Below are 57,265 nucleotides of genomic sequence, written 5' to 3' on the forward strand. Positions count from 1 at the left end.
CAGCAGTTTATCGATGCCGCCCAGCAGGGCCTCACGGCAGGAATGGACTGGCAGAAGTACGGCGACATGAAGCAGATGATGGGGATGATGAACCAGAAGGAGGGGCAGCTGGTCCAGACCGACGGTATCAAGCAGATCGGGTCGGGGCAGGCGATGCAGACCGTGGGCACCGTCCTCAAGAGTGTGGGCGAAAACCTCAGGATGGTAGGGTGGAATCAGGACCAGTCGGGGAAAATGGAAGAGTGCACGGGGATGGCACTTCTTTCCAATCCCTACACGGCCGCGGCAGGGGCGGCCCTCGTCGCCTCAGGGACGGCCCTCCAGGCTACGGGGATCGCGACGCAGGCAATCGGCGCAGCAACGACGGCGACAGGCGAAAGTACCCACATCCAGGGCGTGAAGACCCAGAAGGCAGGCGAGGATACCCACAAGAGGGGCGTCAAGCAGGAAGACGAGGGCAAGGAGGCCGAGGACCAGGGGATCGAGCAGTCAGAGAAAGGCATCAAGAAGCAGAAGGAAGCCGATGATTCCCACAAGGCCCTCACGGCCGAGAGCGCCCAGCTTCAAGACCAGGCGAAGCAGAAGTCCATGGAAGCCAAGGATCACGCGAAAAAGGCCGGCGAGTTCACCAAGGCGGAGAATATCAACAAGGAGAAGGAGAGCGGCGCCCAGGAGAACATCCAGGAGCTCAAGAAAGCCAGGAAGGAAGGCCCCGGAGGCGGCGGTGAAGGCGAGAAGGGTGAAAAAGGCAAGGCCGAGGGCGCCGAGGACCTCCTCCAGGGAGCCGATGACGGCACCAAGGACAAGCTCAAGAAAGAAGACATGATGGACAAGAAGAAGCTTGAAGAGCTGATGAAGAAGAACAAGCTTGATCCCAAGAAGGTCCAGGAGATAAGCAAAAGCAAGGAGTCAAAGAAGTCAAAGGACAAGGAGCGCAAGGCGGACTCATCAAAGGCTGATAAGGATCGCGGCGCCGAAGACAGCGGTGCTGCTCACGGCGGGCACCAGGAAAGCACAGCCCCGTCTGCATCTGGAACCGCCGCACCAAGGGCTGAGGCCCCGTCGCAGGTGGCAGCCGTGAAGCCTGCCGCTTCGGTGCCTCAGGCAGGAACCCCTTCCCAGGGCGCCGTGCCTCAGGGAGGTGCGCAGCCCCAGGCCGGAGCGATACAGGCCGGCGCTCAGCCTGCAGGCTCAATCCAGGGAGGCGGCCAGACGGGCCTGGCTGCCGGAGCGCCTGCCGGGGAGAAGCAGGGCGGCCTCCTTGCCGGGGCACCGCTCGGGATGAAGATGCCGGGCGTGAAAGGCCCCATGCCGCCGCCCAAGAAGAAAGACAAGGATGACGAAGATGACAAGAACGCCATGAACAGGGGCATGGGAGGAGACAGCAAGGCTCTCGACGCCGACGGCTCGGGCGCCGATGCCGACGACGGGCAGGCCCAGAGCTTCACCGGGAAGGTCTCCACCGAGGAGACGGAAGACGGCACGATCATCAACCTCAACGATCTCAAGAGTGGCGGCACCGTGGGAAGCAAGGGCTCATCGGCAAGAGGCGGGGGCGGCAGCGCTGAAGGCGAATCGCTGCTGGACGGGGACCTTGACGAGAACGAGGCCTCGCTGAGAAACCGCGACGGTGACAAGGACCAGGGAAAGCAGCTTAACAAGGCCGGCGCCGCCGGGGCGATGACGAACGCCATCGGCGGTGTGTTCAAGTCCTCCACCTGATGAGGGAATGCCAGGGCTCTTGTTTTCTGCATGAGAGGCTTCGGGAGCCTCTCTCAAGTGATTGCCCCGTGGCTCCTGAGCACCTCCTCTATTTCGGGGCGCCCATAGTGGATGGCTATGAAAAGAGGGGTGAAGCCCTTGTAGCTTTTCTGGTCGAACCGGGCACCCCTGGAGAGAAGAAGCACGGCTGTCTCCGGTGGCCCCATCCTGGCTGCGATGTGAAGGGGCGTGAACCCGTTGAGGTCCTTCACCTCGATGTCCGCACAATTTGAGAGAAGAAGCTCGATGAGCGCATTGTTTCCCATAGATGCGGCGACATGGAGAGGCGCCATCCCGTATATGGTCTCCCTGGCATCGACATCGGCACCGTGCGAGACAAGGATGGCTGCGATCTCATTTCTTCCAAGGGCAGCGCATGCATGGAGAGGCGTGGCCTCGTATTCGCCGTCTCTCAGGGAGAGATCGGCCCCCCTGTCAAGAAGGGCCGGCACCATGGCCTTGTGGCCTTCCGCAACGGCCAGGTGAAGGGGAGTCCTCCCCTTTTCGTCCCTGCAGTTGAACTCAGGGCCTGACCTGAGAAGTCCCTCCAGGAGGTCGACATTACCTTTCATCACGGCGTCAAAAAGCTCCCTGCACATGCCTTGAATATTAGGGACCGCTCCCTGTTTTTCCTGGCTTTGCAGAGGAGATTGGTAATGAAAGGAAGAAAATTGTTGAGAGGCTTCATCTGGAGGTTCCCATGGATGGCTATTCTCAGGAAAACCCCGAATTTGTCCCCGGCCTTGATGACTACTGCCAGGAGAACGATGAGCCCGACCTTGATGAGGAGCCCCATGGCGCCGGCAATGTCGTAGGCAGGCTCTTCGGCGGTGAAGATGAGGGGGGGGACTCGCAAGGTTCCGCACGGGAGCCCTTCTATGAAGAAGGGGAGATCCCCCGGGTCACAAAGGCCCCCGAGATTAACGAGCTCTTTGCGATGGGCATGCTTGTGCTCCAGGGGACACTCGATCCCGCCCTGTTCAATGAGAAGCTCACCGGTGAAAAAGAACGGTTCTCCGCGGTTTATTCACGCTTTCTCGACCTTTACCGCAATGCCGACCTCCCGGAAGAGCTCCGCGGAGAAGCTCATGCCGCCCATGAAAGCTTCGTGAGGTATGCCCTTGCCCTCGGGGAGCTGGAGAGCTCGCTGGCCACAGGGGATCTTTCCCTTATGGAATCGGGCCTCATCAATATCGTGAATGCAGTGAACGAGCTCTCCATCAGCTACGAATCATTCATCGAAAAGCAGCCTCCCCCTGAAGCCAAAACCTGTGCTGAATGCGCTTCCTCAAGCCCCCTGGGGACACTGCAATGCTCAGGATGCGGTGCCCTCTTTCTCCTCACCGACGAGGAGCTCCCCATGGAATACCTCTCGCTCTGGTGGAAGAGCCAGCACCTCCTTCTCTCCCCCGGCGCCTCGACAACTCCCAGAAGCGCCACCGTCATTTATTTTGAACACGAGCGCATGGCCCGCGGTGACATCTCAAGCGAAAAGTATGTCGAGGAGATTGACTGGCTCATTGCCCAGTTCGAGCTCACAAGGAAAGAGATCGAAAAAGAGCTCCACCTCGTTCCTCTCACGGAGCTGCAGGCAAAACAGCGCCTGCTGGAGGGGATCAATTCAGGTGAGAAGGCCCTCGAGAAGCTCCGCGACAGGATTGCCTGGGACCCGCACTCAGGCCTCTCGAAGGAATGGAATTACCTGCTGCGCTCGCTGCATCTTATCATTGACTCACAGGCTGCCCGGGAGGGGACTCCCCTCTGAAGGCCCTCAGCTTCTCCATTGTTCTCCCCAGGCGCTCCACGGTGAAGAAACGTGCAAGCAGCTCAGTCCTGAGGGCCTCCACCTCTTCGCAGACAAGCTCCGACAGGCTGAATTCCACGTTGAGATATTCATAGCGCTCCCTGAAGGAAGAGATGTCCACACCCTCCCTCCTCAGCATCTCGGTCATCTCGGTGCCCTCAAAAGGCTGGACGGTAAAGGGATGAACTATATCGATGGCGGGGTCAAGGCAGTATTCAAAGGTCATCATCATCTCCTGCCTCGTCTCGGTGGGAAACCCCAGCATGACAAAAAGGTTGGTAAGTATACCCTGAGCAGAGGTGAAGCGGACAATGTGCCTCAATTTCTCAAGATCTATGTTTTTCCTGATCATCCTCTGAAGCCGGGGCGATGCCGTCTCCAGCGCGTAGGTGACCCTGAAGAGCCCCGCCTTCTTCATCGCCAGGATGAGCTCCTCATCGCAGAGATCTGCTCTCAGGCCGTTGGGGAAGGAGAACAGGAGTCTCAGGCCTCGCTCCGCGATGAGGCCGCAGATGGCCATAACCCTCTCCCTGTCAAAATTGAATATGTCGTCCCTGATGTCAAACTGGCGTATTCCAAAGGCGCGGTAGAGATATTCTATTTCGTCCACCACATGGCGGGGGCTCCTGGCGCGGAATTTCTTTCCGAAGATGTCATGGCAGAAAATACAATGGTAAGGGCAGCCCCTTGAGGTGAAGATTGAGACAAGCTTGCGCCTGGCGTTGAAATATACCGGCACCTGGGGGTAATAGCTCAACTGAAAGTAGCTCTCATGATCCAGCAGGTTCCAGGCAGGCAGGGGAAGAGAGTCAAGGTCGGCGATATGCTCACCCCGGGGGTTCACCCGGACCGTTCCCTCAGGGTCACGGTAAATAAGCTGCGCTATGCGCTCAAATCCCCCGCCTTCCCTCAGGCTTATGAGCAAATCTATCAGGGGCCCCTCGCCTTCGCCGTATATGGCATAGTCAAGAGGTGCCTCATCCATGATGGCGCCTTTCACCGCCGTCACATGGGGGCCGCCTCCCACCAGAAGAGCATCCGGTGCAAGATATCTCATCATCTTGATCATCTCTGCCATGAAGGGCCCGTCGCGGCTCACCGATCTGAAGCCTATGAAGTCGGGCCTGAACTCTCTCACTACAGGCGGCATGCTGCTGAAGTCATTATCAAAGAGCCTCAGGTCAAGGATTTTCACCCGGGCTTCCGGATCGTGCCCCTGGATCACCGAGGCAAGCTGCACAAGTCCCAGGGGCTGCACCACGTCGGAAGGCATGGTCATGTCATAGCCGGGAATATAGTATTTATGGAGCTTCTGTGCCTCCACAAGGAGAAATCTCTTCTTTTCCCGACCTGCTGCTTTTCTCATCGCCTCTTCCACCGGATCACCCTCTTCCCTTGCCGGGTTCTTTTTCCCTTCTCCTTGGCTTTCCTCCCCTTTTTTTGTATAATATGGGGAGAAGCAAGTTATCCCCGGGGGGGTGAGCATATGAAAAAACGCTGCTCAGGAAGCGCCCTTCTCTATGTGCTTGTTCTGAGCCTGGCAATACTGGTCCTTGCCACCGCAATGCTCTTCCGCTTTATAATGACCCTCCGCACGCTGACCCATGACGAGTCTTACGTAAGGGCGGGCCAGCTTGCCGATTCAGGAGCGCAGATTGCCGTGCTGCTTATGCGGGATTACAGGTACAACTGGTACGAGACCTCACAGCTCCCGCCAGGATTCTCCATGCCCCTCAGGAGCACCGAGCTCGCAAGGACCTTCCCTGAATATTCCCCCGAGGCCCTTGGAGGCACCTTTGAAGTGGAAGTTGAGGAATTCACTTCACTCTATCCCAAAACTCACAACGGCTTGATAAGGGGGACTTACCGCACGATTATCTCGACAGGACGCTCGGGAAGCCGCTCGGCAAGGACGGCAGTCACCGTGAAGGTCACGAGCCCTCTGCTCAACTACCTGATGGTCTCCTCAGGCGATCTGCAGCTTCCCGGCTGGGACAATCCGAAAATCAACGGCCCCATATTCGTCAATTCGAACGGAAGCCAGAGCGGGAACGTGTGGATGTGGCATGACGCCCTCTTCTATTTTCCCCTCACCAGATCCGTGATGCACTGCCCCCAGGAACCATATATTTCTGGAGAGATAAAGGCCACAGGAAAAATATACCTGAGAAACCATGTGGAAACAGGAAATACAAACGTGGTGCCTCCGGGAGAAAACCCATGGAGCAAGGATAAATATTACTTTTCAGGCACCGAGAATCCCGGGCAGCTCCAGTATCAGGACATAGACTACAGCAAGTTTCCCGCATCGAATCCGGCCTGCAACACGGGCCACCTCAATTTCCCGAGAGAGCTCTCTTCGCAGCCCGAAACGAACCTGAACCTCTCCATGCCCACCACTGACTCCCTGATGGAAAATATGCGCAACAAGAAGCAGAAGATCGTCGTTGACATATCGGGGTGCACCGAGGGAGCCCTGGCGGAGTTTGTCGGTGACAAGCTCTATATCAGCAAGGCGACCGCGAAAACCGTGGGGAGAGTGTGGGACAAGGATTTCTACAAGTCCCACCAGGACGAGATCCTTTACCACTACAGCGTCAATAAGGGCGTCACGGACAGGACCGCGCTGGATGCACTGTGCCGCAGCGAAGTCACCTGGAATGATCCCGACTTCGCGGAAGATGACTATCCTTCCCAGGTCCAGGATGAGGCAGGGCGGGATCTTGATGGTGACGGCAGGGATGAGACAAAAGGCAACTATTTCGAGGTGAAAAGGATTGTGAGGGGTGATGCGGTGAAGGCCGAGAGCACCCCCGGCGACTATATCACCATCCCCCAGGATGGATGGACTACCGTGTATGTAAAAACATCCAATATCAGTATCCCGATAAGCGACGGAGTGACGACCTTCCAGTCGGCGCCGCCCCTTTACGTGAGGGGAAACATCAAAGGCAAGGTGGTGCTCGCCTACGATGCACCCGAAGCCGGAACGGCCGCCAAGAACAGGCTCCACACGGTCATCCTGAGCCAGCATGAGGCTCCGGATGACGTGGAAGCCAAGCGGAAAATCGCCCCGGGCCCCGGTGTGCCCGGAGGAATCCGCTACAGCAATCCCCTCATCAAATCCTCCCCCGACGACGAGGGCGGAAATGCAGATGATGCCATCGTGGTGGTGAGCGGCGGCTCAATGAACGCTGCCGGGAACACGGGGTATTACCAGGACTGCATGAGGGCCGAGAACGGCAACAAGGTCAATTATCTCTCCAGCAATTACCAGCTCGATGAGAGCTACAGGAACTATTACCAGAGCATTTACCAGAATGCCGGGGTCCCTGCGGGGAGCCTGGACAAAAAGCTCCATGAAGACTTCAACCTTACCCAGCATTCTCAGCACCTCAGCGGGTACGGCCTGTCCTGGAATCACAACACGATAAAAACGCCTCTTTACGGGGTTTTTATCGGAAACGAGTCCCATATAAGCAGGAACAGGGTATCTGCGAGCGGCACCTTCATCCCCGACGCGGCAACGTCAAAAAACGCCTATGCCTGGCAGGACTTCAGATGGTCCAGCATATCAAGCTCGGCCCAGCTTCCAAACGGTGCAAGCACCGGTGATACCCCCATGTTCTCCTTCAGGTTCAGGAACGCCTATATCAGCGACGGGTGCCAGTACAGACTGAGGGGCAGCATCTCAAGCCTGGGCAAACCCCTTTACGTGAGCGGCGGCGACAGCGCCTATGATTATAAGCTTCAGGAATTCCAGGCAAGCGACATCGCTGAAGAGATAGGCCTTCCTCCGAGCGTGGTGGTCTGCTCATGGCAGAAATACTGACTATTCTGAATATCCCTATGGCTGCAGAGAAAAAGAACCGAACTCTCAGGAGGCCGTCACCGGGGAACCCCACTGAAGGCTTTACCCTTATGGAGGTGATGATAAGCTTCCTGCTGCTTGCCCTTATTACAGGCTCAGTGCTGGTCATTTATACAGGAATCCTCGCCGGAACCAACAAGGCCGAGGTGCACCTCGAGCCTCTCAATGCGCTGGAGGTGCTCTCGCAGGTTTTCAGAGAGCGCGCCAAGAATACCTGGCCTGTTTCCGTTGACGTGTATAGCGGCACCTTCAGCGGCCTCATCTACGACGTGCGGGATTACGGGAAGATCCAGAATCCCCTCGATACCGAAAAGACGATGGAGATGAAGCGGATCGGCATCTGGGTTTATTATACTGTTCTGAACGCTGAGGGGAAAGAGGAGACCAGGTCATATGCCACTTCACAGCTTGTGGGCAACTAGGAGAGCCCCCCGGGGAAAGGGGAAGCCCTGCGGCATGACATTGACAGAGCTCCTTGTCGCCTCCGGGCTCATGATATTTGTATCGCTGGTGTTCTTCCAGATCTTCTCCCCCACTCTTCAACGGACCATAAGGATCGACAAGAAACAGGAACAGCTCCAGAAATTCATACTCTTCAAGGAATACCTTACAAAACGCCTCAATAATGTGCAGATAAAAGAGGTCACCCAGACGGAGATAAAGTTTTATCTCCCTGACCAGGCAGAAACCGGCTCCGGCAAGCTCAACTTGATTGATACCAGCGAGATGACCCAGTGGAACACCTCGGCAGTCTATACCATCGCCATCAATGAGACCGCGGAAGACTCAGTCATACAGGAGTCGCTTGAAGGCAGTCCATCCTCGGACAGCAGGAACAGAAAGCTCTGGAGCCTGGGACCCGGGGGCACACTTGCTTTTGACGCTGCAAAGCTGCCGCTTCTCGGCATTACCGTGAAAGCCCGGGAAAAGGTCAATAACGAGCTCATACCCTGGGAGCGGCACTTTAACGTCTATCTCCCGACATTTCATTGATGCAGCCCGCCTTTCAGCACTGCAGGCTGAAAGGTAAATAGGAGAAATCCCGCAAGAAAAGAAATACTAGAAGTGAGAAACCTGCCACTTAAAGGAAAGCCATGGCTAAGTTCCGGTTTGTAGCACGCGACCGCGAAGGCCACCTGATCGAGGGAATCATAAGGTCAAAAACCGAGGAGCTCGCCGTGGTGGAGCTCAAGGAGACGGGATACCACCTGGAGGATATCACCATCAGGAAGGAATCATCCCGTTTCCTCGGTGACCTGGAGTCTCTTGAAATAGTTCCTGCCCTGAGGGAGCTCGCCAGGGAGTTCCAGGCCCTCTTCCAGAAAACGGACTCAAAGATGCTCTCCCTGTTTCTGCGCCAGATGTTTGTGCTCACCAATGCAGGAATACCTCTTGTAAAGGCCCTGGGCACTCTTGACGGCGGAGGATGGCCCCCTTCCCTCTCAGTGGCCCTCAGGCAGGTGGAGAGAGGCATCAATTCAGGGATGTCGCTTCACCGGATGATGGAGCGCTTCCCTTCAGTCTTTCCCAGGACCCTTGCCAGTATCATCGGCGTGGGCGAGGCTTCAGGCAGGCTTGCGAGAGCCTTTGAGCGGGCATCCCTTCTGGCCGAGCAGGAGGCCAAGATAGAGCTGCGCATCTCCTCCGCCCTCGTGTATCCCGTGACGCTCGTGGCGACGGCTTTCCTTATCATGGCAGTAATTATGCTCTTCCTGCTGCCCAGGCTGAGCGATATGCTCCTCTCCTTCAATATTACCACCTTCTGGGGAGTTCACCTCATACTGAAAGTGGCAAAATTCATCGGAGAGCCCATCGTAATCATATCCATCATTGAAATACTCGGCGCGCTGGGCCTTCTCGCCTTTCTGCTCCTTAAGACTCCCGCAGGAAGAAACACCCTGGACAGCCTGCTGCTGCGCATTCCCATTGTGAAAAAGTTCCTGCTGAGGGTGGGCATGTCACGCCTTGCCTATAACCTCTGGCTCCTGACAGAGAGCGGCGTCTCGCTGCTGGAAGCGCTTAAAATCCTTCCCGGTGCCGTAGGCAACGAGAGCCTCGCCCTCACCATCAATCATGCCATGGAAGGCGTCATCGAAGGGCTTCCCCTCTCGGACGCCCTCCAGGAGGATCGCCGTTTTCCCAGGGTCTTCATCCAGATGCTCAGAGCGGGCGAGGAATCTGGGAACCTCTCTGAATCGCTCCTTTACCTCTGCCGTTACTATGATCTTGAGATAGAGATAGGAGTTGACTCTTTTCTCGCGATATTCGAGCCCCTCATGGTGGCTTTTATGGGATTATTCGTGGGAGGGCTCCTGCTTCTCTTCCTCCCCCTGCTTTACCAGCTCACCATGCACATGGGAGGATGAGATGAAGATGCCTCTGCTCTTGCTTTTGATCCTTTTCTTCATTTCCAGTCCATGGGGCCATGCCCTTGATTCCAGCTCCACCGTGGCGGTAAAGGGGCAGGATGACTCCCTCATCTGCCTGCCCCCTTTCATTGATGAAAAGGGAAACACTCCGGGACCTGAAACGCCCGGCATACCGATGCCTGACGTAAGAAACCTCGAGCTTGCGAAGGCAGCGGCTTTACTTCAGCGCGCCGGCCTTGCCTCGTGGAAGATCTCAGCAGTGCCCTCTCAGGCCAGAGCCGGCACTGTCATCGACCAGAAACCCCATGCCGGCACCATGGTGAGCAAGGAGGAGATAACCCTCTTTATCTCGAGGCCCGTCACCATACCGCGCCGCCTGGACACGGGCAGCAAAGCGCCTCTGCCCCGCGGGCCCTCTCCAAACACCGTCCATCTCATGTGGTGCATTTTTTTCTTCTGCCAGGCCGCCGTGCTTTACGGGATCATATACCTGTGGCCCAGGATCAGGGAGCTCCTCGGCATCTCCCGCGGGGAAAAAGCCCAGGTGATGATTCTCTCCAGGAAGAAAGTCCTCTCTCCCCGGTCCTCCCGCCAGAAGAAAGCGCACCAGGCTCCGGCGCAGAATCAACCTGAAGAGAAAGCCCGGGACCAGGGCGTCGAGCCGCCGGACATAAAGGAATCATAAAGGCCTTCATCGAACAATTTCCACCTGCCTTGCTGAGATATGAAGCACTATGCGCTGCAGACTCCCTGAAAGGATCATGCCATGAGCATTGAACAGAGTGGTGAGGCGTCACCCGGCGGTGGGCACCTGTGTGAAGAGCACCACGAGGATCAGAAGAAAGGCCATCACAAGCTGACTACGTGGATCTTCGTGGGAATGATCCTCGGCGTGATCGTAGGGCTCTGCTTCCCGAAGCTTGGAGTGGCCCTCCGGCCATACGGGAGAATGTTCATCACGATGATCAAGGCCATTATTGCGCCGCTGGTATTCTCCACGCTGGTGGTGGGCATTACCGGCGCGGGGAACATGAAAACCGTGGGCCGTATAGGCCTGAAGGCCATAATCTACTTCGAGATAGCCACGACCTTCGCACTTATCATAGGGCTCGCAATGGGGAACCTGGTGCAGCCCGGCGCAGGCATCACCCTCAAGCCCCAGGAAGCAACCGCCATTCCAGGGATGAACCTCCATGAAATGGAAGGCCAGAAGCAGTCCCTCGGCGAGATCATCCAGCACCTCTTCACCCCGAGCATCGTGGAATCAATGGCAAGGGGAGACGTGCTCCAGATTGTCATCTTCACCCTTATTTTCTCTGCAGGCGTGCTGGCCGTCAAGGAGAAGGCCAGGCCAATCATCGACCTTTGCAGCGCCCTGGCCGAGGTGATGTTCAAATTCACCTCGTTCATCATGTATTTCGCCCCTTTTGGCGTAGGCTGCGCTATTGCCGCCGCAGTGGGAGAGCACGGGCCGGCCATTCTCATCTCACTCGGAAAGCTCGTGCTTACCCTTTACGGATCCCTGGCTGTCTTTCTCCTCTGCGTGCTGCTCCCTGTCGCATTACTTATCAGAATCCCCATAAAAAGATTTATCAGCGCCGTAGAAGAGCCTGTGGTCCTCGCTTTTTCCACCACTTCAAGCGAGGCCGCACTCCCCAAGGCCATGATTGCCATGGAGCGTTTCGGCGTGCCGAAGCATATTGTGGGCTTTGTGATGCCCACGGGATACAGCTTCAACCTTGACGGCACGACACTCTACCTCTCTCTTGCCGCCCTTTTCGTTGCTCAGGCAGCAGGCCATCCGATGACGCTCCCGCAGCAGATTATCATGCTGCTCACCCTTATGATAACAAGCAAAGGCGTTGCCGGTGTCCCCCGCGCCTCGCTGGTAATTCTTGCAGGAACACTTCACAGCTTCAATCTCCCCGTCGAGGCCATCCTGATTATCCTTGGCGCAGATGAGATCATGGATATGGCCCGCACTTCAGTGAATGTCCTCGGCAACTGCCTCGCCACCGTCGTGGTGGCCCGGTGGGAGAAGAATTTCGACGACAGGAAGGCATGTGAGTTCGAAGACGAAGACTGAGAGGAACCGAACAATGAATATCCATTCCGCGAGAGCCCGCGTTGCATCGGCACCGGCACTGCTTTACTTCAAGGGTGATCCCCGCAAGGCAGGTCTCAGGGGCACCGTGCTCTTCTATCACGGCCTCCTGGTCTCCAAGGAGACAAACAAAGGTGAGCTTGAGGGCCTGGCGCGCGCCGGCCTGCTTGCTGTGGGCATAGATACCATAGGCCATGGTGAACGGCGCTACGATGACTACGACGAGCGCTTCACCTCGAAGAAGGGCGCTTTCGAGAAGAATTTTCTCGAGGCTGTGGCCCTCACGGTAAAGGAGATCCCTTCCCTCATAGATGACCTGGTGCAGGACGGGTACTCGCGGCCCGGCGGGATAGGCGTCTGCGGGATATCAATGGGAGGCTACATCACCTATGGCGCCGTGGTGGCGGACAGGCGCATCGCCGCCGCCGTCCCCATTCTTGGGAACCCCCGCTGGCGCCTTCCCTTCCCTGAAAGCCCCGACCACACCCCTGAAAAGTTCTTCCCCACGGCGCTCCTTTCGCAGAATGCAGGCGATGATGAGCATGTGCCGCCGCGTTTCGCCAGGGAGCTCCATGAGAAGCTTGTCCCATTCTATAAGGAGGCCCCGGAGCGCCTTGCCCATATTGAATACCCGGGGGAGCGCCACATGGTCTCCGAAGAGACCTGGAAAACCCTCTGGAGCAGAACAGTAGAATGGTTCGTGCGCTTCCTTGCCTGACCGCTGTTTCCAAGTTCTTGCTGGAATGTTGCCATAAAGTTGAGAGCTTGTTAACAGGTTGTAAACGAAGGGGAGCCCCCGGGGGGGGGCCTGGGACATATTGACGGATTGTGAAAAGTATTGCCGTTTTGTTACAGAAAAAAGAACCTCCCGTTCACAACGGGATTTTTTTTTGACGGGGATTTCACTGATCTGCATGCCTGTGGCGGTGGTGAAGGTCGGGCAGGTGCCTGTGGCTGTGGGAGAGTGCCTCATGATGATGAAAATGAGCATGGGTGAGGGAGGGGCTTTCTCCCTCATGGCCATGGAAGTGGTGACTGTCATCGTGCCTGTGGACGTGGACATGATCCTGCCCGGTATGGGAATGGCCATGTTCATGGCTCTCGGTGAGGATGAGCACGATGGAGAGCACGAGGACCAGCAGCGCGGCAACCTGTATGAGGGATATCGATTCATGGAGAAACAGGACTGAAAAGAGGAGGCCCCAGAAAGGCGCCGTGGAGAAGACAATCTGGCTTCTCACTGCACCGATTGCCTGTGCCGCAGTAATGTAAAGCATGATGCTCAGCCCGTAGGCAAGAGCGCCTGCCAGAAGGGCTTTGAGCACTATCGGGCCCTGGGGCATTGTGCCTGCCGCAAGGCAGCCGAGGGTGAAATTTACGGTGCCTGCGGCAAAACCTTTGATAAGGGTGCTCTGCATGGGGGTAATACCGTCAATAAGGGCTGTGAAATGATTGTCAAGTCCCCAGCAGAGGCATGCTGCCGCCACAAGCATCCCTGCAAGAATGCCTGTACCCGGCTCATTGAATGTGAGGAGCACTCCTGCCGAAAATCCCGCTGCCACGGCAATCCACCCCTTTTGCCCCAGCTGGTCGCGGAAAAAGAAGTGGCCGAGCAGCGCCGTTGCAAAGAGCTCCAGGTTGAGCCACAGTGAAACAGATGCCGATGAGGCGAATGTGAGGCCCCATAAGAGGAAAACTGGCCCCAGGATACCGCCGAATATCACTGCACCGGCGATATAGAGGGAATTGAGCCTGTCCAGCTTCACTGCCCGGCTTTTCCAGGAGAACATGAAGGGCAGGAGTCCCGCCCCGGCTCCCAGGTAGAGAAGGCCTGCCAGCTGGAGGGCATTGACGCTGGCAAGAAGAGTCTTGCTCAGGGGGGTGGCGGATCCAAAGAGTGCAGCCGACAGGAGCCCGATAAAAAGTGCATATGCTTTCACTGGCGTGCCTCAGATGGTCGCTCCCGCCGGCCCGTTCATCGGCACCGTGGAGTCGCTGTCGGCTCCGCCGCGCCTCATCTTTCCGCCTCCCTGGCCTTTCTGGAAGCCTCCGCCGCCGGCACGGTTCATCCTCTGGCTTTTCATCTCCTCAAACTTCTGGCACTGCTCGGGCGTGAGGACTGCCTTCATCTCGCTCTCCATGGTGGACCTGAGGGCCTGGAGCTTTCCCTGCTCCTGCTGGACAATGGTCTTTACCTTATCCTTCTGGTCGTCGGTGAGGTTGAGATCTGCCATGGCCTGCTTTAAAGCGCCTTTCTTCCCGCCACCCCGGCTCATCGCTCCGCCTTTGCCCATGCCGCCACCCTGGCCCATGTCACCACTCTGGCCCATTCCGCCGCGGCGCATCTTACCCTGGCCGTCCTGGCCCATTCCGCCACCCTGCGACCCTGCCCTGCTCTTCATTTCCTGCACCTTCTTGTCCCAGAGGGCCTGCTGGTCGGGAGTGAGGACAGTCCTGATCTTTGTGCTCATCGAATCCATCAGGGTCTGCATCTCGCCCTTGTGCTTTTCCCTTATTGCTTTAAGCTGTCCCTTCTGATCTTCGGTAAGACCGAGGCTCTGCAGGAACCCGCCCTTCTGGCCCCCGCCTTCCCCTTTTGAGCACTGGGGAGCATTCAGGGACTGGTCTTCCCCCGGAGAAGTATAGCCGTTCATACAGAGACAGGCAGCGAAGACAATTACCGCGAACATGACAACGAGCACTCTGATCATATGATTCTCCTCCTGCTTTTTTTCATTCTCTCACTTGGACCTCCCCGGGGAGGAAAAAGTTTCTCTCCCCGGGAAAAAATAAGGACAGCAAATAACAAGGAGTGAAGCCCATGAAAAACGACGGAATCGTATGGAAAATCTCCACTTTTGTGCTCGCCGCGGCGCTGGCAATATGCCTTTTTACCGGTGAGGCACGGGCCACGCAGACTCATATGCGGAATGCTCTTACGGCGCTCCAGACAGCCCGCACACAGCTCGGGCTGGCAACCCGTGACAAGGGGGGCCACCGCGCCGCTGCCGTGAATTATGTCAACAAAGCAATCACCGAGGTTGAGCTCGGCATCAGGACTGGAGCGCAGTAAGCTCCATGGTACAGAGTTTAAGAGAGCTGAGTAAAACGCTCTCCCACATGCTCCGCCATGATCCAGGCCATTACGGCCTTGAGCTCGATGAGGAGGGATGGGCTTCCCTTGACGAGGTGATTGCCCTGCTCCGGAAAAGGAAATGGCCTTCCCTCACCGCTCAGCTGATAGCCGAGATGATTGCCCGCTCTCCCAAGATTCGCCATGAGATAAAAGAGGGAAAAATCAGGGCTCTCTATGGCCACTCCCTGCCGGGAAAAATTGGCATTGAGCCTTCAATGCCTCCTGAAATCCTTTACCATGGCACCTCACGGAGGGCTGAGCCTCATATAAGGGAGCAGGGGCTCCTCCCTTCGGGGCGACAGTATGTTCACCTTTCGCGTGACATTGATACGGCAATGGCAGTGGGCAGGCGGAAGGACAGAGAGCCCGTTATTCTCGTCATCGAGGCTCTCAGGGCTTTTGAGGAGGGGATAAGATTTTACCGGGTCATAGAGTCGATCTGGCTTGCCGATGCGGTCCCGCCTCGATTCATTGCAGAGTGAGCCAGCAGGGCATTTCCCGGAAAAACCCGGGGAAACCCTGTAGCTCGCCCTATACTTTTTTTACCTCTCCATAATCTACGCTGAAAGGGTGGACCTCGCAGGCACAGAACTTGCTGGTATTGTCAGGGCAGCGCCTGATTGTCTCGAGGCCCTCGTCGAAGGCTTTCCGGCTCACCTCAAACCAGACATCGTCGGGTGAGTCGCTGTTCCAGCAGTCATAGTATTCATTGTAAAAAAGCTTCCCGCAGAGGGGGCAGCTCCAGAAGCTCTTGATTATGTCGCCGCCGCACACGCAGAGATCGAACAGTGAGCCCTGGTTCTCCATCTCGCCATCGCATATTTTGCACTTGATGCTCATTAAGGGTTAATCCTCTTCTGCCGAGTTGAAGCCCTGCTCGGAGAAATGCCTGTCAAATGCGAAATATCTCTCTATCCCGTTGCGGCGAATGAGGGCAAAACTGACGCAGTCCACAATGCTGAGAGATTTTCTGCCTGACGCCATCATCACCTCTGAAGCGCTCATATGAATTACCTCATCGACCCACAGAATCTCAAGCAGGGGGGTGATATCCTGGAGAAAAACCTTCAGGGCCTTCATGCCAAGGCGGCGCTGGACAAGCGCGCAAGACTCCACCAGCACATAACTGCTGCAGATAAGCCTTTCATTGCTCTCCAACAGCCTTTTCCACATTCTTGAAGCAGCTTTGTGATTGTCATCATCGGCATCGAGCACCGCCAGCAGGGCTGAAGTATCTATATATACACTCATTCCCCGTAAGCCTCTTCCAGGTGCCTGTCATGGTCAGCTGAAAGGTCTCTTACGCCTGATGAAAACTTGCCTGCCCATTTTATGGCGCGGCGCCTCCGCTCTTCATAAGACCTGTACCCTGAAGCATTCAGCATCGTATCTATGCCTCTGCGCACGAGCTCGGCGATTGAAAGCCCCTCTGCCGATGCCTTTGCCTTGAGGGCATGATACTGATGCTCTTCAAGCTGAATCTGAGTTCTGATCATGGACTTCCTCGATGATAATATGTTATCACTTCTGTAATCATGATAACACATTATACCCTCACTGTCAATCGCCGGTACTTGAAGGTTCCCTGCCAATGCGCTATAATATCGTCAATGACGATGAAAGACTCTCTTTATGATCTCGCAGCCGTCGGCAACGAGAAGGCCCTCTCGGTGATAGGACTGGCCAAGAACGTCGGTAAGACCACGACGCTCAACTACCTGATGAGCGAGGCATCGAAGCGGCCAGGCACAAGGCTCGGCATCTCATCAACGGGATGGGACGGGGAAGCCTTTGATTCCATCACCGGCATGCCGAAGCCCCGCATCATCGTCCCGCGAGGCGCCGTCATCGCCACCACCGAGCACTGCCTGCCGCGCTCTCCCCTGCCCCACCGGGTCATCTCAAGGACCGGCATGCACACGAGCCTCGGCGACGTGGTGCTCATCGAGGCTCTTGAGGAAGGCAGAGTTGAGGTGGCAGGCCCCGTCACGGTCTCTGAGCTCATCGAGGTGAAGGAGATGATGCTCCGCGAGGGGTGCAGCCTCCTGCTCTTTGACGGCGCCATCAACAGGAAGGCATCATCATCGCCTGAGGTGTGCGGGGGCGCCATCGTTGCCACAGGACTCAATGCAGGGTATCATATCGACGACGTGAAGCGCACCACGTCCTTCTGGGTGGAGCTTTATTCACTGCCGCAGTGGGATGGGCCCCTGCCTCCCGAGGACAGGGATTTTCTCTTCCTCGATGAGAGGGGCGAAGAAGCTTATCGAATGACTTCCGGCTCATTCACTGCCGAAGGCGGCGGCACAAAGCCTCCAGGGAGGACTGCCTGCATCGCGGCGCCGGGAGCCTTCACCGACACTCTTGCCGGCTCCATGATCCCGTGGTCATCTCTCCCTCCCGTGGTGATCCGCGACACCACGGCCCTTTTCCTCACGCCGGCAATGCTCGGGAGGTTTAAAAAAAGGGGAGGTCGAATATTTCTTCGCAGAAAGACACAGGTTATGGCCTTCACAGTGAACCCCACGGCCGCCTCCGGGAGAAAATGGGACGCCGGGGAGTTCCTGGAGCTCATGGCGGAAGTATGCGCACCCTATCATGTATGGGATGTAGTATCAGGGAAAGGAATGATATCATGCAATGAGAGAAAAGCTCAGCCTTGACAGCAAGAAAATTGACGAGGCCCGCGCCATCGCTTCATCGATAGCCGACGGCGTTTATTCCACCATATCCGGATACAGCACCGAGACCATCGAGCGCACCATCGTAAGGATGCTGGGCGTTGATGGCATCGATGACACAGGCGTTCCCCTTCCCAACGTGGTGGTGAGCTGGGCGAAGGACCAGGGGCTGCTCGGGGGAGGGATTGCCTCCATAATGGGAAGCCTCATGGCTTCGAAGGCCATCACGCCGCAGAGGGCTGCGGAGATCATCTCAAGCGGTGAAGCCGACTCCTCGCAGTGTGCCGAGGAGACGCCAGGCTGGAAAGAGGCCGTGGATCGCCACGCCAGGGAGACGGTGGCAAAAATCGTGGCCAACAGGGAGAAGCGGGCTTCCCTCATAGGCGATGTGGCAAGGGAGGAGACACCATACCTCTACTGTATTGTCGCCACGGGCAATATTCATGAGGACGTGGTGCAGGCCCAGGCGGCGGCTTACCAGGGGGCGCAGATTATCGCCGTCATCCGCTCCACAGCCCAGAGCCTCCTGGATTATGTGCCCCACGGTGCCACCACCGAGGGGTTTGGCGGCACCTATGCCACCCGTGAGAATTTCAGGATCATGCGCAAAGCCCTCGATGAGGCCGGCGAGAAACTCGGGCGTTACGTGAGGCTCGTCAATTACTGCTCAGGCCTCTGCATGCCCGAGATTGCAGCGATGGGCGCCCTGGAGCGCCTGGATATGATGCTGAACGATGCACTCTACGGCATCATTTTCCGGGACATCAATATGCTCCGCACTTTTACCGATCAGCACTTCTCCAGGCGCATCAACGCATTTGCCAATATCGTCATCAACACGGGCGAGGACAACTACCTCACGACGGCCGACGCCTTCGACGAGGCCCACACGGTCCTCGCATCGCAGTTCATCAACGAGCAGTTCGCGAAGCGCGCCGGCCTTGCCGAGGAACAGATGGGCCTGGGCCACGCCTTCGAGATGCACCCGCTCCTCGAGAACGGCTTTCTCTTTGAGGTGGCGCAGGCGCAGATGGCCCGCGAGATATTCCCGCGCCATCCCCTCAAGTATATGCCTCCCACCAAGTTCATGACGGGCAACATTTTCAGGGGCCACGTGCAGGATGCCCTTTTCATGCAGGTCTCGGTCCTCACGGGGCAGACCATCCATCTGCTGGGAATGCTCACTGAGGCACTCCATACTCCCCATATCCAGGACCGCTTCCTCTCCATCGAAGCGGCGAAATACGTGCGTACCAATGCCCTCTACATGAGCGAAGACCTCCTCTTCAAGGAGAACGGCATCATGCAGGGGCGGGCCAGGGAAGTGCTGAACAAGGGGCTGGCTCTCCTCAGGGAAGTGGAGGGCAAGGGGCTCTTCAGGACCCTCGAGGAAGGAATCTTCGCCGGGATAAAGCGCCCCCGCGACGGGGGAAAGGGCAGGGACGGCGTCTTTGAGAAGGGAACGGGCTACTACAATCCCTTCGACAGCCTCCTCGAAACATTCGGGAAGCTCCCGCCGCCGCTCTTCATAGAGCCTGTTCTTGCAGGCAAGGAGGTGTGCCAGTGAACATCGATATTCATGCCCTCAAGCCTTTCGGCGACACTCTCGGGGACGGCTCCATGCAGATCTCCTTCACCCTTCCCATAGAAAAGTCCGACAAATCGGCGGAAGCTGCCAAGACCCTCGCCTCAAAGATGGGCCTTGACGAGGTCTACGTGGCCCACGAGGAGCAGATTGCCCCGCAGTTTACCTTTTTCGTCGTATACGGAAGGTGCCTCCACAGCGTTGACCTTGACAAGATCACTCCCTCATCGGCGTCGGTGGAGGCCATGGAGTTCAATGAGATTAATGATTTCATAAAAAAAGAGATCGGGAGAGCCCTCCGTGTGGTGGGTGCCTGTATAGAGACCGACGCCCATACTGTGGGTATTGACGCCATCCTGAACATGAAAGGCTGTGCCGGCGATTACGGCCTTGAGCGCTACTCAAAGTTCGAGGTGAAAAACATGGGCGCCCAGGTGAAATGCGAGGCCCTCATCGCCGAAGCCGTAAATTATGATGCCGATGCTATTCTTGTCTCCACAATCGTGACGCAGAAAGACATTCATATTCACCACCTTACGAAGCTCATCGACATGCTTGAAGCCGAAAAGCTCCGCAACCGCTTCCTGCTCATCGTGGGGGGGCCCAGGATAAGCCATGGCCTTGCGAAAGAGCTCGGGTACGACGCCGGCTTCGGGAGGGGCACCCTCCCCTCACAGGTGGCCACTTACCTTGCCCAGGAGATGAAATCGCGCCTCGCCGGCAAATAACCAAGGAGGACCCTATGGAAAAGCTCATTATAACCGTTGCCCCCGTGGGAGCGGAGGTTACGCGGAACGACAATCCCCACCTTCCCCTCACGCCTGAAGAAATCGCCATGGAAGCCGAGCGCTGCCGCAGGGCCGGCGCCTCCATCGCCCATATCCATGCCCGTGACAAAAAAGGATGCGCCACGCAGGACAGGGAGGTGTACCGGCAGATAATCGACGAGGTAAAGAAGCGGACCGACATCATCGTCCAGGTCTCGACAGGGGGCGCCGTGGGCATGAAGCCCGAGGAGCGCATCGCCCCCGTAAGCCTGAGGCCCGAGATGTGCACCCTTACAACGGGCACCTGCAATTTCGGCCCCGATGTCTTTATGAATACCCTCCCTGATATCGAGTTCTTCTGCGCCGAGATCAGGAAATACGGCGTCCTCCCCGAGATGGAGATCTTTGATTACGGGATGATTTCCAACGCCCTGAACCTGATCAAGAAAGAGCTTGTGCCGAGGAAGGTGAACTTCGATTTTGTGCTGGGCGTGCCGGGGGCCCTCATGGGCTCGGCCAAGGCCCTGGTGGTCCTCTCCGAGGAGGTGCCGAAAGACTGCACGTGGACCGTGGCGGGAATCGGCCGCTTCGAGCTTCCCCTGGCCGTCATGGCCATCACCATGGGGGGAAATGTGCGCGTGGGCTTCGAGGATAATATATATTACTCCAAGGGAGTGCCGGCCGAGAGCAACGCCCAGCTTGTGGAGCGCATCGTGCGCATTGCCCGCGAGTGCGGCCGAGAGGTGGCAACACCCGGTGAGGCCCGCTCGATCCTGGGCCTGAAGGGGTAAAACCTATTGGCTGAACTTAAAAAAAGCTCACGAGGCTTATGAGCAGCACAAGAAACATGATGCTGGGCCAGTAAAGAAGCTTGGGGATGAGGCAGTGCTCGTAGTGGATGAACCTGCTCTCGCTCTTCCCGGTAAACAGGAAGGCGATGATGACGACCTCAAGAAGCACGAAGTACGTGATGAAATAAAAGTTCTCTATGAAGGTGATGCCGGTGACGGCCAGCTCGCTTCTCAGGTTGGACTGGGAGAGAATGGTGGAGAAGAAGAAGGTGATGGCTGTGCCCACGACGCCCAGGCCGCTCAGGCCGAAGGACTTCCTTCTCTCCTCTTCCGTAGTGAAGGTGAGCTGCACCACGAAAAGCATGGAGAGCATGATGAGCAGGGGGAAGATCTTTGAGACAAAAGGCGTCGCGAAGTTCCGCTTCTCGATGAGGTGATAATATAGCTCAGGGTAGACCACCCCGGGGCTGTTGCTCACAATGCCCAGATTGGTGGTGCTTGACACAGGCGTCATTTCAAAATAGCTCACAAGGTGCGTGTATCCGGGCAGCACAAGGCCTTCCTGTATCCCGGGCAGCAGGAAGGGGGAGAGGAAGTTGTATGAGGCAATGTCAGGCACGGCAATGACGTTCCTGTAATGCTCCCTGTGCCTTATCCAGAGCCAGATGTCCGGCCTGTCGAAAGGATACTTCATGTAGTCAAAATATTCCCTCACCTCGGCCTCAAACTGCCAGCCCACCGTCTCAATGTCATTGCTGCTGTCGCGGTAGGCCTCCTGGATTTTCAGGGTCTGAGCCTCGGGGAAAGTGAAGCCCCTGGCAAGGCCGTCCTGATCCCCTTTCCGGTATTTCTGCCAGAGATACCCCGTTATGGCGACATTATTGGCGCCCTTGAACTCCAGCGACTGAATCGAAAGGCCCGTGGGGATGAAGATCGGCGCGGTTCTCCGCGTCTCCCTCGAGAATTCCCTGTATTCGTTGAGAAAAGAATACAGGCCGAGGTTATTGGTGATTATCCTGGTTCTGTCATTGTGATAGGGCGACAAGTTGAGCTCAATAGACCAGATATAGCAGGTAGCGGCTATGCAGAGGAGCGAGAATATGATGGAGCCTCCCCAGAGCGATGCTGTCTCGAACCTGTAGGCCCTGAGAAGAAGCATTGAAAGGAAGAAGAGAAAAGACGCCGCAGCCAGTGCCATAAGAATGCTGAGGCGCCTGCGGGTGGTCTCGTTGATGCTGAACTGATGGGACATGAACACCGAGCCCAGCCGCCACCCTGCTGAAGGCACAGACTCAAAGAAAATCCAGACTACCTGCCTTATGTCCTTGTCAAAGCCCTGGAACTGGAAGCGCTCGTTGTTCAGGGCCAGCCTGCTTGCCTCAGCAACCTCAGGCTGCTTCGTCTCCCTGGCAAAATCAAAGATGGAGATCCTTTTTGTCACGAGCTCGGGAACGGGGGCATATACAAATATGCCTTTCTGGTTGATAAGAAACATGTAAGCCACATTTCCCGTCATGGAAGAGCTTATCAGGTCATTGAGCCCATCAGCGGGAAGCGACACCCGGATCACCCCCGGGCTGCCGCCATCGGCTGTTTTCGGGAGAGGACAGGCATAATCAATCATCATGCTGTTTGTCACCTTGTCCAGGTAAGGCACAGACCATTGCGCGCCGTGAATATAGGGGTTCTGAAACCATTCCATGGTGGTGTAGTCCTCAAGGGCTCCCCCGTCATAGAATTTCCCCCCCCCTCTTTCACGGCTGCTGTGGGGAGCGTAAAGCCGCTGCGCCTCAGACTTCGCGAAGGGACCATAGGCTATCCCCGCGCGGAATACCCTTGGGTGCCCTGAAAGAATGCCTTCCAGGCGCTTGCGCAGAGCTTCGTCATCAAGTCCCATGAGCCGGGGATCCGATGCCAGGGCCTTCACCTCATTTTCTATAAGGGAGAGTTTCTTTTGAATCTTCCCTGCAATCAACCGCGTGTCGTTAATCGAGGCTTTTTTTGCCTTCCGCTCTGCCTCGATCTTGCTTTTTTCAAAGAAATACAGAAGAAAGCAGAATACAGCGAAGCTTATAATAGTGAGGATCAGGAAAACACGCGACAGGGATCTTTGCTTTTCCTCGCTCTGGGGTGCTTCAGCGGGAGAGGTTGTCTCGCTCATACGGAGATTATATCATTCCCCCCGGGCCTGTGCAAGTATGGCCGGGAATTTGTTAACATCCTGTTCACTTGACATGCCGGATAGATCGAGTAGAATAGAAGTATCGATGAGAGCGGGGTGGGATATTTTCCTCGGAATCGCTCGTTATGCAGCAGGATTTACCGCCACTTGACATTTCTGCAATATCGAGTAAAATAGCAGTATGGGGGCATGGGGAAGCGGGTAATTTTTTACCAATTTCTCCGATACTACAAGACAGAGCCATGAGTCACCGCACCGACAGGAGAAAGTTTCCTCGCACTCCAATGCTTTCCCTTGCGTTTCTCGAGCTGGACGGCAAGGAAAGCGTCATCCCGGGAATTGTGGTGGACGTGAGCCTGGGTGGCATGAAGATACTCACCCAGATGCCTGTCGAATGCGACGGGGACCTCGCCATAGTCATTGAATACGAGGGAAAAAAGAGGCTTTCCATACCCGGGAGACTCATGTGGCAGCAGAAAATGGAAGTCCTCAGGCAGTTCAGCTTCGGCATCGAGCACATAAATGGCGTGGAGTTCAAGCTTCCGCCGGAAGAGATTCGCGAGATTGTCTTTGAGGAGCTTCTGTAACGGGATAAGCGGCCGGACCGATGGGAGGGGATCACTATGATGAGCATGAACAAGAAGATACTCATAGGGCTGTTTCTGGCAGTTTTTATCGCTCTGCTCTATCAGTATTTCAACTTTCAATACAGCGATCTCAAGACTATGAATACCGTACTTGCCATATCGGCGATGCTCCTTGCGGTATCCCTCTCCGAGGGATACCGGGAGAGCAAGGATCTCTATAAAAACCTTCTCTCCGAGGCCGACTGGTACTTTAAGAACAATAATGCCATGAGGGCACGACAGATTTTCGAGTCCCTCGTGAAAATAAAGCCCAGGTCCTACGAGGCCCTTCTCGGTCTGGGCCAGTGCAACAGGATTCTGAGAGAGGTAAGAACGGCTGAGCAGATCTTCAAGAGGGCCATAAAACTGGAGCCTGAACGCCATGAAGCATATCTCTTCCTTGGTATCACGCAGTTCAATATGAAGCAGACCGGCGAGGCGCTCATGGCATTCAAGAAGGCAAAGATGCTCCATCCTTTCGATGCCGACGTCTACTATTTCATGGCGAAGCTCTATGAAAGGCTCAGGGACAGCGAAGACGCCATCTCCCACTACAAGGCTTACCTCGAGCTGAATCCCAATACCAGGAACGGCGTGGAAGTCACCGAGAGGATCAAGCGTCTCGAGGCCGGCATCGCAACTCCCGCGGAAGTCTGAAAACACGCCTTTCTGCTGCCCCTGCCGATATTATCACGGCCTCTTATTAGTACACAGGTCTTTTTGATTCCATGACATAATTTCGTTTTATGCCTCTTTGAGCGACTCCTCAATTATTGAAAGGGCCCTTGCCAGGTCTTCCTCGCTGTGGCGGTAGCAGATGTACCAATGGTGGAAGGGCTGGATGAAGAGGCCCCGGCGGATTGCGCCCGTGTAGAACTTTGTCCTGCGTTCCTTGTAGAGGTTCTCGTCATCGCGGTCAAAGGTGATGAAGGGCATGGGGGGGATTCCCGAGACTGTCACCCTGTAGGGGAGCTTCGAGGCCATCTCCCTGAGGCGCGCCAGGAAACGCTCTCCGCGCTCCCATATTTTGTCGCACACTTTTTCACGCTCCAGGATCTCTATGCATTTGAGGGCGGCCACCATCTCGAGGCTGTTGGGGAAGAATGTCGAGGAGATGAAGACCTCCTTCTCTGCCATTTTCATTATCTCGCGCTTCCCCACGACGGCAGAGATGGGATAGCCGTTCGCCATGGCCTTCCCGAAGACTGCGAGGTCCGGAGTGACGCCATAGCGCTTCTGGGCGCCCCCGATGCTGAGCCTGAAGCCTGTTCTTATCTCATCAAAGACAAGGACCACACCGTAGGCCGTGGCAAGCTCCCGTACCTCCTCGAGGAACCCCGGCTTCGGAGCCTCGACGGGCGCATTGAGAGGATGGCCCACAGGCGTGATGATGACGCAGGCCACGCTCCCTTTGTGCTCCTCAAGAAGCTTTTTGAGGCCTTCTGCATCGTTATAGTGAAACTCATGGACATCCTCGTAGACCTTTTTCGGCACCCCGCCATGGACTTCCACGCACCAGTCGTGCCAGCCGTGATAGCCGCAGCGGATGATCAGGTCGCGGCCCGTATAGCCGCGGGCGATGCGCACGGCGCATGAAGTGGCATCAGATCCGGTCTTGACAAGGATCCCCATTTCCGCGCAGGGGACAAGCTCACGGAGGCGCCTGAGCAGCCTGTTCTGCCACTCCTGGACAAGGGAAAAACAGAAGCCGCGCTTCATCTGCTCCATGACGGCCTCGTTTATCTCGGGCTCCACGTAGCCGAGGATGATGGGGCCGTAAGCGCAGAGCATGTCGATGTACTCGTTTCCATCGACATCGATGATGGAGCCTCCCCTTCCCTCGCGGATAAAGACGGGATATTCACCGGGGACGAAATTGTAGGGCCTCCTGATGCCCATCATTCCGCCGGGGCTCAAGTCCCTGGCCTCTTCGTAGAGCTCCATGGAGCGGGTGAGATTCAGTTTTTCCGCCTGTTTCTGCATATAAGCCTCCTTTATCTGAATAATTCATTTTCTTCTCGATCCCCCCGGCCTTCCGTAAGCCGGCAGCATTTAAAAAGGCAGCGCTGCCTGCATTATACTGCTCATTGCGGCCCGCGTCAAGACCGCCGGCAGCAGAAGGCAGGCTAGGTGGCCCGCCCTGCCGCCCCGAATCTGTAGCCTGACAGGAAAGCTCTGGCCCGCTCGGTGTAACGATAGGCCTTGAGAAGCTCCCAGAATCTTCTGGAGTGATCAGGATAAATAAGATGGGCAAGCTCGTGGAGCACCACGTAGGAGAGGACCCAGCGGGGAAAATTCCTCACCCTCCGGGAAATCCTTATATGGCCCGACCGGTACGAGCAGCTCCCGAAAATGGTTTTCTGCCTTGAGGAATATACAAGCGAGCGGGGCCGGGCCTTCCCCCCCAGGTACCGCTGATTCATCTCGGAGGCGAGTAAATCAAGCTTGCGCTGCTCCCGCTCCTCGAGCTCCTTCTGCTTTCCCTCCAGGCGCGCGCGCATCCGCTCCACCCAGATGCTCTCTTCCTTCTTGGTGAGCGTTGCAGGGATCTGCAGCACAAGCCTGTTGTCAATGATGCGCGCCGATATGGTCTTCCTGCGCCGGGCGCTCCTTTTCACTTCAACCTTCATTGCTTCTCCTTGAATATGCTTTATCAGCAATGCTCATAGAAGGCTCGGGGCTCGAGATCCTTTACCTTCACCCGTTTTTTTCTCACCAGATACCGCCTGATCTTAAAGGCGCTCATATTATGGAGTGTTACCTTGCAGCAGGCGTTTTTCCTGCATTTTGGAAAACGGGCCTTTCATAAGAAGGACTGGGAGAAAATAAAAAGAAGTTCTCTCGCGATCATCTCTCTCTGGAGGTACCCATGAGCATTCATATGGCGGCAAAGATGGGCGATATAGCCCCGGCAGTGCTGCTCCCCGGCGATCCACTCAGGGCAAGATACATTGCCGAGCATTTCCTGGAAAACGCGGTGTGTTACAATGAGATACGCTCCATGCTGGGCTACACCGGCGCTTATAAGGGGAAGCGTGTTTCCGTGCAGGGCACCGGCATGGGTATTCCCTCTCTCGCCATCTACGTGGAGGAGCTCCTGCGCGATTATGGGTGCCGGACCCTTATCAGGGTGGGCTCCTGCGGGACAATTCAGGAAGGCATTCATATCAGGGATATCATCCTGGTCATGGGAGCCTCGACAGACTCGCAGATCAACAAGATCACCTTCAAGGGGCAGGACTATGCGGCGACGGCGGACTTTGAGCTGCTGAAAAGGGCCCATGACTATGCCGCAGGTCGCGGGATACCGGTGAAAGTCGGGAACGTGATGAGCACCGACACCTTTTATAACCAGGACAAGGACTTTTACGAAGTATGGAGAAAGCACGGCATCCTTGCCTATGAGATGGAATCTTCAGCCCTTTTCACATTGGCAGCGCGCTATGGCGCCAAAAGCCTCACGATCCTCACGGTGAGCGACAGCATCCTGTCAGGCGAGGAAATGACGGCCGAGGAGAGGGAGCGGACCCTGGCTACCATGTGCGAGGTCGCCCTCAACACCGTGTAGGCTGCGGAGCCTGCTTACCTGTCAAAGAAGAGAAGATATACTGCCATAAGGTATTTCACGTCGAAAATACCTGAATAATCGTTGAAGCTCATATAAAGCTTTCCATTCTTTTTTACCCTGCCTTCATCGGTCACCACGTAGAGCACAGTGCCGTCGGCTTTTTTCACCTGGTACCCGTCAACATACCCTATGGCGATATTTTTTTTCTTGAGGTATACGCCGTCATAGCGGCCGACTACCGCACCCTTCTTCTTTATGTACACGCCGTCAAAAGTCCCCAGGTCCTTTCCGCCCTTCCTGAAAGTGATTCCCTCGAGGGTGGCCACGGTCTTTCCGCCTTTTCTGATAGTGCACAGGGCCTGAGCCTCCCGGGAGAGGCCCGCAAGAATAAGGACCCCAAGGAATAACATTACTATGAAACGCCTGTTCATAGGCTTTGGCACCTCGCTTCGGACCTACCGGTCCAGAATATGCTGTCATACTATTTTTATCACATATGCACCTAAAAGGCAACTCTCCTGCCCCGGGTTTTTCTCCCGGGTTTTTCATGCTATAATATATTCACGGAAAACAGAGGAGGTGGAAAATGATAAAGCGGTTATTCCTTTTCATCGCCGTATTCATGCTCGTCGCGGCCCTGGGCACACCGCAGCTTCATGCAGGGTGACGGCCGGCGTCAGGAGGTTCATCGGGGCCCGGTGTTTACTATCCTGCGCAAAAAGACACTTCTGACAAGGTACCACCCGATTCGGTGGTGGAGAGGTATTTCATGTACCTCAGCTACAAGAGCTTTGACACGGCCTACGGCACGCTGGCAAAGGCCCTCCAGGCCACCTGCAATTTTGACAGCTTCCAGAAGGCCCATGACCTCGGCCTCACTTACCAGGTGAAAAAGATGACAAGCAACAAGAAGGACCAGGAGAACGCCGAGGTGAGCGCTGTTGTGGTGGCCACGCCGCAGGACGGCTCGGCGCCGAAGATCCTGGAATACAGGTTCACCTTGAAAAAGGAGGACAACAAGTGGAGAATCTACTCCTATCTCTTCGACAAGCAGAAGGAGTAGGAAAGCTGGATTAAGGGGGAGAAAGGACCTCGCGGATTCTGGCCAGCAGGGTGCTGGGCGCATAAGGTTTCTGGATCAGCATCACTTTCTCTTTCTGCAGGAATTCCAGGTGGAGAGGGCTCGTGGCATAGCCGCTCGAAAAGAGAAAACGAAGACCAGGCTGCTCCTTATGCAATACTTCGTAGAGGGCTTTTCCCCCCATCTTCGGTATGACCATATCCACTAACGCAAGGTGAATATCACCCTGGTATTTTTTCGATATTTCCAGAGCCTCAACGCCATCAGCCGCCATCAGGACCCTGTACCCCGCGCCCTCAAGGATATTCGCCGCCAGTTTCCTCACGGTTTCATAGTCCTCTGCCACGAGAATTGTCTCGGTGCCCCCCCTGGACCTGGCAAATGCCTCTGCCCTTATTGAAGCTTCAGACTTTTCGGTACTCGGGAGGAATACCTGGAACGTTGTTCCCCTGCCCACTTCGCTTGATACCTGGATTTCACCCTGGTGCTGCTGCACGATCCCATAGACTGTCGGCAGCCCAAGCCCTGTCCCCTTTCCCGCTTCTTTCGTGGTATAGAAAGGCTCAAAAATACGTCCCTGGGTCTCTTTGTCCATCCCGCAGCCGGTATCAGTGACCGTTAAAAGGATATACCGGCTCTGTGACGGTAATAAGCGGGGTTCGCCCGCCTCGCTCTTCTTCATCACGTTCTTTGTCTCTATGGTGAGGACCCCGCCTTCGGGCATGGCATCCCGCGCGTTTACGCAGAGATTGAGAAGTATCTGCTCCATCTGCCCCCTGTCGGCATAGACGTTATCCAGGCTGTCGCCTTCTATAAGCCTCACCTCAATGTCTTCACCGATTACGCGCTTTATCATCCTTATCATGTCGCGGACCGCCTCGTTGAGAGCCAGATCTTCCTTCTTCAGTATCTGGCGGCGGCTGATAGCAAGCAGCTGGCTTGTCAGTGCCGAGGCACGCTCGACGCTCCTGTAAATCTCCTCGGCAAACTCATATGTATCGCTGTATGCCGGCAGGCGGTTCATGAGCAGGCCGCTGGAAAGGCTCATGACCTGAAGGATGTTGTTCAGGTCGTGGGCCATGCCTCCCGCAAGCCGCCCGACAGCCTCCATTTTCGAAGCCTGCCTCAACTGGTTTTCAAGGAGGGCGCGCTCTTCCCGCTCCCTCTCATGGGTAAGGCGCACGCTGAGTATCATGGCCAGCACCGTGACGATGTTTTCAAGAAGCTGGATATCTTCCCTGCCATAGTCTGTCTCCTTGTTGGCAACAAACAGCAGCCCGATGACCTTTTCCTGGTGCGTCACGGGCATGCTGATGTATCTCCTGATTGGGATGTGTCCCTCGGAGATTGGAATGAGCTGGTTTGAGTGGGATGCCTTCCCCTCCTTCACTGACTGTGACCAGAGGCTTTCACCCCAGGCATTTCGGGGAATGACTATATTCCTGCTCTTTTCATGGCTGAGATTCAGGAGGGTCCCTGCCATGGAGGGAACAACCAGTGACCCGTTCCTGTCAATATAACCGAAGATCCCCACTTCACTCTCCATGACTTCCAGGGCGATCTTCAGCACTGCTGCGAATATATCCTCATCGGGGACCGTAAGAAAAGCATCGGCGATCCTGGCCCTTATCTTCAGTTTTTTCTCGGACTGCTTCAAGGCTTCCTCGATCATCTTCCGCTCAGTGACCTCGAGCTCAAGATGATTCTTGGCAGACTCAAGCTGCTTGAGCTTGTCTTCCAGCTTGTGGATGAGCCTCTCGCTGTAATTTTTCAGGTACACCGACTCTTCCAGGTAAGGTTCGGGCGGCAGGGCATGGGGTAAGGCCTGCTGCTCCTCAATGACTTCTTCAAGCATGCGCATAAGCACTTCCGGCTCTTCAGGCTTTATGATGAAGCGCGCGGCCCCAAGGCTCAGTGCGAACTCCTCGTCTTTTGAATCGGTATAGGTGGCCGTGTAGAAAACAAGGGGGATTCTGCAGAGATGCTCGTCGGCTTTGCATTTGCGGCAGAGCGTGTACCCGTCCATTCCCGGCATCAGGATGTCGGTGATTATTAAATCCGGAGGAGTATCCCGGATGGCATCAAGAGCATTGAGCGCCTCGATGCCATCGGCCGCCATCACCACCTCATAACCTTTGCCCCTCAAGAGAGCTCCAAGCATGTAACGGTTCTGATCGTTGTCATCTACCACGAGAATCCTTTTCATTGCCCCTTCTGTCCTTTCTGCTCCGCCCCGTGCAGGTATTTCTCGATATCAGCAATGAAAGTGTCGGGGTTGATCGGCTTCTCTACATAGCCGGAGCACCCTGCTTCGAGTGCGCGCTCCCTGTCTCCCACCATGGCATAGCTGGTAACGGCTACGATAGGGATTTCCGCCAGTGCCGGGTCAGCGCGGAGTGCCTGCGCGACTTCATAGCCATCCATGCCGGGCAGCTGGATGTCCAGCAGGATCATGTCCGGAATCACCTGGCTTGCGAGCCTGATTCCCTCATTGCCGTCCCGGGCCTGCACTACCTCATATCCGCTCTTCTCAAGGATAAACGTCACCAGGTAAAGGTTCTGCTCGTTATCTTCTATTACCAGTACTTTCTTTTTCATCTTTCGCTCCTGTTATTTTTCTTGAGAGACGGGGAGAGTGAACGTGAAGACGCTGCCAGCTCCCAACCGGCTCTCGGCCCATATCGCGCCTCCCATCATTTCGACAAGCCTCCTGCATATGGAAAGGCCCAGGCCGGTGCCTTCGTGGGTGCGGGACAGGCCCGTATCGAGCTGCCGGAAAGTCTGGAAAAGCTTGCCCATGTTCCCTGGCTTGATGCCGATTCCGGAGTCCTCAACGCGGGTAACAAGCATTCGGCCTTCAAGGGAGCACTGAACCTTCACGGTTCCCTGTTCAGTGAACTTCAGGGCGTTATTAACAAGGTTGATGAGAATCTGCTCGAACCTGCGCCGGTCGCCCGTTATCTCGCCCACTTCGGGCGACAGCTCAACCGCAAGGCTCAGATTCTTCTTCTCCGCCTGCGGTGTCAGGTAATAGACAACTTTCTGGATAATCTCCCTCGTGCTGAAGGGTTTTGCCTCGATCTCCAGCTGGCCTGACTCTATCCTGGAGAGGTCAAGGATGTCGTTGATAAGGGCCAGCAAGTGGCGGGCGCTGCCATAGACCATATCGAGCTGCCTGGCCTGCTCCTCGTTTAACGGTCCCGAGAGTCCCTGGATCAGGATGCCCGTGAAGCCGATTATGGAATTGAGAGGCGTGCGAAGCTCATGGGACATGGAGGCCAGAAAAGCCGATTTAAGGCGGTCTGCAGATTCCGCACGCTCCTTGGCCGAGGCCAGCTCGCTGGTGCGCCTTATTACGCGCTGCTCAAGATCGTCGGCATGATGCTGAAGCCTCTCGTGAAGCATTGCATTCTGCAGCGCAATGCCTATAGACCCTGCCAGTATTTCAGAGAAGGTTACGCGCTCAGAAAAATCATGTTCCCCGGTGGATGCGAGCCCCATAACGCCGATTATCCCCGTTGTGCCCGACAGGGGCAGGGCGGTAAATGAGCGCACTCCTGTCTTCTCTATTGCTTCCCAGTCACAGTGCTCGTCAGGGCAGGCATTACTGCAATAAATGGCCTGCTTCCTGCTGAAGGCAAGGCTGCAGAGGCACTCGCCTGCTTTATGAATCAGGGCGTCATAGAGGAGCTTTCCGCTTTCAGGCCCCGTGCGCTTGAGGGCCAGTGTGCCGCTCTCCTCGATAAAAATCATCACCAGGTCGCAGGCGAAAGCCTGAGCGGCTTCCTCCACAACTGTCTGGAGCACCTGGTCAAGGGAAAGGCTCGTACTGAACTGACGACCAAGCGTATTAAGGCGCTGCATCTCCCGCATATGGCGCTGCAGATCCTTCATCACCGCCACACGCTCGCTGATATCGCGGACAATGGCCTGGAGGAGCAGCTCTCCCCGCAGTTCCATGCAGTTCAGTGTCACTTCAGCCATGAATGGTGTCTTGTCGAAGCGGCAGTGCTCCCACTCGAAGGACTGCGCCCCTTCCTCATAGGCCTGCTTGATCTTCTCGATGGCTTTCTCCTTAGAAGACCGCCCGTCGGGCTGCAGGGACGGTGAGAACTCGAAAGGATGGGCGCCTACGATCTGTTCCCTTGAGCAGCCGAAAACCTTGAGTGCCTGCACATTGCAGTCAATGAAGTGCTCACCTCGCATGAGCAGGATCGCATCGCCGGCAGTCTCGAAGAGTGTGCGATACTTGAGCTCATTATCGATCCGTGAATGCTCGACAAGTTTTTGCTCGGTCACGTCCCTGACGGACTCAATGGCGCCACATCGACGCCCTTCCTGGTCGAACATCGGTCCGGCAACTCCCCAGAGGTGCGCTCCCTGTCCATCTCTCAACCGTGGAATGAAAGACTCAGCGAAAAGCGTAGTGCCCGTCCGCCTGACATATTTATAAAAGGCCTCAATCTCCTGTGAGGGACAGTCCAGCAGGTCAAGCAATATCGGGCGCCGATCACCAAAAAACGGCTCAGCGTAGGCGTAATCTCCGAGACCCAGTATCGCCTGCTTCTTCACGCCCGTAAGCTCCTCGCATGCACGGTTCCATGCAATGACCCGCTTGTCCTTGTCTATCACAAAGGTGGCATCGGGCAGAAACTCCACAATATTCTCGAATCGCTGCTGCGCCAGTTTCATCTCTGCTTCGGCCCTCTCGCGCTCGACACGCATCCTCTGGCTGATGATTCCAAAGGTCATATCGCTGGCCAGTTCAGTGAGCAGAGCGACCTCTTCCGAGTCGAAAGCGTCGGGCTCAGCCGAGTAGATGTTCAATGCGCCGAATGTCTCTCCATCGGCCAGAAGCGGGAGCACCATCGACGACGCATAGCCGCGCTTGAGGGCTTCATCCCGCCATGGGGCGAACTGCGGATCGGTGAAGATATGCCTGGCTGAGGCAGGCAGGCCGGTGCGTATGGCGGTGCCTGTGGGGCCACAGCCCCGCTCGGTATCGGCCCATGTGATTCGGAGCGTCTCCAGATATCCCAGTTCGAAACCCGCCTGGGCCACAGGCCGCACCGTCTTCTCCTTGTCGTGTTCTTTGTAGCCCACCCATACCAGTCGATACCCACCGATGTTCACCACGATGCGGCAGATAGCTTCCAGCAGCCCCTTTTCATCGGTGGATCGCACAAGCGCCTGATTGCACTCATTGAGGGTCCGCAGTGCGCGGTTCTTCCTGCGCAGTTCCGCCTCTCCCCTCTTGCGCTCCGAGATGTCGTGGAAATATATGGAAATGCCGTCAGGTGAAGGATAGATTATATTTTCAAACCAGCGGTCCCACGGTGCATAGTAATCTTCAAGATGGACGGGATGCTGCTCTGCCATCGCCTTTTCATAGGCGAGCTGGAACGGCTGACCCACACCGCTTGGGAACTCAGTCCAGATATGCTTTCCTATCAGGTCATCGGGCCGGCGGCCGAAAAGCTCGCCCGCCCTGGCGTTGACATAGGTATACCGCCAGTCCCTGTCGAGCGCGACAAAGGCATCGGTGACCCGCTCAAACACAGATGCCAATAATTGCCTGGCAGCATATACTCCTGCATCAGCCTCCTGCTTCTGGAGCACAAGTTCTCCGCGTTCCTGCGAGGCCCGCCTGCGTTCAATGATCCCATAGGCGAGATCTTCAGCCACACCGGCCAACAGCCCGGTTTCATCTGCTTCAAAGGCATCAGGAGCCGTGCTGCACACTGTCAGCACGGCAAAGACTCTCCCCTCCTGCATCAGCGGGAATACTGCCTCAGCCCGATGCTTTCGGTGAGTGCCCCGGGATATGACAATCTTTCCTGTTCGGAAGGCCGCTCCGGCGGGATCGCTTTTATCACCTTTGCCTGCCCGTGGAATACCGGTGGCGTTGATGGCGCCGGCCTCAGCAACAGGGCTCACCGAAGCGGCACTACCCCTTTCGGTGACGCCAATCCAGGCCCCGCAGTATCCTCCGCGCTCGACAAGAATATTGCAGATTTCGGAGAGCAGCCCGGTCTCACCGGGCACGCGGATCAAAGCCCGGCCGCACTGGATGACCGCCTGCAGAACCCTGCCGGTGTGGCGAAATTTCCTTTCCGTGTGATTGTCCGCTGGCATATCGGTCACGGTGCTTGAAGCTCCTTTTCCCGGATATGGCTGCCATGAGCATCTATAAAGGTATGAATATCAGGCTTTCGCCCAAGGCCATGTTTCGAGAATAATGAGCCAAAGGGAAAGGCAGAATTATGTATGATTGCTTTATTTCTTCTGCAGAATATGGCTGAATTCCTTTGCAGGGTCAGCCCGATACGGGAAATGCTCTCTCATCCTGTTAAAATTGACTTCACCTTTTCATGATGATATACTTTTCTCTATGAAGTATTTCTCTCTGCTCTCCGCGGGGGGGAGGTAGCCAGTGGGAGATTCACACGCTGAGCACGATGAAGAGGCGCTCCTTAAACAGGAGATAGCGCACCATCTTGCTACCGAGCGCGCGCTGATCGAGAGCGAGCATCGGCTTCGCGCAGTGCTTGACAGCATGGATGCCCTCGCTTATGTAGCCGACATGGCCACCTATGAGGTACTTTTCTTCAACCAGTATGGCAAGAACAACTGGGGTGACATCACAGGCCAGATATGCTGGCAGAAGCTCCAGGACAACCAGGACGGCCCCTGCGTATTCTGTACCAATAACCAGCTTGTCGATAAAGAGGGGCACGCCACCGGTGTCCTTGTATGGGAGTTTCAGAACACGGTGAACGGCCGCTGGTACCAGTGCCGTGACGTCGCCATCCCGTGGCTTGACGGCCGCCTCGTCAGGCTGGAGATTGCATCGGACATCACTGACCTCAAGCAGGCCAAGGAACAGGCTGAATCAGCCGACAGGCTCAAGTCAGCCTTCCTGGCCTCCATGTCCCATGAGCTGCGCACGCCGCTCAACTCCATAATCGGCTTCACGGGGATCCTTATGCAGGAGCTGGCGGGCCCCCTCACTGGAGAACAGACCCGGCAGCTCGGCTTCATATGGGACAGCTCTCATCACCTGCTGGAGCTGATAAACGACATCCTTGACATCTCGAAGATAGAAGCCGGCCAGCTGCAGCTTGAGTCTCAGACCTTTGATCTTTGCGGCACCATTTACAAGGTCATACAGATGGTGACACCGCTTGCGAAAAAGCGAGACCTCTCCCTTGAAGTCCGCATAGGCCCGGAGGTGGGCGGCATAACCGGTGACGAGCGGCGCATCGAACAGGTCCTCATTAACCTTTTAAGCAACGCCATCAAGTTCACGCACCAGGGAAGCGTCACAATAACCTGCGCGCTTCAGAACGATCATGTGCGCATAGCGGTTACCGACACGGGGATAGGCATCTCTCAGGAGGAGCAGCAGCAGCTCTTCAAACCTTTCAGCCAGATCGTCTCGAAACTTTCCCGGAAGTCTGAGGGCACAGGCCTGGGACTTTCCATCTCACAGCGGATTGCGAATATGATGGGCGGGGTGATTACCGTGGAGAGCGAAGTGGGGCGCGGAAGCACCTTCACCGTGACTTTTTTGCGCGACACAGGGTAAATTGAACCACATTATCTCCATGCCTTACTCCTTGGCACCATACTCCTTCAGGATCTCCACCATATGGGGCTTATTTGATGTCCTGGCGACCTTGAGGGGCGTGAGGCCGAACTTGCTGCGCGCGTTGATATTGGCACCCCTGTTGATAAGGAGAAGGGATACCTCCCGGTGGGCATTCATCACCGCCAGGTGGAGAGGCGTCATGCCCACGTTGCATTCGGTTTTCACATTGGCCCCCCTGGTGATGAGGATATCAACTATCTCCAGGTGCCCGCCCTCAGCGGCATAATGAAGAGGAGTTTTCCCGTCCTTGTCACGGGAGTTCACCAGGCCCGGCCTGTCTCTCAGCAGAACCTTCACCTTTGGGACTTCGCCGCTCTTTGCCACGATCCATATATTCCCCGCCTGAGCAAGGTGGAGCACATAATAGAGAGTCACGAGAATCGCGATAAGGAAACCCAGCCCTATCATCACATTTATAAGCATAATGCCCCCTGTGCCAAGGCACCCTGAAGAGTGCCCCCCTCAATATTTTGCCCTCTGCAGGATTACACCTGCAGGAAAGTCAGCTCCTCCAGACCCCGATGATCCTTATGTACTGGGCCCTTTCATAGGAGTCGGGATCACCTGTCTCCTTCTGGCTCATTATCCTGTATATCCTGTGAAGGGAGTCATACCCATGGGCCTCCATCCACCCCTCAAGATCTGCCAGCACCGTGGCAATGTGTCACCTTGAAATGAATCTTCGGGGAACAGGCCTTCACTCCTTCCAGGACCATGGATTTTCCTTGAATAGCAGGGGCGCATCAGCAGAGTGAAGAATAGTATGCCGGACAGCATCGAAGCAAGGAAGCCCCGGAGTGACGGAAAGGAGTATCGCTTCCCATGAAGCCAGCGGTCCTTGTCACAAGGAGGCTCCCGGATAAAGGGATGGCCCCTCTGTTTTCCCGCTATTCCGTCACCATCAATCCCCATGACAGGGTAATGAGCCGCCAGGAGCTCATGGAGGGGATCGAGGGCAAGCAGGCCCTCCTCTCGCTTCTCACTGACACCGTGGACAGCGCCGTCATGGACGCGGCACCGGGCCTCCGGGTCATCAGCAATTACGCCGTGGGATTCAATAATATCGATGTGAAAGCCGCGACAGAAAGGCGCATTGTAGTGACGAACACCCCCGGCGTGCTGACCGAGACCACAGCCGATTTCGCCTTTGCCCTCATGCTCTCCATCGCGAGGAGAATTCCTGAATCAGAGCGCTTCCTGAGGGCCGGGCGCTTCCAGGGGTGGGGCCCCATGCTCCTTCTGGGTGAGGATATTCACAGGAAAACCCTCGGCATCGTGGGCATGGGAAGGATTGGAAGGGCTGTTGCGAAAAGGGCCGCGGGATTTTCCATGGAAGTGATCTATCATTCCACAAAGCCGCTCTCTGCCGGGGAGGAAACAATGCTCTCGGCCCGTTATGCGCCTCTCGACGAGCTGCTGCAGGCAAGCGACTTTGTCACGCTCCATGTGCCGCTCACGGAGAAGACCAGGCACCTTATCGGCGCCAGGGAGCTGGGCCTTATGAGGAAAGACGCCTTCCTGATAAATACCTCGAGAGGCCCCATCGTTGACGAGGAAGCCGTTGCGGAAGCTCTCGCCAGCGCCTCGATAAGGGGGGCAGCTCTTGATGTCTATGAGAAGGAGCCCCAGGTACACCCGGGGCTCCTCGCCCTTGAAAACGTGATCCTTGCACCCCACACGGCAAGCGCCACGGTAAAGACAAGGACCCTTATGGCCGAGATCGCCGCGCAGAACCTCATAGCCGCCATGGAGGGAGAAAGGCCTCCCCACGTGGTGAACCCTGAAGTTCTCTCCCCAGGAAGGTGAAGAGACTCCCGCATTGAAATCATGAGAGTATCATTCCAATCATACCGCAAGGAGGCTTTACTCATGGGCAGTCAGGAACGGGACGCGACACAGGGCTGGTCGAAATGAGGGGAGACGCTCCCTTTGCAGGTGCCCTGATTGTCATCTTCCTTCTCCTTGGGCATACGGTGCTGTGCCAGAATACCGTTGATCCGGGCCTCCCGCCGGGAATACCGGCCGAAGCCCCTCCCCTCACCGGCGCCTTCCCTTTTGACGAGCTCGAGGATCATCCCCCCGGTGGCGGGCAGGGGGGAGCGCCTGTCACTGTCACCTATTCCCTCGCCCCCGGGTGGAACATCATCTCGTTCCCCTTCTCATCGCTGAAGAGCTGCTCCGGCTTCACCCATATGCTTTACCACTATGCCGGCGGAAATTACTATGCCATCGATCCCGTACACTACCCCGCTGCTGTCAATACAAGGTGGGCATACCTTGCATACTCTGAAACACCGGTGACAGCAAGTGCCACAGGCTTTAAGAACACCACCCAGGTGCGATCCGTCGATCTCGCTACGGGATGGAACCTCATAGGCTGCCCCTCTGATAAGCCTGTTCCCCTTTCCCGCGTTGCAATAATGAGCGGGAGCACTGCGAGATCACTCAGCGAAGCTGCAGACCCGGGGAGCCCTTGGCTCTCACCTGTGTTCTACCGTTACAATGGCGCCTTCGTGACGGTGAACCTCGACGAGAGAGCAGTGACAAAGCCCCTCGGTGGAGCCTGGGTGTATGCGTGGCACCCCCTCAAGATTGTGCTCAGGGGAAGAAAAGCAGCGGCAGAAGGAGCGCCCGGGGGAGCCGCCCCGACACAGGCGTCCCCGGCTCAGGCGCCCCCGGCCCAGGAGGGCCCTGTCATCACCGCCCTCGTGCCCGCCCGGGGGGTCCCCGCCGGTGAGATCTTTGCCGTCCAGGGAAGGGGCTTCGGCAATGAGCCGGGCCAGCTTTTCATAGGGGAGCTCCCCGTTGCCCGCACCGAGATTATGAGCTGGAGCAACAGCCGCATAGAAGCCCGCGTGCCTGCTTACGCCCAGTCGGGGAAAGTGGTGGTCCATGCGGGGAGAGTCCCCAGCAATGCCGTGGCCCTCACCGTGCAGGAAGCCTCCCTTGCCCCTGCCTTCAGCACCGTGATAGGCAAGGTCCAGGCGTCAGACGCCACCCCCCTCAGGGGGGCGAGGATTCTGCTTGACAACGGCCTCTCGGCGTACTCCCGGGATGACGGAACTTACTCCATCACCAATGTGCCCCCCGGGGTTCATGGGCTCACGGCGACTCTCCAGGGCTACAACACCGGGAAAGGCGACGTGCACCTGAGGGCAGGCGAGACCGACTCAGTCCTTATCACCCTCTCCTCAAAATCAAGCGCTCCGCAGCAAACCTCACAGGATGACACCTGGGGCGACGGCACGAGCAGCCAGCGCCGGCAGGCAGGCACTGCGAAACCAGAGCGCGGCACCCTCCATATCGTCGCGGACGCTTACGACGATCAGGATCACCACTGGTGGGTCTCAAAAATTGACGTCCATGAATGGGGCAATTTCAACCGCCACTGGTATAACGACTGGGACTCCAATTACGGCGACCAGTGGTTCCAGCTCGAGTGCGATGGTGCTATGGTGGGACAGACCTACATAGTGGAGATAACGTGGAAGAGCAGCGACGGCGGAGGCCGCCTCCATAACTCCTGGTATCGCAAGATGTACTCCACCGATCAGACAGAAACCATCGATTCGCCCTTCTGAGGCCCTTGAAGGGGAAGAATCATCCCAGGGAGAAGAAGTATCATACCGAAGATTCTCCAGAAAGGGGTATAGCCATGATAAAGAATATTCTTGTGCCCATGGGAGGCTCTCCTCACTCGCGGAACGCCCTTCTCGTGGCTGCAAAGCTTGCCAATACCTTGAAGGCCAGCCTCCGCGCCGTCCATATCGAGGACCTCTCCAGGATGAGGGAGCTCATCATTGCGGGTAAATCCCTGGGAGCCGTCTCCCTCGATATGCCGGGAATAGCGATTCCCGACGAAGAGCTCAAGATGGTCCGCGAAGAGATTGAAAAAGACCAGGCCCAGGCTCAGACCTGGTATGATGAGCTTCAAGGCACCATCGAGGGAAGCCGCACCTATGAAAACCGCGAGGGTAACCTCAATGAGGAGCTCATCAAGGAGATAAGGCAGTGCGACATGGCGGTGATCGCCAAGGTGCTCAAGGGTGACGAAGGCACCTGCAGTGACCTGCAGAAATCCGTCTTCAACGTGATTCACAAGGCCAACAGGCCCATCATGGCAGTATGCAACGACAAATTCCCCGGCGATACCGTCCTCCTCGCCTATGACGGCTCGCGGTCTTCCCATAACGCCCTTGCTTTCCTGGGAAATTTTACCGAGACCATACTGAAAAAGGTCGTGATCCTCACCATAAAGAAGAATGAGCATGACGCCCTTCCCGTTATGGAAGAAGCTTCCCGTTATCTTGCCCCTTACGGAGTGGCCGTCGAGAAAGTCTGCAAGCATGACGACGTGACGGAGAGCATCATTAAGACGGCGCATGAGAAGGGAGCCACCTGGATTGCCATAGGGGGATATGGTGACAATGTGGTAAAGGAGCTTTTCCTCGGCTCCACGACAGAAAAAGTTCTCAGGTCAGCCGATATGCCTGTCCTCATGTGCAACGCCTAGGGGCCTGCATGGAGTTGAACAGGGACGAGATATCACTGGAGGAGGACCTATGAAACAGCTGTTCCCCGTTATAGCCCTTTGTGTGCTGCTTGCAATGCCCCTTTCAGCCAAGGAAGAGGCTCCCCGGTTCGACGCCGAGACGGCCTACAGGATGCTGCAGGCCGGCAACGGGAGGTTCCTGGCCTCAAAAAGGACTTTTCCCCGCCAGGACAAGGCGCGCATCACCGAAGTCTCGCAGAAGGGGCAGCGTCCTTTCGCCATGGTGCTCAGCTGCTCCGACTCCAGGGTCCCCGTGGAGCATGTCTTCGACGCGGGGATAGGCGACATCTTTGTGATCCGCCTCCCGGGAAACGTCATGACTCCTGAAGTGATGGGATCCGTTGAATACGCGCTCTCCCATCTCAAGGTGCCCCTCCTGGTGGTCATGGGCCACTCGAAATGCGGCGCCATTTCCACCGTTGCTGAAGGGGCGGAGGTCAGCGGCAACCTGCAGAGCATAGTCAAAAGGATAAAACCCGCCGTTCTAAAGGTAAGAGAGAGGAAAAAGGAGCTGAAGGGGCAGCAGCTCGTGTACGAGTGCGCCATAGAGAATGTCTGGCTCTCCATAGAGGATCTCTTCAATGAGAGCGGGGAGGCGAAGGCCGGCACCGGGAAAGGAACGTTCATGGTGGTTGGCGCCCTTTATAACCTGGACTCGGGGAAGGTGACATGGCTCGGCTCCCATCCAAGGGAAAAAGAGCTCATTGAGAAAGCCGGGAAGAGCACCAAGGGAACCTATTATTAACTCCGGGCCTGCCGGGAGGCTTGATGAATGGGACATAAGTTTTTTCTCCTCATCATGATTGCTGCCTTGTCCCTCTGCTCCTGCGGGAAAGGGGCAAAGGCTCCCCCGCAGACGCCTTCCCCTGCCGGCACGGGAGCTTTCTCGGCACCGACGAAGCCTGCTTTCTCACCCACTCCGCAAAAAAAAGCCACCTCGAGCCCCCAGGGCTACCCTACGCTCAAGGTCACGCCAAGGCTCACGCCGCGGGCCACCCGAACGCCGGCGAAAGCCACGCCAAAGCCTTCCCTCTCACCCACACCGGAGGAGACAATCTTCAAGGCCATTGACCCCCAGGAGATAATCGAGGCCGTTCTCGAGGGGAACACCGACAGGATAAACAGGCTTCTCGAAGATGATCCGGACCTTGTCGAGGCCCGCGATGAGCAAGACTATTCCCTCCTGCACATGGCAGCCTGGAGAGGTGATATCAGGATTGTTGAGGCCCTCATCAACAGGAAGGCAGACCCGAACCTCAGAAACAAGTGGGGATTCTCGGCCCTCCACGAGCTGGTGCGCTGCGAGGAGAACAACGAGCGGCGCAACATTCTGGAGCTGATGATTACCGCCGGTGGCGAGGTGAACGCCCTCACGGACTATGGGAACACCCCTCTTGATATCGCTTCAATCCAGGGAAAATCCGAGTTTGTGAGAATACTTCAGGCATACGGCGCCACGAGGGGAAAGCATGCCCTGAACCTTCCGCCCCTCCCCGCCTTCGCGAAAAAATTCCAGTAGCTCTCCTCAAGTTTTACAGAATGGTAACGCCCTGTTTACCTTTTCAGCGATATTTCAGGGCCCTTTCACCTCTTTTTCAGTGCCTGTCGCAATAATCCGGCAGAGGAAGGTTATCGTCATATTCCTTTAAACGGCGGAAAGGTGCACCATGAACGTAAATACTTTCAACAACGTGGCAATGATGTCCCAGATGGTGGGCCTCCCCCAGCAGGTGGGAACGGGCCAGGAGCTGAACAGGACCCTTGATATCGATGAGCAGGTTCCTGACCTGGAAAAGGGGGAAAAGTCCCCGGAGGCAAAGACGCCCCAGAAGAGCCCGGAAGCAACTAATAGTGCGCGCCAGCATGCCAAGGGCGTGGAGCGCCGCTATGTCGCCGAGGAGGATAACTCTGAACAAGGCCCGCAGGGCAAGGCCGCGGGAGAGGGCAGCCCTCAGGAAAAAAGCCCGCCAAAGCTTGACAGGTCGAACCAGATACAGTTCAAATTCAACAGTGCCCTCAACAGCAACCAGCAGGCCATGCCTGGGGCTCCCTCAATGCAGCAGAGAAGCAGGCAGATGGTGGAGAACCTCTCCAGGTGGGTTGAGACCGAGTACCGGCAGTTCAGCAAGGCACCTGACAATTACTACTCGCGCAAGGATCTCCGCCAGATCATCTCGATGCTGAAAGATAATAAAGCTTCCCAGAGCAAGTCCAAGGCAGCGGGCTCCAGGAACAAGGATGATGAGCCAGCTTATAATAACGGTAACATCACGAAGCTCACGACGGTAATGAGGGCCTTTGAAGACCTTCCCAGGGAGAGCCTCGACGAGATTTACCTCTGAAGGTGACAAAGAGGCCAGGGGCCATTCCCCTGGCCTTATTTAATTTTCTCAGGCTTTTACACCCATGACATCTTTTGCCGCATTGAGGGCTTTCTCGTAGTCGGGATGGCTTGTGATCTCCGGCACCACCTCGATATAGCGGATCACGTCGTCCCTGTCAATGATGAAAATCGCTCTTGCCAGAAGCCTTGGCTCCTTCATGAGCACGCCGTAAGCCGTGCCGAAAGAGACATCTCGGTGATCAGAGAGCGTCATCACCCTGTCTATTCCCTGGGCGGCGCAGACGGCCTTCAGGGCAAAAGGGAGATCTACGCTTATATTGAGAACAGCCACATCGCCCGGCAGGGCGGCTGCCTCCTTGTTGAAGCGCTTCGCCTGCAGCTCGCAGACAGGCGTGTTGAGCGAAGGGGTCACGCTCAGTATCTTCACCTTGCCCTCGTAGTCCTTGAGGCTTTTTTCCTTCAGGTCAGTATCCAGGACCGTGAAAGAGGGGGCTCTGTCGCCGACCTTCAGCTCGGGGCCCACGAGGGTCATCGGATTTCCCATAAGGGTCACTACGTTCTTTCTCTCCATTTCAGTCACTCCTCTCCATATTGATTTTTATCGTAACCATCAAGTAATGCCTTTCCCTCCTCTTATGAGATGCACTTCTCCCTCAAAGTATTCAGCTCTTCTCTCACAGAGAGACCGTAACCATGGTGAATGCTCCTTCCGTGCAATAATACTGCCGGCAGTCTTACTTCATTATCTGGAGCCACAGCAGCGCGAAGAGCTCCCCGATGGTTCCTGTGAGCGCCACGTTCGCCTCGCCGGTGAGATCGGTCTTTGCATTGTTAATGTCAATGACAAGAGCGTCGCGCTCCCTGGCTTTTTTCAATGGCTCCAGAAGGCTGTGAAGGGCCGTTCCCACGAGGATAATCACTTCCGCCTGAGAGAGCCGTTTCTCAAGCCCGGCTTTCACACCGTCAGGCATTTCCTCGTCAAGCCACACGATGTCGGGCCTCAGAGGACTCCCGCAGGTGCAGAGGCCGGCGCCCGGCGGCGATTGCTCCACCCTGTGGCCCTCCCCCGTGCAGCGCTGCCTGAAGATGCTCCCGTTGAGCTCCAGGACATTCTTGTTCCCCGCAATCAGGTGCATCCCGTCTATGTTTTCCGTGACCACGGTGCATATTCTCCAGAAGCTCTCCAGGCGGGCCAGCAGGTTATAGACAGGGAAAGACTTCAATGCCTTTATTTCACCCTGCTTCTCCCCGATGGCATTCCATATGAGCGCCTCGTTCTCGATGAATGTCCCGCTTGTGAAGAGGTAGAGCGTGTTACCCTCTTTCTCATAGGTCATCTCGCGGATCAGGGGGACTCCGTATTCAGCCTGCAGCAAACCCCCTGTGACTATCACGGCATCCTTGGCGTTCTTGAGCCTCTCCGCCACTTCCCAGGGCACAACCTTGAGCCGCGACAGGGAGACCGATCCCTTCCCCATGGAGGAATAGTAGCTCTGAAAAACCGACTGCTTCCTCCCGATGCTCCGGTATGCTTCAATGGAGCCATAATGCCCGAGGAGGCTCTCCATCTTTTTCACCTCTTCACGGAAAGACTCGTCTTCGGAAAAGCTGCTTTTCTTCAGGTTGTCAATGGAGCTCTCGAGCTTCTTCCTCGCCTTCTCAAGGTCACCCTTGTCGGCATCATTGACGGCGTCCTTTCTTGCCCTAATGGAATCGCATATCAGGAGCTCCCTGTTGACTATGGGATTGATTGTCTGGGCCGCTACCTCGTCATGGTGGCCGTAGCCCACTTTCACGAAGGCCGAGACCTCCTTGAATGCAACTTTACCGTAGACCTGCTGGTAGCCAAGCTTCAGCACCGAGATGCCCGCTTCGCTCCCGGCGCGTGATGCAGGCGTGATGAACTCCACGAGGACGTTCTTTTCATCGCCGGCATAGAGATCGCCCAGGGAGATCTCTATGCCCTTCTGGTCGCCCGTCACGTTGAGGTCCTGATGAATTCCCACGTATTCCACCTGCTTCGACGGGGTGATGGTGAGCACGAGGTTCTGGGCAAAGAGGTCCAGGAGGCCCGTGAGCTCCTCGGCAAAGGTCCTGGGAGCCTTTTCAGGGGTGTCGATGAAATAGAAATTGCCTCTCCCCCCCTCGGCGATGCCCCTGAGCAGATCCTCGTTGAAATCGCCACCAAAGCCGATGGATGTCGTGGAGACTCCTTTTTTCCCCAGGTCCTCCGCTATGGCGATGAGCTCCGGCGCCTCCTTGATCCCTTCATTCGCCTGGCCGTCAGTGAGGAGGATAACCCTGTTCACCTTCTCCTTGCTGTAGTTCTTCAGCACCTCGGAAGCCGCGGCAAGCCAGCCTCCTGAGAGGTTCGTGTTGCCGCCCACGGCCACCTGATCTATCCTGCCTTTCATGTGGTCCTTGTTCGCCACCTTCTGCGCGGGGATCACCACTTCCACGCTATGGTCGAAAATCACCACGGATATGATATCGTCACCTGAAAGCTGCGAGATGAGGAACTTTGAGGAATGCTTGGTGGAGTCGAGCTTCGCGCCTGACATTGAGCCGCTCCTGTCAAGGGCGACACCGAGGTTGAGGGCTTTGCGCTCCTCGCGCTCCACGGCAGGTGCCGACATCTTCACCAGCACGTAAAGTCGGCTTGCCGCAGCATCTGACACAAGCCTGTGGCTCAGTTCATAAGAAAGCTTCAGCATAGTATGACCTCCCTTTAAAATTACTCCCCGGAACGCTCCGGGAGAGGCCCGCCGCCCTCCTCCCCTTCAACTGAGAAGATGCCGGAGAGATCGGCGGGAAAAAGCTCCTGGAAATTGGCCTCCGACGTGACATTGTGATAAACCTGGACCATGTCCTTGAAATCGCCGTAAGGCGGGTCAAACTGGAACCTCGGTATGACCACAAGGGCCTGGCCCGGCCTCTCAATGACGTATATACCCTTATCCCTGTGAGCTTCCGGGAGCCTGTAGCCCCTGGGCACATCCTTTACATACTTCATGTTGAAGATGGTCTTCTCGGAAAAGCCGAACTCCGAGGGAAAGAAATCGGCGCGGTTGAAATTGTAGTCTATGGAGAACCGCCAGGTCTTCTCACGCTTCTCGTTCTCAGGATCCTTGAAGACCACCTTGTTAAAGTGCTTGGTGTAATTCCTGTTGGAAAAAGAGCGGAGAGCCACGAGCGAGATATTGTCGGACACGGTGATGGCGGGCTTCTCATTTTTTCCGTGGTAGTAAGTAAGCTCCGGGAGGCATTCGGGCGGGACGCCCTCTCCCATGATGATGACGCGGTATTTGAGGCTGTTACGGTGGTAATCTATCTGCTCCATCACGATATAACTGGGGAAAGGCCCCCCTTCGAGCCTGTTTCTGGCGAGCACGGCCCTTGGGGGGAGAGGCGATATCTTTTCTGCAAGGGCAAGGTACTTTTCATAGAAAGGACTGGCCTTTTCAATTTCACCGGTGATATCGCAGGCGTATGCAAGCTTGAGATAGTCATCCATGGCCACCCTGTCAGGATGGGAGGCCATTTTCTCCGCCAGGATGGCTTTCACCCTGCCCCACTGGCGCAGTGCCAGGGCAGCGCGCAGCACTTTATCATGGTAATCCTGCCTCCCGGTAAAGCGCCTCTCAGCCTTCAGCATGTCAAGATTGGCAAGAGCACTGCGGTATTCACCTTTTGCGTAGTGCATTATTGATGAAAGATAGGCATATTCCAGATTCCCCCCGGGCGTCATTTCCGACGCTGCGCCGCGGAAGCTCTCGACAAGGAAGTCGGCCTTCTCCCTTGCGCCTGCGGTGTAAAGAGCCTCCACAAGCTCCCCTTTTTCAAAAAGCGGAAGGGTAAAATGCTCAGACAGGTAAAGAAGGTAATGCATGGCGAACAGCGGCTGCTCCTGCCTGAGGTAAAAGGAGCCGAGGCTGTGGTAATAGCCTGCAGCAGGTCCCTTGCCCGGGGGCGAGAGGGCAAAAAGGGCTTTTCTCATATCCCATTCCTGCCTGAGAAAAGCCGTGATCTCGCTCTGTCTGGCTTTACCAAGGATTGAATGCATGATTGAGAACTCGTTTTCAGCCTTTTTCACCTCCCCGCCCCACTCCAGCAGAAGTCCCCGGTAATAGTGAAGGGCCGAGAGCACCTCGATGTCAGAGGAAAAAGGCACGCATTTCCCCTCCATGCTGAAATAGAAGAAGGATTCAGGCACTATGAGAGGGGTATTTTCGGGGGTTGCTTCCTGAAATGCTGCTTTCACGGCAAAATACGAGAGCTTTTCAGGTGAAAACCCTTCAGGCAGAGGTCCCCCGGTAAGATCCCTGAACATGTCAAAATGGATCCGCTCCCGCTCACTATGAAGGCTCCTGAGCCGCATCTGATCGATAAGAAACTCAAGCTTTCCTTTCGTAACGGGATCGGCATCCTTCTTCTGCAGGTTGAAAAGGGCACTTTGATAATTGTTGAGAGCGCTGTCATAATTCCCCGTCCTGGCGCTTTTCTGCGCCACGGTGAGCATCTTGTAATAGCGGACACTCTCCAGCTCAATGCCTGCCCCGTCAGCATTTACCAGGTACTGCATCATCTTGTCGGGGGAAGAGAGGAGCCTCTGCATGAAAAGCCCTTTTGAGAGGCGGCACATCTGATCGACACAAGCGACAGAATTCAGAAAGAATCCGGCAAAAAGAAGGAACAGTGCACCCCGGACAGGCACCTTTATCTGCGGCAGGAAGAGGGAGAATACAAAGAACGCAAGGGCCACTATCCCGATGAGGGAGAGAGACGAAGACTGCGGGAATCCTCCCGGAAAGACCGGCAGAAATACCGTGTAGCGGGCAAAATCCGAGAAAAGTCTGAGGGACTGGGGATAAGGGAAGTCTGCTGACATTGACAGCATATGGTACTCAATGCATGCCAGATACCAGAGGGCTGCAAAAATCAGAGCGGTGCCTCCCACGGTCGCAATGCGAAGAAGCTTTTCAAAGCGCCCCGGTGCCGGCGGCGCCTTCCCCTCGCCCGCCTCGCGGTGAGCCTGGTAAAGAAAGCAGGTCGAGAAAAATATGGCAGCCGCTGCCGAGATGGTCAGAAAGAGAGCGCTGTGATCAATGACGAAGGACCCTGATCTGCCGATGACTGAGCGGGCCACGAACAAAAAGAGCGGGAAAAGGTAAAATGAGGCGAGGATGACAAGCTTCATCTCGCCTTTCTGGCTTCGGGAAAGGGCGCCGGCACATACAAAGAGCACGGCGGGAAGCGATACGGAGAATGCAGTGAAAAGCGCGAAGGAGAGCGGCGCCTCCCTGAAATTCATCATGCCGGGAGAGGCGAGGGCCATCAGAGAGTAATTCAAGAGATGGAAAAGTGCAAGAATGACTGCAAAAAGGAGAAGTGAAAACCTCGTGACTGAGGGCGCGGGAAGAAAAGACGCGAAGAGGAGAGCCGGAGCCACAATGATGAAGAGGTAAAAGAAGGAAAGCTCAGGGCCCGGCGCCATAAGAAAATGAGCCCAGAAAAGGCCTGCAAAGACGGGGAGCGAGAAAAAGATGATGCTCGCGAAAGCGGGCGAGAGGCCCCTTATCAAAGTGGGCCTGTAGGCTACGCTCACGGGAACCGTTATCTTGGAAAACTCCGTCGATACCGTGAGGGAAGTGACCACGCGCTCTCCACGCGGGAACTTCCCCGGCACTGTGGTCACTGAGACTTTTGCCGAGGGAGCGTCCATCTGCGGCGGCTTTATCACAAGACCGGGGTGGGCTGCGGAAATATTGGCCTTCACATTCTTTTTCTCGCTGTCCCTGATGGTGAGCTCCCGGGTATGAGCCTTCCCCGGCGGGAGATCCTCGAAGGAAAGCTCCCTGGGCTCTATGATGAGAAATGACTGCCTGAAAAGCTCCTCGAAGGAAAGCTCCCCCTTGAGGACTTTTCTCATATCGGCTGCGGTCTGGAAGCGGTTTTCCGCCTTGACCTCCAGGGCCTTCTGCACCACCTTCTCCATCTGAGGAGTCACCTGGGGATTCGTAAGAGATACAGGCTCAAAATCGAAGGGGTTCAGGCCCGGATCCTTAAGGGTCAGCAGGTAGTGCATGGTGGCCCCGAGGCTGTAAATATCGGATCGGAAATCAGTCTGGCGCTGCCTGAACTGCTCGGGGGGGGAAAAGCCCGGCGTCCCCATGAAAATCGTATCCTGCTCCTTCACGGGGTTGAAAAGGCGGGCTATGCCGAAATCAATGAAGCGCACCCCGAAGTCCGGGACGATGATGATGTTCTGGGGCTTTATATCGCGGTAAATCACGGGTGGGGACTGCCCATGAAGGTACTCCAGTATCTCCAGGATCTGAAGGGTCCACTCCCTCACCTGCTCCTCGGAAAAAGGCTCAGTCCTCTCATTGAGCAGCTCGTCAAGGGTTTTTCCCCTGATGAGCTCAAGCACCATATAGTCCCTTCCGTTGCTGGTGAAGCTGTCGCTGATTGAAGGGAGGCGCTGGTGGTGAAGGCGCGAGAGGAGCTCCACCTCGCCGCGGAACTGGGCCCTCACGCCCTCCATTTCACTCTCGTCTATATTCCTCGGGTAAAACTCCTTGAGGGCCCATGTGGTGGGAAGCTTCAGGTCTTCCACCTCATAGACATAGGAGAGGCCGCCCTTTCCTATCAGGCGCACCACCTTGTAGCGTTCATGGAGGGTCTCGCCCGGGTTGAGCATGGCCCTTCTCTCCTCCCGTCAGATAATGCCTATGAAATGAAGGGCGTTAATCACCGCGATCCCGAAGGAGACATAGGCAGGATATTTCTGCACGGATTTTTCCTCTTTGTCAAAGAGAATATAGGTATATGCCACCGTGAAAGGCGCCGCCAGCGGCACAAAGCTCTGGCCCACCAGGAAGGCCGAGACGGCTTTCCTGGGGATGACAAAATCATATATGGTGGGCTTTACGTTTACCGAGACCTGGATCGGGTAAGTCCTCTCCTCGGTCTCTATCAGTATCTTCCCGCGGTGCTTGAGGTTTCTCTTCTCCCCTGTAAGGTCTATGATGACGGCCACGCTCTGCTGGTTTGCCTCAAAATAATCAGGCGCCACCTTGATCCAGGACCTGTTGGAGCTCACCGAGGCTTTCAGGAACTTTCCCCCCGTATTCCTGATGGTAAGGGTCCCCTCGGCGCCCCGCCCCTGGTTTTCCAGCTCAAAAACGAGGTGCTGCTCGCTGAACTCCAGCGACAGGGAGCTTTCCGAAGGAGCCGCCATGAAGGGGAGCACGGTAGTATGGCGCAGCGACAGGGCATCCCTGAACTCGAGGGCGCTCTGGAACCTGTCGCGTGGCCGCAGGTTCAGGGCTTTCAGCAGCGCGTTGTCAAAGGCGTCGGAAAGATTGATGTTCACCGTCGAGGGCACGCTGAAGCAGAAGGGATTGTCTGAGGGATCCAGCCTTGTGCCCAGGTTGTAAAGAGTGGCTCCCAGGCTGTAGATATCGGAGCGCTGATCTGTCTGGCCTTTTCCGTACTGCTCGGGCGAAGCGAATCCAGGCGTGCCGATGATAATGGTGTCCGACACCTTATGGAGGTCATAAAACCTTGCAATGCCGAAATCAATGAGCTTTATCTTCCCGTCGGGTGTCCTTATAATGTTTTTCGGCTTGATGTCGCGGTAGATGATGGGCGGCTCCTGGCTGTGGAGGTAGTGAAGGGCCTCCGAGAGCGCCACGCCCCAGGTTCGGAGCGTCTCCTCGTCAATGAATCCTTCCGTCTTCTGGAGAATATCGAAGAGCGTCTCTCCTTCAATGTACTCCATGACCAGATAGTCGCTCTGGCCTTCACTGAAATAGTCGCCTACCCTGGGCAGGTTGGGATGATTGAGGCGGCAGAGGATCTGTGCCTCCCGCTCGAACTGGTTTTTCATTTCATTCTGCTCTTCGTCGGTGCCTGAATGCATCATCTGCTTCACTGCCCAGAGCCTGCCATGAAGGCGCGAGTCCTCGGCAAGAAAGACGCGTGACATTCCCCCCTCACCCAGGAGTTCCTTGACTACATAACGGTCTTTTACCATCTGCCCCGGCTTCATCATATGACCTCCACTAGGGAGATATTCGATGCCTTCTGGTGGAAACCTTTGGAGGCTCACCGGACTGTGGAGAACAGGAGAATAAAGGAGCCGGAATTGTATACTCAGAATACAGGGAGGCTGAGAAATATGCATAATTATCACGGGAGAAAAGAGGTATTCTGATGAATAATGCTTTCAGGCCGGCAAAACCGGCACTCTGGCCGGTCCTCATCGCATGGTGCATCCTTCTGATTCTCTGCATGGATGGATGTGCAGGAAAGAAGCCCCCGGAAACGCAGCCACCGGCGGCATCTCCTCACGCCGCTCCGGGACTTTCTTCCGCCCAGACTGATATTGACAAGGAGATTTCCTCAGGGAACCTGGAGAAGGTGAAAACCCTCGTCAAGCGCGATCCGGGCCTTCTCACCGGCAGGGACTTCATGGGGTACACCCCTCTTCATATGGCGGTGGCGGACAACAAAAAAGAAATTGTCAGGTTCCTCATCTCAAAGGGTGCCGATGTCAACGCCACTGATGCCCAGGGCTCCGTCCCCCTCCATTATGCCGCTTCAGAGGGAAACAAGGATATCATGGACCTCCTTCTCGAGAAAGGAGCGCAGATTGAGGCAAAAAACAAGCTCAACCTCACCCCCCTTCACATGGCAGTGATGCAGAACAAAAAGGATACTGCCGGGCTTCTTCTCAAGAAGGGCGCCAAGGCTGATGCTAAGGGAGGCTTCGGGGGAGAGACCCCTCTTTACTATGCGGTGCTGAAAGGGAACAGGGACATGGTGCTCTTCCTTCTCTCGAAGGGGGCAAAAGTGAATGCCGCTCAGGAGATGACGGGACAGACGCCTCTCTTTATTGCCGTGTCGGCTAAGAAGAAAGACATGGTGGAGCTCCTGATCGCGAAAGGCGCCGACGTGAACTCGAAAGACAGGATGGGCCTTAGGCCCCTTGATGCCGCTTCGGCCCTGGGTGCCCGCAAGGAAGGCCAGCTTACGATGTGCAGGTCCAACCTTATGAACATAGGTACCGGCCTGGAAATGTATTCATCGGATCACGAGGGGCGTTTCCCCAGGGAGCTGAGGGAGATCACACCCGATTACCTCAAGGCGATACCCTGCTGCCCCTCGGCAGGCAAGGACACTTATTCGCAGCTCTACAGCTCATCGACAAACCCTGACTATTACCAGGTATGCTGTGCCGGCGAAAATCACCGCGGCGCGGGCGTGGCCAAGGATTATCCACGCTACGTCGCGGCAAAGGGAATTGACATGGGGCCCAGGGAAAAGCCCTCCATGACAGCGGAAGAAAAATCAGGTACTGAAATAGCCATAATACTGAAGAAGCATGGTGCAAAAAAAGGCGAGCTTACCTTTCTCACCGGAAAAGGAGGGCTTCCGCCGCAGTTTTCTGCGATGCGGGAAATGGGGCAGGCGACGGGCTGCAAGTCAAACCTGAAAAACATAGGCACTGCCCTTGAAATGTATTCCACCGATAACGAAGGGCGTTATCCAAGGTCGATCAAAGAGGTCACTCCCAACTATCTCAGGCAGCTCCCCACATGCCCTGCGGCAAAGAAAGACACCTACTCGTCAACATACCGGGTGAAAACGAAACCCGATGAGTATCTCCTGTTCTGCAAAGGTGAATATCACCGCAAGGCCGGTTCGAAAAAGGATCATCCCCAGTACAGCTCCAAGGAGGGACTTATTGAGTAGCGAGGCTTTCGAGCTTTTCTTTGAACCGCTTCAGGATATCTTCGGTGGTCACCTCAAGAGGCGGCCCTTCTGGGAAGGGAGCCCTCACAAACTCGCCCTCGCTGCCTGCGCCTTCGGCGCCCTCAGGCGGGGAAGGCGCCTGAGGCGCTTCTCCCGGGGCACCGGGAGGCCTTTTTGACTCCCTCTTGAGATAGGGAACGGAAATCTCCTCATCTTCCTGATCCTTGGCAGCGGCCTGGACAGGGGGCCGCGGCTTCGGCACGTAGCGCTCACGCTTCTCAGCGGGCGCTTCCGGGGGCTTTTCCGCCTTATGGTCCCCTGCCTTTATTTTCTCGGCATCAAGGGTCTTCATCTCCCTGGTGCGCTCGCCTGCCGGCACTTTCCCGGCAGGCGCCGGCTTTTTCTTTTCTTCTTCGGCGAGTGGAGCCTTCTCGGCGGGAGGAAACTCTTCATCACTCTCAATGAGACCACGCGAGGCCTCCCTGGCAGGAACCTTCTTGGCATCCCTTCCCTGAAGGCTCATATCAAGAGAGAGCCGCATGCCCCTGATACCCAGCGCAATTTTTACCATCCCTATGGCAAAAAGCACCGCTGCAACCAGAAAAAATATCGCATTGGTATCAGTCTTATTGTCATCGGATACGTAGAATGCCGAGATAAAGAGGATCAGCACGCTTATGCAGAAGAAATAAAAGCCCGCTGCAATCGATTTTTTCGCCCTGGCCTCGATCTCTTTACGGTTCATCGCTCCCACCCTCTCCAAGCTCTCATTCTGCCCTATTCTCCACTTCTGCTCTTTTCCCTACATTGACAGGCCACTTGATTTTTTTCCCATTTACTGAGATAATTCTTAATAGAACCTTCCCATGGGAGTTATACCTTATGAAGAGAACGGGGGCGCCGGCGCGGGAGCGGGGGCTGTCGCTGGCAGAACTCATCATTGGTCTTTTTTTGTTTGCCATCGCAATAATCCCTATCTTCGGGATAATTCCCACCGCTTACATGTCCATCAAGAAGGCCGAGGACTATTCGGCAGCCTCCTGTTATGCCCAGTCAATCATCGAGCTTTACCGGATAACGAATCCCGATATTATGTACGATCAGCAGATCGCCTTTGATAAGGTGCTCAATAATACGGAGTACCACGTGGTAACCGATCTTTACGGGCGTGATCCCCAGTTCCCCCACAAACTCATGGACGTGGTGGTGAATATCTACTGGAAAAAAATACCTGAGCGGGTCACGGTGTACTCAAGAATATTCTATAACAACTGAGGAAGGGCATGCGTAGAGAGAGAAACGGGCACACCGTCATTGAAATGCTTGTAGTGCTTGTCATACTTATCCTTCTCTTCTGGAGTGTTTACCGCCTTCTGGCCCCCGGCCTGCGCGCCTGGGTCAAGAGCGACAGTAAGGTGATGGTTCAGCAGAATGCACTCCTCGGCATGTACAGGCTCACCAATGAGCTTAAGGAGAGCAACATTTACACGGTGAGCCTCATGGATTATAATGGCCATTCCCTTATCTGCTGCGCCTCCTCAAGGGACAGGGAGGGGAATCTCCATTCCCGGATTTTTCTCTACGGAGTCGGGTCTTCTTATGACACGGGTTCACCTGAATGGCAGAAATATATTATTTTTTACCTTGATGACAAATCCAGGATACGTCGGTATGAGACGCCGGTGAGCCCTCCCGCCACCACATTCACCACATACCGTTCGTCGGACACCATGAGGATAGCAGTCGATCCCGCCTCGCTCATCAATCCTTCCGATACATTGAGCAACAAGGTGATAGCCAATAAGATAAAAACACTTTCCATCCTTTACAATCCGTCGTCGGGCGACTGGAAAGGGGGCCTCGATATCTCAATCACTGCCTGGGACGACGAGCAGGATTTCGAGACAACCCTTGAGACCACCATTGGAGTCCGCTATGATGAATGGTATCTCTGACCGAAGGCACAGGCAACACGGCGTCAATGTCATTGCCACCATATTGATGCTCATTGCCTTCTTTATTGTCATCGGTTTTGCCATCTGCGCCATGAGCACCCTGAACCTTAACCTCGCCTCGCGGTCAGTCATGACGGTAAAAGCCAACCAGCTCGCAGAGGCCGCCGTCGCACAGGTCATTTACTACGTGGAGGGCAAGACAAATGAGATAGGGACCAACATGCGCATAGACAACCTCACCCTCCCGCCCCTTGTCCTCAGCACTTATTATGACGGGCACAGGATGGTTCTCGACGGGAGGGAGAATGAATACATGGGCGGCAACTGCGTGGTGGACGTGCACTTTGTTGACCTTTCAAGCCCTTCTTACGGCAAGGACCGTTATTACTCCACGGACAATTCCTCGGGAAGCGTCGTCGTCACCGGATCCCAGGGCAATGTCCCCCCTTTCACCATTGACACCATAGTCACCGTGAAGCTGGGGAACCTCACGAGGCATTACCAGGTATGGCTCAACAGGAAATGGGAATATGTCCTTTACACGGAAAATGTACCCGTCCACCTGGTATCGAGCGTGCAAAGGGGCCACCCGGGGAACCTGCTGGGCTCGAGCAGGATCGAAGGAAACATTTATAGCCGCTTCAACCCTCTCACTTCCGGCCCCCACCCTGCCTACATACTGGCCGATATGCAGGTGGATGAATCGGGAGCCACCATCACTACCTATGTGAATAATTTCATGCCGGGTAAAACCTATCCTGCAGCGGTCACCGTGGGGAGCAGCCTGTGGACCCAGACAGATACAGGCATGGGAGTCCCCTCTGACCCGATACTCTTTGCGCAGTCAGCTGACAATCTCTTTGACGGGAGTGCTGAACTTTCTTACCAGGCACCTTCGGTGAACCCCCATCCCGATGTCCATGTCTATCCCAACAATAACGCTGACAAGGTGAAGGCAAGCCGCTTCAATGTGCCGGTGACTTTCAAGTTTGATGACCTCATGCTCGCCGACGGCAGTGAAGCCACTCATTTCGTCAACGAGTCCACCTATCCTTCCGCCCTTGAGAAGGTTGATGACTATTACGGCCTTGAGCTCAATACGGCAGACGGCGTTTACCCCGAAACGATTGAAGGCACCTTTCCCCCGGGGGGAAGCGAACCCGCCGATCTCGTGGCGTTCCGCCAGCGCTACAACATGAGAAAAATCGACTACACCTCCAAGGTGAACGAGAAATATTTCCTCAAGGAGAGCCTTGACCTGACGAGCCCCGTCGTGCCGGGGCAGGACATGATGCAGTGGGATGACTCGGCGAAGTTTTACGTGGGCGATTCAGGATCGGGGAGCATACCGCTCCGTGACTGCTACCACGAGGCGGTGATATCGGAACTGGAAGAGACCGATACCCCGACGCTTGAGGGCGGCATTCCCATGACAAGGCGAACGCTGCGCTACGAAGTGACCCATGAGGTCCACCATACCGACGGCGCCGAGATAAGTTTTGACAACTCAATGATCATGACCGATTCACACATCGAGATGAGCAGCACCAATCTCAAGGGAGACAACTGCCTCCTCCAGTGCCGCGGCGACATCTTCCTCAATTCAGGCGCCGTCACCGCGGGAACTCTTGTCGGCACTGCCATGTACTGCAACAGTATCTACTGCCGCTCAAGCGGCAGCTATAACGGGATAATGTTTGTGAAAAACCATATCGGCATCGGCAATATGGACACTTCCCACTATCTCACCCTCAGGGGGGGCATAGTCGTGAGGGGACCTGACGCGGGCTCCGGGAGCGCCTCATTGACCACGGGAAGTGAAGGCGTTATCTGCTACGGCTTTAACCTTGCCTACGACCCCGTGTTCCTGAGGTTTCTCAACAGGTTCGCCCCCCTGAGGATAGTCTCGTGGAGGCAGCTGGACTGAAGCCTCGCACCCTTAGTAAAGACACGTCCTGTTCCTTCCCTCATGCTTGGCCCTGTAAAGTGCCTTGTCAGCCCTGGCGATAAGGTCTTCAGGCGTCTGGGCATCACGGGGATAGGAGGCTACTCCGATGCTTACCGTGACCCGTACATCGTCGGGGAGACCCAGGAAGGGGGAGCTTTCAATTACTTTTCTTATTCTCTCGGCGGCATTGTAAGCCGCATCACGCTCCGTCGAGGGGAGAGCGATGACCATCTCCTCGCCGCCGTATCTCGCCGCAATATCCTGGGCTTTCACGCCGCTTTTTATGAGAGCTGCCACGCCTCTCAGCACCGCGTCTCCCTGCTGATGGCCGAAAGTATCATTAAACTTCTTGAAATGATCGATATCAAAGAGCAGTAAAGAGCAGCCTTCAGTAAAAGATCTCGGTGCAGCGAGCTCCTCCTTGAGCCGCTCATGAAAGTAGCGGACCACGAAGAGTCCGGTAAGACCGTCGTGATTCGCAAGCTTGTAGGAAAGGGATTTTTCGAGAGATATGCCAAGAATGCGGCTCGTGAGGGAAATAATATTGATCTCCTGAGCCTTATAACCTTCACCTATGGTCTTCGAGCCGATGAGAATAAGTCCAAGAAGCTTGCCCCGCTCGTCAACGAGAGGATAAAGGAGCTCGAATTTCTCCAGGAGGCTTCTTTCATATTCCTTGGGAAAGAGCACCGGCCAGAGCTTATCCTTTTTCGCGAGATGGAGCGGCATA

The 57,265-nt window shown here is 55.9% G+C and carries 52 protein-coding genes (2 of these 52 only partly in view); 30 read left to right on the forward strand and 22 right to left on the reverse strand.

Annotated elements, in window-relative coordinates; translation table 11 throughout:
- Positions 1-1,722, forward strand: partial view of a hypothetical protein gene (locus RDV48_23150; protein MDQ7825717.1) — the 3' portion only. 672 nt of this gene lie to the left of the window's left edge; only the last 1,722 of its 2,394 coding nucleotides appear in the window; its start codon lies beyond the left edge, outside the window; the stop codon is at positions 1,720-1,722.
- A 53-nt stretch (positions 1,723-1,775) separates the two neighbouring features.
- On the opposite strand, the gene RDV48_23155 is transcribed toward RDV48_23150, so the two are convergent.
- Entirely contained in the window at positions 1,776-2,336 is a 561-nt protein-coding gene (locus tag RDV48_23155) for an ankyrin repeat domain-containing protein (protein MDQ7825718.1), read from the reverse strand.
- A 125-nt stretch (positions 2,337-2,461) separates the two neighbouring features.
- Here RDV48_23155 and RDV48_23160 point away from each other — a divergent pair, with 125 nt between their 5' ends.
- Positions 2,462-3,526 carry a hypothetical protein gene (locus tag RDV48_23160; protein MDQ7825719.1) on the forward strand — a complete coding sequence of 355 codons (1,065 nt, stop codon included), beginning with the start codon at positions 2,462-2,464 and terminating at the stop codon, positions 3,524-3,526.
- Here RDV48_23160 and RDV48_23165 read toward each other — a convergent pair.
- Positions 3,486-4,931, reverse strand: a complete 1,446-nt coding sequence (locus tag RDV48_23165; protein ID MDQ7825720.1) for a radical SAM protein — start codon at positions 4,929-4,931, stop codon at positions 3,486-3,488. The genes RDV48_23160 and RDV48_23165 overlap by 41 nt on opposite strands.
- Positions 4,932-5,051: 120 nt before the next feature.
- Between RDV48_23165 and RDV48_23170 the strand changes: the two genes are divergently transcribed.
- The 7 genes from RDV48_23170 (at position 5,052) to RDV48_23200 (ending at position 12,627) form a co-directional block, all read left to right on the forward strand.
- Positions 5,052-7,397: a hypothetical protein gene (locus RDV48_23170; GenBank protein ID MDQ7825721.1), complete on the forward strand. Its 2,346-nt coding sequence runs from the start codon at positions 5,052-5,054 to the stop codon at positions 7,395-7,397.
- Positions 7,382-7,858: a type II secretion system protein gene (locus RDV48_23175; GenBank protein ID MDQ7825722.1), complete on the forward strand. Its 477-nt coding sequence runs from the start codon at positions 7,382-7,384 to the stop codon at positions 7,856-7,858. The genes RDV48_23170 and RDV48_23175 overlap by 16 nt, the downstream gene beginning before the upstream one ends.
- The gene (locus tag RDV48_23180) at positions 7,830-8,429 is read left to right on the forward strand and encodes a type II secretion system protein (GenBank protein ID MDQ7825723.1); all 600 of its coding nucleotides are present in this window, start codon (positions 7,830-7,832) and stop codon (positions 8,427-8,429) included. Before RDV48_23175 ends, RDV48_23180 begins: the two co-directional genes overlap by 29 nt.
- A gap of 101 nt (positions 8,430-8,530) precedes the next feature.
- On the forward strand, positions 8,531-9,802 hold the full coding sequence (locus RDV48_23185; GenBank protein MDQ7825724.1) for a type II secretion system F family protein: 1,272 nt from the start codon (positions 8,531-8,533) through the stop codon (positions 9,800-9,802).
- A 1-nt stretch (position 9,803) separates the two neighbouring features.
- The gene (locus RDV48_23190) at positions 9,804-10,490 is read left to right on the forward strand and encodes a PASTA domain-containing protein (GenBank protein MDQ7825725.1); all 687 of its coding nucleotides are present in this window, start codon (positions 9,804-9,806) and stop codon (positions 10,488-10,490) included.
- A gap of 81 nt (positions 10,491-10,571) precedes the next feature.
- On the forward strand, positions 10,572-11,891 hold the full coding sequence (locus RDV48_23195; protein MDQ7825726.1) for a cation:dicarboxylase symporter family transporter: 1,320 nt from the start codon (positions 10,572-10,574) through the stop codon (positions 11,889-11,891).
- 13 nt (positions 11,892-11,904) lie between these two features.
- On the forward strand, positions 11,905-12,627 hold the full coding sequence (locus tag RDV48_23200; GenBank protein ID MDQ7825727.1) for a dienelactone hydrolase family protein: 723 nt from the start codon (positions 11,905-11,907) through the stop codon (positions 12,625-12,627).
- Positions 12,628-12,811: 184 nt separating this feature from the next.
- On the opposite strand, the gene RDV48_23205 is transcribed toward RDV48_23200, so the two are convergent.
- Positions 12,812-13,849: an EamA family transporter gene (locus RDV48_23205; protein ID MDQ7825728.1), complete on the reverse strand. Its 1,038-nt coding sequence runs from the start codon at positions 13,847-13,849 to the stop codon at positions 12,812-12,814.
- A 9-nt stretch (positions 13,850-13,858) separates the two neighbouring features.
- A complete protein-coding gene (locus RDV48_23210) occupies positions 13,859-14,620 on the reverse strand; it encodes a hypothetical protein (GenBank protein ID MDQ7825729.1) in 762 nt (253 codons plus the stop codon).
- A 110-nt stretch (positions 14,621-14,730) separates the two neighbouring features.
- Here RDV48_23210 and RDV48_23215 point away from each other — a divergent pair, with 110 nt between their 5' ends.
- Together RDV48_23215 and RDV48_23220 are read left to right on the forward strand one after the other, a co-directional pair.
- Complete coding sequence (locus RDV48_23215; GenBank protein ID MDQ7825730.1) at positions 14,731-14,982, forward strand: hypothetical protein; 252 nt, start codon at positions 14,731-14,733, stop codon at positions 14,980-14,982.
- A 5-nt stretch (positions 14,983-14,987) separates the two neighbouring features.
- Positions 14,988-15,527 carry an RNA 2'-phosphotransferase gene (locus tag RDV48_23220; GenBank protein ID MDQ7825731.1) on the forward strand — a complete coding sequence of 180 codons (540 nt, stop codon included), beginning with the start codon at positions 14,988-14,990 and terminating at the stop codon, positions 15,525-15,527.
- Between the two features lie 49 nt (positions 15,528-15,576).
- Here the strand turns inward: RDV48_23220 and RDV48_23225 are convergent, their stop codons facing one another.
- Genes RDV48_23225 through RDV48_23235 form a run of 3 tightly spaced genes read right to left on the reverse strand, consistent with a single transcriptional unit; the run spans position 15,577 to position 16,541 of the window.
- Entirely contained in the window at positions 15,577-15,885 is a 309-nt protein-coding gene (locus RDV48_23225) for a hypothetical protein (protein ID MDQ7825732.1), read from the reverse strand.
- Between the two features lie 6 nt (positions 15,886-15,891).
- Positions 15,892-16,296: a PIN domain-containing protein gene (locus RDV48_23230; protein ID MDQ7825733.1), complete on the reverse strand. Its 405-nt coding sequence runs from the start codon at positions 16,294-16,296 to the stop codon at positions 15,892-15,894.
- The gene (locus RDV48_23235) at positions 16,293-16,541 is read right to left on the reverse strand and encodes a CopG family transcriptional regulator (protein ID MDQ7825734.1); all 249 of its coding nucleotides are present in this window, start codon (positions 16,539-16,541) and stop codon (positions 16,293-16,295) included. The genes RDV48_23230 and RDV48_23235 overlap by 4 nt, the downstream gene beginning before the upstream one ends.
- A 114-nt stretch (positions 16,542-16,655) precedes the next feature.
- On the opposite strand from RDV48_23235, the gene RDV48_23240 reads away from it, so the two are divergent.
- The 4 genes from RDV48_23240 to RDV48_23255 are packed head-to-tail and all read left to right on the forward strand — an operon-like array spanning position 16,656 to position 20,869.
- Complete coding sequence (locus RDV48_23240; protein ID MDQ7825735.1) at positions 16,656-17,708, forward strand: hypothetical protein; 1,053 nt, start codon at positions 16,656-16,658, stop codon at positions 17,706-17,708.
- Entirely contained in the window at positions 17,686-19,293 is a 1,608-nt protein-coding gene (locus RDV48_23245) for a lysine 5,6-aminomutase subunit alpha (GenBank protein ID MDQ7825736.1), read from the forward strand. The genes RDV48_23240 and RDV48_23245 overlap by 23 nt, the downstream gene beginning before the upstream one ends.
- Positions 19,290-20,039 carry an OAM dimerization domain-containing protein gene (locus RDV48_23250; protein ID MDQ7825737.1) on the forward strand — a complete coding sequence of 250 codons (750 nt, stop codon included), beginning with the start codon at positions 19,290-19,292 and terminating at the stop codon, positions 20,037-20,039. Before RDV48_23245 ends, RDV48_23250 begins: the two co-directional genes overlap by 4 nt.
- 14 nt (positions 20,040-20,053) lie before the next feature.
- On the forward strand, positions 20,054-20,869 hold the full coding sequence (locus tag RDV48_23255; GenBank protein ID MDQ7825738.1) for a 3-keto-5-aminohexanoate cleavage protein: 816 nt from the start codon (positions 20,054-20,056) through the stop codon (positions 20,867-20,869).
- A gap of 16 nt (positions 20,870-20,885) precedes the next feature.
- On the opposite strand, the gene RDV48_23260 is transcribed toward RDV48_23255, so the two are convergent.
- Entirely contained in the window at positions 20,886-23,030 is a 2,145-nt protein-coding gene (locus tag RDV48_23260) for a cache domain-containing protein (GenBank protein MDQ7825739.1), read from the reverse strand.
- 263 nt (positions 23,031-23,293) lie between these two features.
- Here RDV48_23260 and RDV48_23265 point away from each other — a divergent pair, with 263 nt between their 5' ends.
- Together RDV48_23265 and RDV48_23270 are read left to right on the forward strand one after the other, a co-directional pair.
- Positions 23,294-23,638: a PilZ domain-containing protein gene (locus RDV48_23265; GenBank protein ID MDQ7825740.1), complete on the forward strand. Its 345-nt coding sequence runs from the start codon at positions 23,294-23,296 to the stop codon at positions 23,636-23,638.
- 36 nt (positions 23,639-23,674) lie between these two features.
- Positions 23,675-24,334 carry a tetratricopeptide repeat protein gene (locus RDV48_23270; GenBank protein MDQ7825741.1) on the forward strand — a complete coding sequence of 220 codons (660 nt, stop codon included), beginning with the start codon at positions 23,675-23,677 and terminating at the stop codon, positions 24,332-24,334.
- Positions 24,335-24,421: 87 nt separating this feature from the next.
- On the opposite strand, the gene RDV48_23275 is transcribed toward RDV48_23270, so the two are convergent.
- The gene (locus RDV48_23275) at positions 24,422-25,660 is read right to left on the reverse strand and encodes an aminotransferase class III-fold pyridoxal phosphate-dependent enzyme (GenBank protein MDQ7825742.1); all 1,239 of its coding nucleotides are present in this window, start codon (positions 25,658-25,660) and stop codon (positions 24,422-24,424) included.
- 143 nt (positions 25,661-25,803) lie between these two features.
- A complete protein-coding gene (locus RDV48_23280) occupies positions 25,804-26,307 on the reverse strand; it encodes a DUF45 domain-containing protein (protein ID MDQ7825743.1) in 504 nt (167 codons plus the stop codon).
- Between the two features lie 239 nt (positions 26,308-26,546).
- Here RDV48_23280 and deoD point away from each other — a divergent pair, with 239 nt between their 5' ends.
- A complete protein-coding gene (gene deoD, locus RDV48_23285) occupies positions 26,547-27,245 on the forward strand; it encodes a purine-nucleoside phosphorylase (GenBank protein MDQ7825744.1) in 699 nt (232 codons plus the stop codon).
- Positions 27,246-27,259: 14 nt separating this feature from the next.
- Here the strand turns inward: deoD and RDV48_23290 are convergent, their stop codons facing one another.
- Positions 27,260-27,676 (reverse strand): hypothetical protein, encoded by a 417-nt coding sequence (locus RDV48_23290; protein MDQ7825745.1) that lies wholly within the window; start codon positions 27,674-27,676, stop codon positions 27,260-27,262.
- Positions 27,677-28,014: 338 nt separating this feature from the next.
- Here RDV48_23290 and RDV48_23295 point away from each other — a divergent pair, with 338 nt between their 5' ends.
- On the forward strand, positions 28,015-28,308 hold the full coding sequence (locus RDV48_23295) for a hypothetical protein (GenBank protein ID MDQ7825746.1): 294 nt from the start codon (positions 28,015-28,017) through the stop codon (positions 28,306-28,308).
- Positions 28,309-28,318: 10 nt separating this feature from the next.
- Here RDV48_23295 and RDV48_23300 read toward each other — a convergent pair whose 3' ends face one another.
- The 3 genes from RDV48_23300 to RDV48_23310 are packed head-to-tail and all read right to left on the reverse strand — an operon-like array spanning position 28,319 to position 34,461.
- Positions 28,319-30,532, reverse strand: a complete 2,214-nt coding sequence (locus tag RDV48_23300; GenBank protein ID MDQ7825747.1) for a response regulator — start codon at positions 30,530-30,532, stop codon at positions 28,319-28,321.
- On the reverse strand, positions 30,529-30,924 hold the full coding sequence (locus tag RDV48_23305; GenBank protein ID MDQ7825748.1) for a response regulator: 396 nt from the start codon (positions 30,922-30,924) through the stop codon (positions 30,529-30,531). The genes RDV48_23300 and RDV48_23305 overlap by 4 nt, the downstream gene beginning before the upstream one ends.
- 12 nt (positions 30,925-30,936) lie before the next feature.
- Positions 30,937-34,461 (reverse strand): GAF domain-containing protein, encoded by a 3,525-nt coding sequence (locus RDV48_23310; GenBank protein MDQ7825749.1) that lies wholly within the window; start codon positions 34,459-34,461, stop codon positions 30,937-30,939.
- Between the two features lie 298 nt (positions 34,462-34,759).
- On the opposite strand from RDV48_23310, the gene RDV48_23315 reads away from it, so the two are divergent.
- Positions 34,760-35,914, forward strand: a complete 1,155-nt coding sequence (locus tag RDV48_23315) for an ATP-binding protein (protein MDQ7825750.1) — start codon at positions 34,760-34,762, stop codon at positions 35,912-35,914.
- A gap of 24 nt (positions 35,915-35,938) precedes the next feature.
- Here the strand turns inward: RDV48_23315 and RDV48_23320 are convergent, their stop codons facing one another.
- A complete protein-coding gene (locus RDV48_23320; protein ID MDQ7825751.1) occupies positions 35,939-36,400 on the reverse strand; it encodes an ankyrin repeat domain-containing protein in 462 nt (153 codons plus the stop codon).
- 79 nt (positions 36,401-36,479) lie between these two features.
- On the reverse strand, positions 36,480-36,629 hold the full coding sequence (locus RDV48_23325; GenBank protein ID MDQ7825752.1) for a hypothetical protein: 150 nt from the start codon (positions 36,627-36,629) through the stop codon (positions 36,480-36,482).
- A gap of 170 nt (positions 36,630-36,799) precedes the next feature.
- On the opposite strand from RDV48_23325, the gene RDV48_23330 reads away from it, so the two are divergent.
- From RDV48_23330 to RDV48_23355, 6 genes are all read left to right on the forward strand, one after another.
- Positions 36,800-37,783 (forward strand): D-glycerate dehydrogenase, encoded by a 984-nt coding sequence (locus RDV48_23330; GenBank protein MDQ7825753.1) that lies wholly within the window; start codon positions 36,800-36,802, stop codon positions 37,781-37,783.
- A gap of 104 nt (positions 37,784-37,887) precedes the next feature.
- Entirely contained in the window at positions 37,888-39,558 is a 1,671-nt protein-coding gene (locus RDV48_23335) for a carboxypeptidase regulatory-like domain-containing protein (protein ID MDQ7825754.1), read from the forward strand.
- 74 nt (positions 39,559-39,632) lie between these two features.
- On the forward strand, positions 39,633-40,490 hold the full coding sequence (locus tag RDV48_23340; protein ID MDQ7825755.1) for a universal stress protein: 858 nt from the start codon (positions 39,633-39,635) through the stop codon (positions 40,488-40,490).
- Positions 40,491-40,539: 49 nt separating this feature from the next.
- Positions 40,540-41,274, forward strand: a complete 735-nt coding sequence (locus tag RDV48_23345) for a carbonic anhydrase (protein MDQ7825756.1) — start codon at positions 40,540-40,542, stop codon at positions 41,272-41,274.
- Positions 41,275-41,301: 27 nt separating this feature from the next.
- Positions 41,302-42,048: an ankyrin repeat domain-containing protein gene (locus tag RDV48_23350; protein MDQ7825757.1), complete on the forward strand. Its 747-nt coding sequence runs from the start codon at positions 41,302-41,304 to the stop codon at positions 42,046-42,048.
- A 148-nt stretch (positions 42,049-42,196) separates the two neighbouring features.
- Entirely contained in the window at positions 42,197-42,871 is a 675-nt protein-coding gene (locus RDV48_23355; protein MDQ7825758.1) for a hypothetical protein, read from the forward strand.
- 48 nt (positions 42,872-42,919) lie between these two features.
- On the opposite strand, the gene tpx is transcribed toward RDV48_23355, so the two are convergent.
- The 4 genes from tpx to RDV48_23375 form a co-directional block, all read right to left on the reverse strand.
- The gene (gene tpx, locus RDV48_23360) at positions 42,920-43,444 is read right to left on the reverse strand and encodes a thiol peroxidase (GenBank protein ID MDQ7825759.1); all 525 of its coding nucleotides are present in this window, start codon (positions 43,442-43,444) and stop codon (positions 42,920-42,922) included.
- A 163-nt stretch (positions 43,445-43,607) separates the two neighbouring features.
- Positions 43,608-45,587, reverse strand: a complete 1,980-nt coding sequence (locus tag RDV48_23365) for a VWA domain-containing protein (protein MDQ7825760.1) — start codon at positions 45,585-45,587, stop codon at positions 43,608-43,610.
- A gap of 20 nt (positions 45,588-45,607) precedes the next feature.
- Complete coding sequence (locus RDV48_23370; protein ID MDQ7825761.1) at positions 45,608-49,573, reverse strand: protein kinase; 3,966 nt, start codon at positions 49,571-49,573, stop codon at positions 45,608-45,610.
- 18 nt (positions 49,574-49,591) lie between these two features.
- A complete protein-coding gene (locus RDV48_23375) occupies positions 49,592-50,929 on the reverse strand; it encodes a serine/threonine-protein kinase (GenBank protein ID MDQ7825762.1) in 1,338 nt (445 codons plus the stop codon).
- A gap of 161 nt (positions 50,930-51,090) precedes the next feature.
- Between RDV48_23375 and RDV48_23380 the strand changes: the two genes are divergently transcribed.
- Positions 51,091-52,632, forward strand: a complete 1,542-nt coding sequence (locus tag RDV48_23380) for an ankyrin repeat domain-containing protein (GenBank protein ID MDQ7825763.1) — start codon at positions 51,091-51,093, stop codon at positions 52,630-52,632.
- On the opposite strand, the gene RDV48_23385 is transcribed toward RDV48_23380, so the two are convergent.
- Positions 52,622-53,377 carry a hypothetical protein gene (locus tag RDV48_23385; GenBank protein MDQ7825764.1) on the reverse strand — a complete coding sequence of 252 codons (756 nt, stop codon included), beginning with the start codon at positions 53,375-53,377 and terminating at the stop codon, positions 52,622-52,624. The genes RDV48_23380 and RDV48_23385 overlap by 11 nt on opposite strands.
- Positions 53,378-53,514: 137 nt before the next feature.
- Between RDV48_23385 and RDV48_23390 the strand changes: the two genes are divergently transcribed.
- The 3 genes from RDV48_23390 to RDV48_23400 are packed head-to-tail and all read left to right on the forward strand — an operon-like array spanning position 53,515 to position 56,514.
- A complete protein-coding gene (locus RDV48_23390; GenBank protein ID MDQ7825765.1) occupies positions 53,515-53,907 on the forward strand; it encodes a hypothetical protein in 393 nt (130 codons plus the stop codon).
- A gap of 8 nt (positions 53,908-53,915) precedes the next feature.
- On the forward strand, positions 53,916-54,587 hold the full coding sequence (locus RDV48_23395; GenBank protein ID MDQ7825766.1) for a hypothetical protein: 672 nt from the start codon (positions 53,916-53,918) through the stop codon (positions 54,585-54,587).
- Positions 54,568-56,514, forward strand: a complete 1,947-nt coding sequence (locus RDV48_23400; GenBank protein MDQ7825767.1) for a hypothetical protein — start codon at positions 54,568-54,570, stop codon at positions 56,512-56,514. The genes RDV48_23395 and RDV48_23400 overlap by 20 nt, the downstream gene beginning before the upstream one ends.
- Positions 56,515-56,526: 12 nt before the next feature.
- Here RDV48_23400 and RDV48_23405 read toward each other — a convergent pair whose 3' ends face one another.
- Positions 56,527-57,265: the final stretch of a sensor domain-containing diguanylate cyclase gene (locus RDV48_23405; protein MDQ7825768.1), read on the reverse strand. 998 nt of this gene lie beyond the right edge of the window; the window shows 739 of its 1,737 coding nt (coding positions 999-1,737); the start codon falls outside the window, past its right edge; its stop codon occupies positions 56,527-56,529.

Source organism: Candidatus Eremiobacterota bacterium (assembly GCA_031082125.1).
GTDB lineage: Bacteria > Vulcanimicrobiota > CADAWZ01 > CADAWZ01 > Ess09-12 > Ess09-12.

What these genes read in the sequence shown, in the direction of transcription:
- RDV48_23160 (MDQ7825719.1), top strand. Translation starts at nt 2,462, where the DNA reads ATGGATGGCTATTCTCAGGAAAACCCCGAATTTGTCCCCGGCCTTGAT.
- RDV48_23165 (MDQ7825720.1), bottom strand. Translation starts at nt 4,931, where the DNA reads ATGAGAAAAGCAGCAGGTCGGGAAAAGAAGAGATTTCTCCTTGTGGAG.
- RDV48_23170 (MDQ7825721.1), top strand. Translation starts at nt 5,052, where the DNA reads ATGAAAAAACGCTGCTCAGGAAGCGCCCTTCTCTATGTGCTTGTTCTG.
- RDV48_23175 (MDQ7825722.1), top strand. Translation starts at nt 7,382, where the DNA reads ATGGCAGAAATACTGACTATTCTGAATATCCCTATGGCTGCAGAGAAA.
- RDV48_23180 (MDQ7825723.1), top strand. Translation starts at nt 7,830, where the DNA reads ATGCCACTTCACAGCTTGTGGGCAACTAGGAGAGCCCCCCGGGGAAAG.
- RDV48_23185 (MDQ7825724.1), top strand. Translation starts at nt 8,531, where the DNA reads ATGGCTAAGTTCCGGTTTGTAGCACGCGACCGCGAAGGCCACCTGATC.
- RDV48_23190 (MDQ7825725.1), top strand. Translation starts at nt 9,804, where the DNA reads ATGAAGATGCCTCTGCTCTTGCTTTTGATCCTTTTCTTCATTTCCAGT.
- RDV48_23195 (MDQ7825726.1), top strand. Translation starts at nt 10,572, where the DNA reads ATGAGCATTGAACAGAGTGGTGAGGCGTCACCCGGCGGTGGGCACCTG.
- RDV48_23200 (MDQ7825727.1), top strand. Translation starts at nt 11,905, where the DNA reads ATGAATATCCATTCCGCGAGAGCCCGCGTTGCATCGGCACCGGCACTG.
- RDV48_23210 (MDQ7825729.1), bottom strand. Translation starts at nt 14,620, where the DNA reads ATGATCAGAGTGCTCGTTGTCATGTTCGCGGTAATTGTCTTCGCTGCC.
- RDV48_23215 (MDQ7825730.1), top strand. Translation starts at nt 14,731, where the DNA reads ATGAAAAACGACGGAATCGTATGGAAAATCTCCACTTTTGTGCTCGCC.
- RDV48_23220 (MDQ7825731.1), top strand. Translation starts at nt 14,988, where the DNA reads ATGGTACAGAGTTTAAGAGAGCTGAGTAAAACGCTCTCCCACATGCTC.
- RDV48_23225 (MDQ7825732.1), bottom strand. Translation starts at nt 15,885, where the DNA reads ATGAGCATCAAGTGCAAAATATGCGATGGCGAGATGGAGAACCAGGGC.
- RDV48_23230 (MDQ7825733.1), bottom strand. Translation starts at nt 16,296, where the DNA reads ATGAGTGTATATATAGATACTTCAGCCCTGCTGGCGGTGCTCGATGCC.
- RDV48_23235 (MDQ7825734.1), bottom strand. Translation starts at nt 16,541, where the DNA reads ATGATCAGAACTCAGATTCAGCTTGAAGAGCATCAGTATCATGCCCTC.
- RDV48_23240 (MDQ7825735.1), top strand. Translation starts at nt 16,656, where the DNA reads ATGACGATGAAAGACTCTCTTTATGATCTCGCAGCCGTCGGCAACGAG.
- RDV48_23245 (MDQ7825736.1), top strand. Translation starts at nt 17,686, where the DNA reads ATGAGAGAAAAGCTCAGCCTTGACAGCAAGAAAATTGACGAGGCCCGC.
- RDV48_23255 (MDQ7825738.1), top strand. Translation starts at nt 20,054, where the DNA reads ATGGAAAAGCTCATTATAACCGTTGCCCCCGTGGGAGCGGAGGTTACG.
- RDV48_23260 (MDQ7825739.1), bottom strand. Translation starts at nt 23,030, where the DNA reads ATGAGCGAGACAACCTCTCCCGCTGAAGCACCCCAGAGCGAGGAAAAG.
- RDV48_23265 (MDQ7825740.1), top strand. Translation starts at nt 23,294, where the DNA reads ATGAGTCACCGCACCGACAGGAGAAAGTTTCCTCGCACTCCAATGCTT.
- RDV48_23270 (MDQ7825741.1), top strand. Translation starts at nt 23,675, where the DNA reads ATGATGAGCATGAACAAGAAGATACTCATAGGGCTGTTTCTGGCAGTT.
- RDV48_23275 (MDQ7825742.1), bottom strand. Translation starts at nt 25,660, where the DNA reads ATGCAGAAACAGGCGGAAAAACTGAATCTCACCCGCTCCATGGAGCTC.
- RDV48_23280 (MDQ7825743.1), bottom strand. Translation starts at nt 26,307, where the DNA reads ATGAAGGTTGAAGTGAAAAGGAGCGCCCGGCGCAGGAAGACCATATCG.
- deoD (MDQ7825744.1), top strand. Translation starts at nt 26,547, where the DNA reads ATGAGCATTCATATGGCGGCAAAGATGGGCGATATAGCCCCGGCAGTG.
- RDV48_23290 (MDQ7825745.1), bottom strand. Translation starts at nt 27,676, where the DNA reads ATGAACAGGCGTTTCATAGTAATGTTATTCCTTGGGGTCCTTATTCTT.
- RDV48_23295 (MDQ7825746.1), top strand. Translation starts at nt 28,015, where the DNA reads ATGTACCTCAGCTACAAGAGCTTTGACACGGCCTACGGCACGCTGGCA.
- RDV48_23300 (MDQ7825747.1), bottom strand. Translation starts at nt 30,532, where the DNA reads ATGAAAAGGATTCTCGTGGTAGATGACAACGATCAGAACCGTTACATG.
- RDV48_23305 (MDQ7825748.1), bottom strand. Translation starts at nt 30,924, where the DNA reads ATGAAAAAGAAAGTACTGGTAATAGAAGATAACGAGCAGAACCTTTAC.
- RDV48_23310 (MDQ7825749.1), bottom strand. Translation starts at nt 34,461, where the DNA reads ATGCCAGCGGACAATCACACGGAAAGGAAATTTCGCCACACCGGCAGG.
- RDV48_23320 (MDQ7825751.1), bottom strand. Translation starts at nt 36,400, where the DNA reads ATGCTTATAAATGTGATGATAGGGCTGGGTTTCCTTATCGCGATTCTC.
- RDV48_23330 (MDQ7825753.1), top strand. Translation starts at nt 36,800, where the DNA reads ATGAAGCCAGCGGTCCTTGTCACAAGGAGGCTCCCGGATAAAGGGATG.
- RDV48_23335 (MDQ7825754.1), top strand. Translation starts at nt 37,888, where the DNA reads ATGAGGGGAGACGCTCCCTTTGCAGGTGCCCTGATTGTCATCTTCCTT.
- RDV48_23340 (MDQ7825755.1), top strand. Translation starts at nt 39,633, where the DNA reads ATGATAAAGAATATTCTTGTGCCCATGGGAGGCTCTCCTCACTCGCGG.
- RDV48_23345 (MDQ7825756.1), top strand. Translation starts at nt 40,540, where the DNA reads ATGAAACAGCTGTTCCCCGTTATAGCCCTTTGTGTGCTGCTTGCAATG.
- RDV48_23350 (MDQ7825757.1), top strand. Translation starts at nt 41,302, where the DNA reads ATGGGACATAAGTTTTTTCTCCTCATCATGATTGCTGCCTTGTCCCTC.
- RDV48_23355 (MDQ7825758.1), top strand. Translation starts at nt 42,197, where the DNA reads ATGAACGTAAATACTTTCAACAACGTGGCAATGATGTCCCAGATGGTG.
- tpx (MDQ7825759.1), bottom strand. Translation starts at nt 43,444, where the DNA reads ATGGAGAGAAAGAACGTAGTGACCCTTATGGGAAATCCGATGACCCTC.
- RDV48_23365 (MDQ7825760.1), bottom strand. Translation starts at nt 45,587, where the DNA reads ATGCTGAAGCTTTCTTATGAACTGAGCCACAGGCTTGTGTCAGATGCT.
- RDV48_23370 (MDQ7825761.1), bottom strand. Translation starts at nt 49,573, where the DNA reads ATGCTCAACCCGGGCGAGACCCTCCATGAACGCTACAAGGTGGTGCGC.
- RDV48_23375 (MDQ7825762.1), bottom strand. Translation starts at nt 50,929, where the DNA reads ATGATGAAGCCGGGGCAGATGGTAAAAGACCGTTATGTAGTCAAGGAA.
- RDV48_23380 (MDQ7825763.1), top strand. Translation starts at nt 51,091, where the DNA reads ATGAATAATGCTTTCAGGCCGGCAAAACCGGCACTCTGGCCGGTCCTC.
- RDV48_23385 (MDQ7825764.1), bottom strand. Translation starts at nt 53,377, where the DNA reads ATGAACCGTAAAGAGATCGAGGCCAGGGCGAAAAAATCGATTGCAGCG.
- RDV48_23390 (MDQ7825765.1), top strand. Translation starts at nt 53,515, where the DNA reads ATGAAGAGAACGGGGGCGCCGGCGCGGGAGCGGGGGCTGTCGCTGGCA.
- RDV48_23395 (MDQ7825766.1), top strand. Translation starts at nt 53,916, where the DNA reads ATGCGTAGAGAGAGAAACGGGCACACCGTCATTGAAATGCTTGTAGTG.
- RDV48_23400 (MDQ7825767.1), top strand. Translation starts at nt 54,568, where the DNA reads ATGATGAATGGTATCTCTGACCGAAGGCACAGGCAACACGGCGTCAAT.